Below are 54,869 nucleotides of genomic sequence, written 5' to 3'. Positions count from 1 at the left end.
CGGGCGCCATAGCGCCCGTTTTTATTGCTGCCGAATTACCGGGGATTTCATCAGCCGGCTGAGTTCAGACGGCCAAGCAAATGATCGAACACCCGTTGCGGGCTGATCTCACGATAACAAGGCGGCTGAATATCGCCGGGCTCATTTTTCAGGCAGGTTTTCGACAGACAGGGAGCACAATCGCTGTAACCGCTGCGCATGACTTCAACCTGTGGGCCTAATACGCCGGTCAGGGTTGAATCGGTGGCGCCATAAATGGCCACGGAAGGTACTTCCAGCGCGGCAACCACATGGGATAAACCGGTATCCACGCCAACCACGGCCTGCGCATGGGCCAGATAAGCATTGAGCGCATTGAGGCCCATTTTCGGCAGCACCTCAACACCATCCAGTCCGGTGGCAATACGTTCGGCGCGCTGCTGCTCTTCATCATTACCCCAGGGCAAAACGACTTTACGCCCACTGGCCGCTACCATAGCTGCCAGCTCACGCCAGTAAGCTTCCGGCCAGAGTTTGGTGATCCAGGTCGTGCCGTGCAGAAACAACCAGTAATCACCGTCAACCGCCGGCCGCTGCCAGCGTGTGCGGTCAACGCCGTAACTCAGTCCATCCGGCACTTCATAACCCAGCACCTGGGCAAACAGCTGGCGCACCCGTGGAATGGCGTGCTGACCTTTGGCTACATTCTGAGGAAACTGATAGGCCCGCGCCGCCAGCGGCTCACGGCAACTGTGCTTATCCAGACCAAAGCGCGGGCCACGGGCCATACGGGTAAATACCGCGCTTTTAATCAGGCCCTGAGCATCCAGCACCACGTCATATTCGGTGGCACGCAGATCACGCCAGAAGGCTTTCATCTCAGCCCGATTGGCTTTATCACGCAGATTTTTACGCCAGCGCCGCCAGGCCACCGGGATGACTTTTTTGACTGCCGGATGCCAGGTCGGAATTGCAGCAAAAGCTTCTTCCACCACCCAGTCGACTTCCAGTCCGGGAATCGCCCGCCAGGCATCTTCCAGCGCCGGCAGGGTATGGAACACATCCCCCAGCGATGAGGTTTTAATCAGCAGGACTTTCACGGCAATTCTCCATCACAGAAACGGCTGCCCGGCCAGGGCCCCGGGCTTATTCTTTTTCGGGAGCGCACTTTATACCAAGCCAGCGGTGATTCAAACGACCGCACAGCAAAACCCCGCCCTCCTTGCTTGACAATACACCGGGCGACGGCAACCATGCCGGCCTTTACCAAGCGCGAGGCTGCACTGTGTTCAAATCGTGGAAATTCTGGCTGGGGCTGACCTTATTACTGGCCCTGATCTGGCTGGTTGAGCGCAGCTATGGCTGGAGCGCCGTTGTGCAGAGCTGGCAGAGCATCGCCCCGCAACAGGTTGCCATCGCCATGCTGCTGATGCTGCTGAGCTATCTGCTGCGCGCACTGCGCTTCTACGACTTTTTCTGGCAGCAATGCCGCGGCCAGTTTATCCGCCTGACACGCATCACCGTGCTGCATAACTTCTTCAATAATATGCTGCCAATGCGCAGCGGCGAAACGGCCTTCCCTCTGCTGATGAAACAGCACTTCGATGTGCCCTATCGTCACAGCGGCCCGGCATTATTGTGGCTGCGTCTGCTCGATCTGTACGCCCTGCTGGTGCTCGCTGCGCTGTCACTGCACACCCAGCTGGACGTCGGCAACAGCGTCAAACTGCTGCTGGCTGCTGCCCTGCTGACCGCACCGCTGCTGGTACTGCCACTGCAGAATGCTCTCAACCGTTTTCTTCTGGCGCACCCCAGCAAACTGGCCAACCGTGGCGCCGAGCTGATGCACGCCCTGCCCAAATCGCCCTGGAGCTTCGCCCGCGCGCTGTTCTGGACCCTGATCAACTGGGCACTGAAGCTGGCGGTCTATGCCTGGCTTTTGGCGCAGTTTCTGAATCTGCCTTACAGCCAGAGCTGGATGGGCGCGACCACCGGCGAGCTGAGCAGTGTTTTACCGATTCATGGTGTGGCCGGTGCCGGCACCTACGAAGCCGGTGTACTCGCGGGCCTTTTACCCTGGGGTATTGATCACGCCAAAGCACTGGCCGCCGCGGTGAACCTGCATCTGTTTGTACTCGGCAGCACGCTGCTGCTGACCGCTCTGATTACGCTTCTGACCCAGCGTCTGAAGATGCCGGCAACGGCTAACAACAACGGATAAAGCTCCAGCCGACATAAAGTTCGGCAGCTATAGCACTGCGGGATGGCACACTGAGTTTTTGCCAGCAGCAGTGCTCGTTATTTTCCTGTCATCCCCTTTTGGGTATGATCGCGGTTCTTTTTACATCGCGCGCTGTGGCTGCACCGGTTTTGGCGTTATCAAACCGGCTCATGGCGCCCGCAATTCCTTTTTACAGAGTGGTAATGACCTTGACTGAGGCAAATACATCAGCGGCAAACAAGAAGCCTTCACTGTCTGTAGTGATCCCCATGTACAACGAGATCGAAAACGTTGGCCCTATGGTCGCGCGCGTGCATGAAGGACTTGCCAGCTATAACGGCGACTGGGAGCTTCTGGTCGTTGATGATGGCAGTACCGACGGCACGCCTCAGGCTCTGAAAAAAGAATCCGAAAAATACGGCAGCCACGTGCGCGTGGTTGAGCTGCGCCGTAACTTCGGCCAGACCGCCGCAATGCAGGCCGGTATTGATGAAGCCCGTGGCTATCTGATCGCAACCCTCGATGGCGATCTGCAGAACGACCCGGCCGATATTCCGCGCATGGTCGACCATCTGCTGGAGAATGATCTGGATCTGCTCACCGGCTGGCGTAAAAACCGCAAGGACGATCTGGTGCTGCGTAAGATTCCGTCACGTATCGCCAATCGTCTGATTGGTAAAATCACTGGCGTGCGCATCAACGATTACGGCTGCTCGCTGAAAATTTACAAGTCTTCGGTCATCAAACAGGTTCGTCTGTATGGTGAAATGCACCGCTTTATTCCGGCATGGGTGGCTGCGGTTGTGCCGCCGAGCCGTATCGGCGAAATTGTGGTAACCCACAATGCACGGGTGGCCGGTGAGTCCAAATACGGCATTTCGCGCACCTTCCGCGTGATCCTCGACCTGTTGTCGGTGTACTTCTTTATGCGTTACCGCGCCCGTCCGGGCCACTTTTTTGGCTCAATCGGTCTGGCGCTGGGCTCGATGGGTGGTCTGATGATGACCTACCTGGCCTTTGTGAAATTTATTCTGGGTGAAGACATCGGCAACCGCCCGCTGTTTTTAATTGCTGTGGTCTGTGTCATTGCCGCCCTGCAATTTCTCACCACCGGCGTATTGTCGGAGCTGATTTCACGTACTTACTTTGAATCATCCCAGCGCCAGCAGTATGTGATCTACCATCCTGCGGCCGATGCCGACAAAGGCGAACCAGGCTGGAATCAGGAACGAAACACAGCAACCGCTGCAACCACTACCCCAACAGAGGCCAACCCCTCAGGTGGTGACGATCAGCATGCCAGCTAAGTTGCATTACCGCCTGCCAGGCCTGCAGATGCCACTGTGGCTGCTGCTGGTTCTGGTGGGGTTTTTCTTTGCCAACCTCAATGGGTATCTGCTGTTTGATCATGACGAGGGCGCCTTCAGCGAGGCGACCCGCGGCATGTTTGAGCGCGGCGATTTCATCACCACCTGGCTTAACGACCGGGTGCGTTTCGACAAACCAATCTTGATTTATTGGCTGCAGGCCGCGTCTATCTCGGTATTCGGCACCGAAGTCTGGGCTTTCCGCCTGCCATCGGCGCTGGCCGGTCTGGGCTGGACACTGGCCATATTCGCTTTTGTACGCCGCCATCTGGATGAAAAAACCGCCATCATTGCAGCGCTGATCGCTGCCGCCAGCCTGGGCATTAATATGATCGCCCACGTTGCGACCGCCGATGCCTTACTCAACGCCCTGCTGGCCACCACGCTGCTGCTGATGTACAGCTACAGCCGCCAGCCCGCCAACAGCCTGCTGGTTGCGATTTACGCACTGATGGCACTGGGTGTACTGACCAAAGGGCCCGTGGCCGTTGCCATTCCCTTTATGGTGGCCGCACTGTTTTACCTGAGCCAGGGCCTGCGGGCAGAATTTCTGCGCGCCATATTTTTTATTCCCGGCTGGATTCTGTTTGTCGCCATCGCCGCGCCCTGGTACATCCTTGAATATCAGGCACAGGGACAGGCCTTTATTGATGGCTTCTTCCTCAAGCACAACGTCAACCGCTTCAACAATGCGATGGAAGGCCACGACGGTGGCTTCCTGTTCTACCCGCTGGTGTTGCCTTTTGTGCTGGCGCCGTTCGGTGCCCTGCTGCTGCGTATTGTTCCGTCTGTTCGCAACATTCTGCCGGGCAAAGACCCGCTGGATGCTTTCCTGTGGATCTGGTTTCTGGTGGTGCTGGTGTTATTCAGTCTGGCCAGCACCAAGCTGCCGCACTACATCCTGTATGGCTGCACCCCGCTGGTAATCCTGATGGCGCGCTACCACGCCTGGCTGCAGAACCGCTGGTTCGCCCTGCTGTTCCCGGCTCTGCTGTTTGGTGTAATGGTCGCGTTCCCGCTGCTGATTCCGGTGGCCGAACAACGTCTGACCAACCCGATTGAGATTGCCGTCGCCCAGCGCGCCGGCCATTACTTTAATCAGGACTTCGCCATTCTGGCTGCGCTGGCCGGCATCGTCAGCCTGACCCTGATTCTGTGGCGCCGCTATCCGTTATGGAGCCGCCTGGTCATGGTTGGTGGCGTGCAGACGATCTTTGTCTGGTTTCTGTTTGTACCGGCTTTCAGCGAAGCCCAGCAGCGCCCGGTGTGGGAAGCGGCACAGTTTGCCAAGACACTGAACGAACCGGTCTACACCCAGTCCATCGATATGCCGAGCTTCAACGTTTATCTGAATAAAGTGACGCACCGCCGCCCACTGAACATTGGCGAGGTCGGCTTTGGCCGTGAAGACCGCTTAGCCAAAGACAACGAATACTATGATGTGCTGTTCCAGTCGGGTCCGATTCAGATTGTGCGCCGTATTGCTGCACCAGCCTCTGAGTCTGAACCTGCACCGGCATCCGCTGTGGAGCAGCCATGACACAGCAACAGACCCTGGGCAGTACTCCGCTACTGACTCTGGCTGCTCTGTTGCTCAGCGCGGCATTATGGCTGTGGCTGAGCAACGCCAACCAGGCGGTGTTTTTACAGTGGAACCACGCCGGCGGACTACTGCCTGACTGGCTGTGGGCCAATCTCACGCTGGTTGCCGACACGCTGTTTGCCGTTGCTGTGCTGCTGATTGCTGCCTGTTACCGGCCATTATTACTGACCCAGTCGCTGGTACTGCTGATTCTGGGAGCGGTTTTCGTGCATTTTTTCAAAAGTACACTGGACGTTGCCCGTCCGGCCGCCGTGCTCAGCCATGACAGCTTCACCATTATTGGCGCGGTACTGAAAGGACACAGCTTCCCCTCAGGCCATTCCTTTACCGCACTGAGCTGTGCCGGCCTGTTATGGCTGAACAGCAAACGCCTGAGTGCTGGACTGTTGATTCTGCTGCTGGGACTGGCGGCCGCGCTGAGCCGCGCGATGGTCGGTGCGCACTGGCCTCTGGATATTCTGGTGGGCAGTGCCTTCGGCCTGCTGTTCGCCTGTCTGAGCGTTGCACTGGTCAATCGCTTGCACTGGCTGCAGGCCCATGGCTGGAAATTATTCAGTGCCCTGCTGCTGACACTGGCTTCAGGCTATCTGGCCTTTCATGAAGATGGCTATCCGTTTACAGATCCGCTGGCGATTGCCGCCAGTCTGGTTGCAGTCATCACCGCACTGGTCAAAATCTGGTTGCCGTTTGCGCGCCTGTTGCGACAGCAAGACACCGGAAACTGAATAGTCGGGGGGGGCGTTAACGTCCCCGGCTTACCGCACTCTGCTGATATCAGGCGCCAAACAAGTCAAAGGTAATACCGCCGTCATCGGACTGATCGAGCCACCCTTTGGGCTTGGAAAAGGTCTGCTCCATCTGTGCCGCCACGGCATCCGTGATTTTCCGCGTCGGTTTTTCCCCTAACATAGCCTGCATGCGATCCTCGTCCTGTCCCAGACAAGCAGCCATGGTCTCCACATCCAATGCATTCTCCAACATCAGCTTCTGCGCCCGGCTCCAGCGCACATCTTGATCAGCCATCACTAATACAACCCTTTTTCTTTTGATTAAAGACTATTGGTTAACAATATTTTTCTTTATGCCTTTTTGACGACTGCTATATAGTGGTGGCCGCCAAAGGATTGAAATATTACCTCAATATTTCTGTCATAGGCTGTACAGGATTTCATTTCGTTAATAAGAATCAGAGTATCAGTTATGCGTCGAGTTGTGGTTACAGGTTTAGGAATCGTAGGTTGTCTGGGTAATAACAAAGATGAGGTACTGGCATCCCTGCGGGCACAGCGCTCTGGTATCAGCTATATGCCGGAATACGCCGAACTCGGCTTCCGCAGCCACGTCGCCGGCAAACCGCACATTGATCTGGATGAGGTCATCGATCGCAAGCTGAAGCGTTTTATGGGTGACTCCGCGGCTTATTCTTATTTATCCATGCGCGAAGCCATTGAAGATTCCGGCCTGACCGCTGAGATGGTCAGCAATCCCCGTACCGGTCTGGTTGCCGGCTCCGGCGGTGCGTCTTCCAGCGATATCGTTGAATCCGTCGATATTCTGCGCGAAAAAGGCATCCGTAAGGTCGGCCCATACCGCGTAACCCGCACCATGGGTAGCACCGTATCTGCCAACCTGGCAACGCCGTTCTCTATTAAAGGTGTGAACTACTCCATGACCTCCGCCTGTGCCACGAGTGCACACTGCATCGGTCATGCGATGGAACTGATTCAGTGGGGCAAGCAGGACATCGTTTTCGCCGGTGGCGGCGAAGAAGAACACTGGTCTCTGACCATGCAGTTTGATGCCATGGGCGCTCTGTCGAGCAAATACAACGACGCTGCGGAGACTGCATCCCGCCCTTACGATGCCACCCGTGACGGTTTCGTCATCGCTGGCGGCGGCGGCATGCTGGTACTGGAAGAATACGAACACGCCGTTGCCCGTGGCGCGACTATTTACGCTGAACTGATCGGCTATGCGGCCACTTCCGACGGTGCTGACATGGTTGCGCCGTCCGGCGAAGGTGCCGTGCGCTGCATGCAGGATGCGCTGGCAATGGCAGGCAACCCTACCATTGATTATCTGAACACCCACGGCACCAGCACGCCAGCGGGTGACATTACCGAACTGCGCGCCGTAGGCCAGGCCTTCGGCGACAAAGTACCGCCAATCAGCTCAACCAAATCTCTGACCGGTCACTCTCTGGGTGCCGCCGGGGTACAGGAGGCGATCTACAGCCTGCTGATGCTGAAGCACGGTTTTATTACCGGCAGTGCCAACATCACCGAAAAAGACGAAGGCGCAGCTGGTTTCCCCATCGTGACCGAAAACCGCGACGCTGCGCTTAAAACCGTGATGTCGAACAGCTTTGGCTTCGGTGGGACCAACGCGACCCTGATTTTTCAGTCCCTCTGAAAAAACGTGTACTGAGTCGCTTTTACTGGTTATTAGTGATATTCAAGAAAGACTTTTTAGGTTTTACTAATGCCCCCTGTTAATCCGCACACGGTCAGTTTTCTGGCTGTGCGGTAGTTTTACAGAGGCATGATGGGCTGGTTCCGCGACATCCGATTCAGGCCGGCCCGATTGAATATCGGCACATTATGGAATGTAGTAACGATGACAGAGCAACAGGTTTCAACAGGAAACGCCATATCCAAACATATCGACCAGCTGTTCCAGAAAGCAGAACAGCTGTCTGCCGACTTTTCCCTGTTTCCGGAATACGAAGATAACGCCGTTGATCAGAGCGTTAAAGGGCTGATCTCTCCGGAACGCTGCGAGGCCGAACTTGAGCGCCTGCGTGGCCTGAATATCGACAATTATATTGAACAGATCGTCGCGCCCAGCGAAAGCAACAGCCGCATGGGCGCTAAAGCTGTGGTACAGCATCTGGTGCTGCGTGTTATCACCGAAGTAGAAGACGGCCCGCTGTACTGCGCCGAGGCCGATATGGACTTTGGTGGTCATGTACGCCGCGTTGGTTTTATCTGCCAGAACCGTGAACACGCCAACGGTGCGTGGCAGCCACAGCATCACAACCGTGCCGCCCAGCAGGCCCGTGCCTTTGCCCGTCGCGCCATGCCGATTGTTACCTTTATCGACACCCCCGGAGCCGATGCCGGTGAAGCCGCGAATGCCGGCAACCAGGCACACAGCATCTCCCACCTGATTACCGAAATGGCCAACAATGATGTGCCAACCCTCGGTATTATCTGGGGTGCCGGTTATTCCGGCGGTGCAATCCCGCTGGCAACCACCAATATTCTGCTCAGCGTGCGTGATGGTATTTTCAACACCATTCAGCCGCAGGGTCTGGCGTCCATTGCACGTAAATACAACCTGTCCTGGCAGGAATGTGCCAAGTACGTTGGCGTATCCGGTTTTGAATTGCGTGAAGCCGGGATTATCGATGGCATCATCGATTACGCCCCGACCGATGCTGACGAAAAGCGTTTCAACCTGCATCAGGCCATTACCACCGGTATCGAATCCATCGAAGCCAGTGCCGCCGAGTTTGCCCGTCACAGCAAATATCTGATGGACCATTATCAGCGCAGTGTTGAACGTTTCCTGCGCCCATCAGAAAAACTGGAAAAGCTGCAGAAAGACTCTAACTTCTTCCTTGCCCAGACTCCGACCGAGCATATCAACCTGTTCGGCCTGACCTATCGCTACACCCGCTACCTCACCCTGCGCCGCCGTATTCATTCCACAACACTGGAAAACTACGGTCGCCTGGCAGAAAAAGAAGTACCGGAAGGCCAGCTGCAGTCCCGTCTGCAGCGTGAATCCAAGCGCAAATTCCAGAACTGGCTGCAGGCACCGGAAAAAATCGTCTATGACGACAACCTGCACAGAAGCTGGAAAAACTTCTGGAGTAAGTACGAAGACCGTGACGAGAGCCGCAGCACCATCGCCCGTCTGTTCTTCGGTGAGCCCAAGAACAATTACTTAAAAGCCAAGCAGGAACTGTGCTTTAACCTCGGTTTGTATCTGTTTAACCGCTGGAAATCCGATGCCTCGGTTAATTTCCAGGGACTGATGGATTACCTTGAAGACTACAAGCAGAGCCGTTTCCTGCTGCGCGCCAATGACATCCTCGATGCCGTTGCCGTGGCTGAGTTCGTAGAAAAGAACCCGCATCCGCTGGCCGCTTACATTCGCGAGCAACTGCCGCACGAAACCCGTCAGGAACTGACTCAGGGCCTGGCCAAGGAGAAGTCCAAAGGCGCACTGAAGCAGTCACTGGCAACCGCTCTGAACAGCATCCTCAAAGATGAGCTGATTCCGGATCATATCCGCGCGGATTTAAAACTCTCCACCCGTACCGAAGCACTGGCCAACAGCATTGCCAGCATCAAAGTGGAAGCCAACCGTCGCATCATTGAAGAAGCACTGGCCCCTTACATTCAGTTCCGTCAGGAAAACATTCAGAACCCGGCACACCCGGATATCACCATTCTGGATGCCATTCTGCATGACGAACTGCGTTACGAGTTCAGCCAGGTGTGTCAGAACATGCTGGTGTTTGGTCAGCTGTACGACAACTTCATCAATAATCTGGTCGGCGTGGCAAAAGAAGCCAACGAAGACCGTTCGTTGTCACGCGAGTCGGTGAAAACCCTGCTGGAGAAATCCCTGGCCGAAGCCACCGAAGGCGACAGTTATACCGCACAGGAGCGCGAATCCTTTAACCACTGGCTGAGCTACTTTATCAAGAGCAATCAGCGTGGCGACTTCCTGAAGTCGGTTGAGGAATGGAAAAAACTGGCTTTCCCGCGCCTGTCAGACACCCTGTTTGTGGTGATCACCTTTATTTTCGAAAAACTGCTGCCGGAATATCATGAAGCCGAGCAGGATGGTAAGACCTATAACGGCCGTATCAACCCGGTCTCTATCGGTCGCCGTAAGGATTTCTGGAACCGTCTGACCATGGCTTACCACGATCTGCTGATTCAGCAGGTTCTGGACGATACCAAACGTCAGAAGAAGACCTCAGCACAGGCCATCATTGACCGCTTCTTCAACGATTTTGAAGAACTGAATGCCAGCCTGATGTCCGCCGATCCGGTGGCCTTCCCGGGCTTCCGCAGCTCAATCGAAGGTGCACTGAAGAAAGACATCAAGCCCTGCGGTGTGATCACAGGTATCGGTACCATCAAAATCGGTGAGCGTGAACAACAGGTCGGTGCGCTGGTTTCCAACCTCGACTTCCAGGCCGGCGCCTTCGATATGGCCTCCGCTGAGAAGTTCTGTAAGCTGATGGTGGAATGTGCGCGTCTGCAATTGCCGATTGTGTGCTTTGTTTCCTCCGGCGGTATGCAGACTAAAGAAGGTGCCGCTGCCCTGTTCTCTATGGCCGTGGTTAACGACCGTATCACCCGTTTCGTACGCGATAACGATCTGCCGATCGTGATCTTCGGTTTTGGTGACTGTACCGGTGGTGCGCAGGCGAGTTTCGTGACTCACCCACTGGCACAGACCTACTACTTCTCCGGCACCAATATGCCGTTTGCCGGCCAGATCGTGGTGCCAAGCTATCTGCCAAGTACCTGTACCCTGTCGAACTACCTGTCGGTATCGCCTAAGTCGATGGACGGTCTGGTCAGCCACCCGTTCTTTGATGATCTGGACGACCGCCTGCGTGCCATCGACCCGGATATGCCGGTTGCCCGCTTCAGCGTCGATGACGTTCTCGACCGTGTACTTCAGGGCTATGTCACGGCAGAGCGCATGGCTCCGGATACCGGCGCCAATGCCAGCAAACTGAAAAAATACGGCAAGATCGACAAGGTACTGATCCACGCTCGTGGCTGTACTGCGGTGAAACTGATCCGCAAGGCACAGGAAAACGATATCAAGGTCATTCTGATTGCATCCGACCCGGATATGGAATCGGTACCGGTCGATATGCTCGGGCCTGAAGACCGCGTGGTCTGTATCGGTGGTAATACGCCGGACGAAAGCTATCTGAACGCCAAATCGGTACTGCGTATCGCCCACCACGAAAACGTGGATGCGCTGCACCCGGGTATCGGCTTCCTGTCGGAAAGCAGCCAGTTTGCCGCCCTCTGTGGTAACCACGACATTAACTTTGTCGGGCCGCCGGTTTCATCGATGGAAACCATGGGCAACAAGTCCAACGCCATTAACACTGCGATGCGAGTGAATGTGCCTGTTGTACCGGGTTCCCACGGCATTCTGACCAGTTCCGCCAATGCCGCTGCGGTAGCCGATGAAATCGGTTATCCGGTACTGCTGAAAGCGGTACACGGTGGTGGCGGTAAAGGCATTCAGGTGGTGCATTCGCCGGATAAGATCCACGCCCTGTTCCACCAGATTTCTACTGAAGCCAAAGCTGCTTTCGGTAACGGCGACGTGTATCTGGAAAAATACGTAACCTCCCTGCGTCATATCGAAGTACAGGTATTACGTGACAGCCATGGCAACACCAAGATTCTCGGTCTGCGCGACTGCTCGGTGCAGCGTAACAACCAGAAAATCTTCGAGGAATCCGGTTCCACCATGCTGCCGCGTGATCTGGAACAGGCGGCCTACGATTTTGCTGCCAAACTGGCGGATGCGGTGAAATACGTCGGTGCCGGTACGGTTGAATTTATTTTCGACCTGCACGCCAACACCATCTACTTCATGGAGATGAACACCCGTCTGCAGGTAGAGCACCCGGTAACTGAACTGGTGTCGGGTATTGATATCGTCAGCACCCAGTTCCGCATTGCCGAAGGCGACAGCATTGCTGACCTGAAGCCGGTATCCAAAGGTTATGCCATTGAAGTGCGCGTGAACGCTGAGAAAGCCGTGCGTAAGGGTGACGATGTTGAATTCGTACCAACACCAGGCCTGATCCGCGATTGCGTGCTGCCGGAAGAAGACTACATCGAGCTGATCGCGATGGCGGCACCGGGTAAACAGGTATCGCCGTTCTACGACAGCATGGTGGTACAGATTATCTGTTACGGTAAAGACCGCAACGATACCATCGCCAAGATGCGTGAATATCTGGAACGCGTGCGCATTACCGGCGTGTGCACCAATATTCCGCTGCTCAAGCGTGTGCTGGACGACAAGGTCTTCCAGGACGGTGTCTACGACACCACCTATCTGCCGCAATTCCTTGACCGTATCGACGTTGATGCGCTGATCAAAGATATTGAAGACGCGGCCGATATGAGCGCCAACGCGGTGGATGCGGCGGCACTGAAGATCGAAGGTTCCGACGAGCTGAAAGTACTGTCGCCATCGACCAGTATTTTCTATGGATCGTCATCGCCAAGTGAACCGGCCTTTGTCAAAGAAGGCGATATCATCGGTGTTGATCAGACCCTGTGTCTGATGGAAGCCATGAAGATGTTCACTCCGCTGAGCCTGAAACAGTTCAATCGTGCCGGTACCGAACTCTACCCTGCCGGGCAGAAATTCAAGGTAACGCGCATTATGAACAGCGATGGCCAGCAGGTTAACCAGGGCGACTTACTGTTCGTGGTTAAACCGGTCAGCAGCAGCGAAAACGCAGCCTGACAGGTTCATACTGAGTAATAAAAAAGCGCCTGCGGGCGCTTTTTTATTGGGCCGTTACGGCTCTTTTCCGGCTCAGGCCAGATGCCGCAGCACAGCATGACCGCTACCCTGTACCATGTCGCTCAAACGGAACACACTCACCGCCTCAGACATAAACCGGGCCTGCTCCATCAGAGATTCCGCAGCAGCAGCAGCCTCCTCCACCAATGCCGCATTCTGTTGCGTCACCTCATCCATATGTGCAACCGCCTGATTCACCTGTGCCAGCCCGCTGCTTTGCTCAACCGATGCCTCAACAATGCTGAGTGTCAGATCTTTTACCCGGCCAATACTGCGCTCAATACCAGCCATGGTATCGCCCGCCTGCTGTACCTGATGACTGCCATTCTCAACCAGCGTAACGGAATCTTCGATCAGGGTTTTGATTTCTTTGGCCGCAAGAGCCGAGCGTTGCGCCAGGCTCCTGACCTCAGCTGCGACCACGGCAAAACCGCGTCCCTGATCACCGGCCCGGGCAGCTTCAACGGCGGCATTCAATGCCAGAATATTGGTCTGGAATGCGATGCCATCAATCACACTGATAATATCGACCACTTTCTTTGACGACTGCTGAATCAGCCCCATGGTTTCAATTACCTGGTGCACAACCAGCCCACCTTCCTGTGCAATGTTTGCCGATTCCTGCACCAGTGTATTAGCGGTCTTCGCACTCTCTGTATTACGTAATACAGTCTTGGTCAGCTCTTCACTGCTGGCCGCCGTCTGCTCCAGATTACTGGCCTGGGATTCGGTGCGCCGTGACAGGTCAGCGTTACCCTGAGCGATCTCACCAGACGCCACCTGAATCGTCATACCCGACTGCTTGATATTGCTGACCAGAGCATCCAGATTACTCACGGTTGCATTGACAGCCTGACGGGTTTCACCAAATAAGCCCGGGTAATCAGCGCTGATGCTCTGCGTCAGGTCGCCATCGGCCAGTGCTGTTACCACCCGCATCACATCGCGCAGACCGGTGTCTGTAATCTGCGACAGGCTGTTCAGGCGTTCAGCCAGGGTCAGAGAAAAGCCCTGTTTATCTTCATGACTCAGGCGCACGCTGAAATCGCCATTATCAGCGGCGGCCCGCACCATAGCCTCTACCTCACCAATCACCTTACGCAACGCATACACGGTCTGGTTAACGCCGGCTTTGGTTCGGCCGAACAATCCCGGATAGTCTTTATCGATACTTTGTTGCAGGTCACCACTGGCCAGCGCTTCAGCCACCCGCAATATATCGTTAAAGCCGGCATCACAGGTTGAGATCAGCACATTCAGATTATCCAGCATGTCTTTAAAACGGAAATGATAACGGCTGGCATCACAACGCAGGCTGAAATCACCGCTGGCACCGGCAGCGGACAGTTGCTGAATATCATCACTGATCTCCAGCAATGCCCGTTTTACTTCCGCAACCGATGCACTGATCTGTGCTTTTTCACCGGGCAGTGCCACCATATCGCGGTCAAAATTTCCCTGTGAATATTCCGCAATCACCGCAATGGTTTCATTAATTACGGCAATATAGTCTTCGACCAGACCATTTACCTGGCCGGCCATTTCACCGAACGTTCCCGGATATTGCTGTGCATCAAGACGGGCGCTGAGCACGCCCTGAGCATGCCGGTCAGCCAGCGTCTGCTGATCCTCTACATACTTCTGAATGGCCTGCTGCATTTTTTGCATCGCAATCATTAACTGGCCGGTTTCATCTTCACGTAATACCTCGATGCTGTTATTTAACCGGCCTGCGGCAATATTTTCCGCCACCGCAACCGCGCGGGACAGTGGTACGGAGATAGCCCGGATCAGTAACAATCCGGAATATGCGGACATAGCCACGCCTATCAGAATCATAATCACCGCCAGCGCCCTGACCCACTGGTACAAAGACTGTGAACTGATAAATTCTGCTTTTGCGACGGTCAGTTGCAGCTGAGTCAGCTCACTGACTTTACTGCTGATCGGGTCAATGGTGGCGTACAGCGGCCCATCAAATGCATCCAGTTGTCCCTTCAGATTGCCCGGATTAAGTTCCAGAAACCGCTCCAGCTCATCCAGAGAGCGATTTGCCTGAACAAACAGCTGTGCGCCTGATCTGCCAGCGCCTGCTCATCGGCGGTGAGATAAGTTGACATATAACGCTGCCATTCAGCATCAATATCCCCTGCGGCTTCATGTAAAAGCCGCAGGGTCTGACTGCCACTGATCAATCCGGCATTGGCTTTATTTACCGCATCAATTACGCTCACGGCGTAATGGTCGGCAATCACTTTCAGTTGCTGTAACGGAACCACCCGGTCTTCATACACCGAACGTAGTGAATGATTCATCGCGGCGAGGCTGAAAATACCGATAGCACCAATCACAAGCAGTAAAGACGCCATAAATGCGATGGTATAAATCAGCCGGGATCGAATGGATAACTGCATATTTTCTGCCCTTCCTGCGCAAGTCGGCGATGCATCCATGCCACTATTGAAGCGGCTAACAGTAACAGGTTTAGACAAAGGATCAGGAAAATGAAAGCGGCGACAGAAAGAGAAATGTAACTGTGCCGGAGCCATTTTTCAGACAATATACCTCCACATTTATCAGGGAATTTATCACCAATGTGTAGTCAGGGGGGTATAGCAGGGAGAAATTTGACTGTGAATATTACACGGGGTTTACATGCGACGGATTGTTCAGACAGGCCGCTGCCGTCATGCTACGCAGCATTATTTCTGTCGTCCGGTAAACACCGGAAGATTTTTATCCCCGCTATGTAAGGACAATGTTATGACACGCAATCATCTGCTGCCTGTGAAAGCCCTGCTGATCAGTGCCTCTGTTTTATTATTCGGCTGTGTCGCCACCGACCAGGAAGCGGAAAACCGTCTTTCCCACACGACCCTGCATCAGGGGTTGCAGACCATTGGCAGCGGCAGCGAAATTAAAACCATCCGTATACTGAATAATGCCGATGATTATCGTGAAGTGCTGGCAGACTACTCCGCGGAAAGCAGCAAAGATGTTGATTTTAACCAGTACCAGATTGTGCTGATTGACCTCGGTATCCGCCCGAATGGCGGTTACGGTATCCGTATCGATGACGTGCTGGAGCAGGCTAATCATGTGGTGGTTGAATTTACTCAGCTGACACCCGGAAAAGGTTGCAACTATGACGGCGCACAAACCAATCCATACCGCTTTGAAGCGATTAAAAGCCTGAAAGAAATCGTTACTCAGGAAGCTATTGCCGCCGCGACCTGCAGCCAATAACCTGTAGCATCATTCACCGGACAGATCAGGGGCCTCCCGTGCTGCGCAAAATACTGTACGTATTATTCATCCTTTTAATTCTGGCCTTAATCGCAGCGCGCATTATCGTGCCAGGCCAGGTAGAAAAAGGCATGAACAGCGTAAAAAGCCACAAACCCTGGCCTGTCTCTGCGGAAGCCCGTGCACTGCATCAGACGCTGCTGATTGGTGACTGGCATGCCGATTCCCTGCTGTGGGACAGAAACCTGCTGCAACGCAGCGATTACGGTCAGGTTGATATTCCCCGGCTGCGTGAGGGCAATGTTGCCCTGCAGGTATTTACCGCGGTTACCAAAAGTCCCAGCGGTCAGAACTACCATGCCAACAGCAAAGATGCTGCAGACAATATCACCCCGCTCGCCATTGCCCAGACCTGGCCGGTTGCCAGCTGGAACAGTTTGTATGAGCGTGCACTGTATCAGGTAACACGCCTGAAAAATTATGCTGACAAAGCACCGGAGCAACTGACATTAATCCGCACGGCGGCCGATATAAAAGCCGTTGTCAGCGCGCGCGAACAGGGAAAAGCCCTGATCGGAGCATTAATGGGGATGGAAGGCGGACATCCGCTGGAAGGTAACATCGAAAATCTGGATAAACTCTACAATGCCGGTTATCGCCTGATCGGCCTGCAGCATTTTTTTGATAATGAGCTGGGCGGTTCATTACATGGCACGTCCAATGCCGGGCTGACTCCGTTTGGCCGTGAAGTGGTACTCAGAGCAGCTGAAAAAAGCATGATTATCGACCTCGCACATTCCTCCCCACAGGTGGTGAAAGACGTACTGGCCATCACCGCACAACCATTGGTTGTCAGCCACAGCGGTATTTTTTCGCACTGTCGGGTAAAACGGAATTTTCCTGACACGCTGATGAAACAGATTGCGGCCACCGGTGGCGTGATCGGTATCGGTTACTGGAAAGATGTCACCTGCGATGACACACCGGCCGGCATTGTCAGAACCATCCGCAGCGCCATCGACTTGCTCGGTGAAGATCACGTATCACTGGGCTCAGACTTTGACGGCGCCGTTGCCACACAATTCGATACCTCTGAGCTTGCAGCATTAACCCACGAAATGCTGCGTCAGGGCTTCAGTAAGCAGGAAATCCACAAAGTCATGGGCGGTAATATGCTGCGGGTTCTGCTGCAGATTCTGCCCTGATAAAACACCGGAGAAACGCTTCGCTGAATGTTATTAAGTGCGCGGGTAAGCGTACGAGCTAAGCGCATAGCTAAGCGTACGGCCGCGCTTAATTAAATCCGAGCACCACTTCTGCTTTCTTGCCTTTTTGCGCTTTGCAGAGTGTTACCCTCGGCGCCAGGGAATGATCATTTTCATCGGTTTTCTGCGCCAGCCAGGCCTTAACCACAGCACCGCGCTGGCGTGCCAGTTGCGGCCACTGTTCTTCCTGAGCAGAGGCTTCAGCGGCGCTGACAAAAGGACACACCTGCAATTCCAGCCCGGTTTTACCGTGCATCAGTTGTGCGACTTTTTCCAGCTGCGGAATCTGCTCATCATTCAGTTCTGTCTGCCCCTCAGCAAACGCCAGAGCATCCAGACGGATCGCCATTAATTCTGATCCGGCATAGGAGGCAATGCTCAGTAATAAACCGTAAGGCTGCAGACTTTGTTTCAGATAATGCAGAGCGGCACTCTGCAAGGCCAGCTTACTTAATTGCGCGGTAATATCACCGGAACCGAAATCCGGGCTGCTCATATCGCCGGAGACCGGTACGGTCAGACGGACATTACCATTATCGTCACGCAATAAATCCAGCGCGGTATCGACCGGCATGGAAATCTGCTTGCTGACCCGCTTAATGGTTGCTTCGTCTTCCGGCACAAAACTGGAATTACGCAATAATATCCGCGCTTCGCCACCCAGCCGGGCTTGCTGCATATCCATATCAACATCCAGATTCAGCATGCCTTTTTCCAGGTGATAGCCCATCGCCTGCGCCAGATAACCATTAAATGCCACCATATCCAGCTGACTGATACGCAACGTGATATTGCCCTGCGGATAAATCTCAGGCGCATGACTGCTATCCAGAGTCAGACTGGTATCCAGTGCAATACGGTTATAATCGTCGAGTGATAAAACCGCATGTACCTGTACCGGCTTCTGCAATTCCGGCCGGGCAGGTGCGGCCAGTGTGGCGGATATTTCACTGATATTCAGTTCACGGATCTGCACTCTTCCCTGATAAGCAGGTTTTACCGAAGCATCGCGAATATCGGCACCACTGTTGTCACCGTTTTGCTGAATTCCGGCAATAAACAGCCGGAAACGACTACCGTCATCCGCTCGCCCCTCTTCGGCAGAGGCAGAAACAACACCGGTACTTTCTTCTGTATCCATTACATCTGCTGCATCTGCATTTTCTGCATCTACATTTTCTACATCTGCTGTTTGCTGCGACTCCGCCGGCGAGGCCACGGCAGCGCCCAGATCAATTCTGCCATCCGCCAGACGCTGCAGCGCCACCTGCAAATCCGCATATTCATGCAGCCCCGTCGCCAGCTGTGATGCAGATGCCGAAATATCGCTGACCTGATAATGTCCCAGACTCAACAACGGCGCATCGCCGGCTCCGAGCACCAGCTGCTCAAGACTGAGCTCTGCGATACTTTGTGCATCAGCAGCAGCCTGCACACCGCTAAGCTGTAAGTGTTTAAAAGCCAGAGGTGGAGCACCGGCAGCGGTTACCTGAAGATTTTCCAGCACAATATCTCCGTCCCACTGCGGGGCAGTTAACAGCTGCTGTAATTGCCCGGCAAGGGTCAGGGTAAAGGTCTGTTGCAGACTGACCGGTTGAGCGCCGCTTAATTCAAACTGCGTCAGCTCCAGAGTCAGGTTCAGTGGCAAAGCGTCTGGGGCGCTACTGTCAAAAGGGCCGGCCTGCAGCGATGCAATCCGCAGCTGACCACGGCTCGCCGGGCCTTGTGTTGTCAGTGCATCCTGCTGCCAGCCAATGATTTCATCGTTAAGCGTTAAACGGCCAAGGCGCAGCCGCCAGGATTGTTCTTTCGGAGTGCTTTCTTCTGCCGGAGTGATTTCTTCTGTCTGAACAGAAGCTGTCTGTATATCCTCGCTCTCAACAGCAACAGCCTCGCTTTGCTGAGCTGCAGATTCTGTTTCAGCGGCTGCGCTGTTATCTGCCTGCAGCGGAATCATCAGACCACTGATTAACAGACGCAACGCTTCATCATTGCGCAGTGCAGCACTCAAACGTAATCCGTCGAGGCTGATATCCCTGATATAAATTTCCTGACGGGCCAGTGCCCAGGGATCAAAACTCAGTCGCAGCCGTTCAACACGGGTCGTTGCTTGCGGCGCATCCGTCTGCGGGTGGCGCAGCTCAACACCGGTTAATTCCAGGTCTGTGCGAAATGGGGAAAAATGCCAGTCTGACACCGTTAACTGATAGCCAGCGCCCTGACTTTCATACCAATTCTGACCCGTTTTAAGCGCAAAGAAAGGCGCGCTGTAAAGCAGTACCAGCAGCAACAGAATCAGCACTACAAAGAAGGAAAATAAAAAGCCGGCAATGCGTTTTTTAGTCAAAAAAGCCGTCTGAAGCGGAGGCATAAGGACACTCCCAATAAAAAAACAGAGCGTAGATAATACGCTCTGTTTCTTTATTTAAAAACCGGCGACTGGAATCAGCTGTTCAGATCGCGGGCAAATTCATGCACGCCGGCTTCTTTCAGCAGTGAATCAACCAGTGGTGCCATAGCACGGTGCTTTAATGCACTGTTGACCAGTGCTTCCGGCAGGCTCTGGCCATTAGCCGCACTGTCCTGATCCAGCACACCACTGCCATTGGCGCTGCGTTCACCACCCATCTGATTCAGACCATCGATCGAGATAATTTTCATACCCTCAATGTTTTCCAGTGGTTTCACGCTTTCACGTACAATACCCGGCAGCGCTGCATGCAGGCTCAGCACACGCTTCAGCGCAATCTGCGCATCACTCAGGCTGTTCAGGGCTTCGTTCATCAGGCGCTGACCTTCGGCATCCACCGCGTACTTCTCACGGTCGGCTTCCACTTTAATACGGATAGCATCGGCTTCGGCGTTGGCCTGCAGACGCAGCGCTTCGGCTTTATCTTCGGCGGCCATCTTTTCAGCTTCGGCGGCGATTTTTACCCCGGTCGCCTGACGTTCCGCTTCTTTCTGCGCTTCAATCAGCTCGATGGCTTTGTCACGTTCAGCAATTTCCACCTGCTTGGCAGTCGTTACTTTTTCTTCTGCACGCACCGCTTCCGAACGGGCCTCGTTCGCCAGTTTATCGGCCAGCGACTGCTCTTTCGATTTTTCGGCAACCGCAATAGCACGTTCCTGCTCAGCAATTTCCAGTGATTTCTGCTTCTGAATCTGACGCTCTTCCAGCTGCCGCTCACGCTCGATTTCCTGCTCGCGCAGGCGGCGGTCTTTTTCAATTTCAAGCAATAATGTTGCCTGATCGGCGGCAATACGCGACTGGTCAATTTCCCGCTGCGCTTCAATTTCGGCCTGTTTGGCACTACGTTCTTTATCCGCGCGCTCTTTGGCGATTTCAGCCTGCTGATCAGCTTCGCGGGTGGCAATTTCGCGTTCCTGCTCCATTTTGGCGTAGCGGGTTTCACGCTCAATCTGCAGACGCTGACGTTCGGCTTCGAGGTTTTTCTGTTCGATCAGTACACGGGTTTCCTGCTCAATTTCGTTCACTTCCTTACGGCGTGATTCAATCGAACGGGTCATACGCGCCAGACCTTCGGCATCGAACACGTTGTCCGGCGAGAAGAATTCACGTGGCGTCTGATCCAGACCGGTCAGGGAAACCGATTCCAGCTCCAGACCGTTTTTCAGCAGGTCTTCACTCACGACCTGCTGTACTTTCTGTACAAACTGGCTGCGCTGTTCATGCAGTTCCGCCATTTCCATTTCTGCCGCCACCGAACGCAGGGCATCAACGAATTTACCTTCGATCATTTCTTTCAGCGCATCCGGGTCCAGCGTACGTGCACCCAGAGTTTGGGCCGCGTTGGCAATGGCATCCGCATCGGGTTTAACGCGCAGATAAAACTCGGCCAGTACGTCAACACGCATACGGTCTTTGGTAATCAGCGCCTGCTGTTCTTTACGCGATACCGCCAGACGCAGGGTATTCATATTGACCGGAATAATTTCATGCAATACCGGCAGCACCATCGCCCCGCCGTTCATAATGACTTTCTGCCCGCCCATACCGGTACGGACAAAAGACCGTTCTTTCGATGCGCGGGTATATAAACGCGCAAAAATCATCCCAATGACCAGCAGGCCGACAAAAATAAATCCAGCAAAAAAGACTGCTGAGAAAAGGTTATCCATAAAAGCTCCCTGAGAGTTTTAAAAAGTAGTCCGTAATGTAATTTTTAATTGTTGCAGGTTTTGGTTATTGCAGGTGTTGGTTATCCGGGCGGATGCACAGATACACAGCACCTTTCTGTTGCACCAGCAAAACACTGTCGCCGGCGCGGTATGTTTCTTCATCACCATCCGGTTCAACCATCAGATAATGCGTTGTACCAAACTGATCGCGGAATCGCGCTTCCGCCGGACTGCCCTGGCGGGCTTCACCCAGCGTAATGGTCGCTACCTGGCCGATAAAAGACGCGGAAGAGACCGCTTCTGTTTCGTCTTTCAGCAATACTTTGCCCAACAATCCGGTCAGCAGGCGCGTAAGAGGCAACGCAACCGCCAGCGCCGGCACCACGGCAACGATCGCCGGCAGCATAAAGCCAAAGGCCGACATAAACAGCGATTGCAGCACCACACCGCTGAGCCCGAAGAACATCAGCAGCATCACCAGAATAATCAGCACCGGCACCTGACCAATACGCAGCCAGGCCAGAAAACGGCTGAGCCCCATATTCGGCACCTCGCCATCAACGCTCAGGTCGACATCGGGCAACAGGCCATCAATAAATTGCGATAAGCCCAGACCGATGACCACAAGCACACCTTCCAGCACGGCGATAATCAGCATTAATACCAGCGCGACGGCAAAAGGATAATTGCCGTCTGAAAACAGAAATTCCATTAATCGTTCGCCTGCGATTTAACCCGCGCCAGTCGTTCCTGAATGCGGTTCTGACGGGCCAGCTGATCGAGTTCGGCCAGCTTACGCTCATCACCACTGCTCACACCCGGTGCACCGGCTTTATTCAGAATGCGGTTAAAAGCATCGGTCGCCTGCTCCACCTGCGTGGCGGTCGAGGCCGTGCCGGCATGTTCAGCCTGCACCGCAGCGGCATTGGCAATTTCATAATGTTTCAGGGTTTCCTGCATTTCGCGTTTTTTCGCCTGCAGTGCCTGAATATAAGAATTCAGTTCATTAATTTCGGCGTCGCTGTCGGCGATGCTTTTTTCCACCACGGGAATCATGGCTTCGATATCCATCTGGCGCGCAATCGCCGCTTCGGCCAGATCATCGCGGCCCTGAGCAACAGCCACTTCAATCTGCGCCTGCAGTTCAGCATGACGGCTGTTATCCGCGTTTAAACTTTTGGTGCTCAGATAACGCGCCGCTTCAACTTTGCCCAGCTGGGCACGGACATCGGCAATGGCGCTGTCGATTTCGCGGATCGCTTCTTCCATTACCATGGTCGGTGCGGCATTTTCCAGACTGTCGACCAGAGAGTTGGCGGATGCCGACACCAGCCGGCCGATACGTTTTAATAATCCTTCAGACATGGTGTTACTCCTTGCGGTTGGCGCAATTCAGGTGAGAAAAATCCGTCAGCAGCTGCTGTTGCAGTTGCTCAGCCAGATCATTATTCAGCAGTGTACCGCCGCTTTGCGCCAGCAATGGCGGCAGCAGACGGCGCAGCAGATCGCTGACAACGGGAAATAATTGCCGTTCAAGATCGGCAGCACAGGCTTTGCTGTCCTGCGACTGAATAATGGCAGCGCTTTCGGTAAGCAGATCAAAGACCGCTTCATTCAGGATGCTGCGGTCAGATTCGGGGGATTTATAACGTGCGCGATACGGCGCCATGCTGTCACTGGCGGTAATAAACGAGCGGGCAAAACTTTCGGTGCCCACCGCTTCCCGCGCCATAGCAATCAGCTCGCGAACTTTATCGCTTTGGGTCAGCGCACCGTTCTGGCGGATGGCCATCAGATAGGCGTAATCGTCTTCCGATAAACGCACACTGATTGATTGTGACTTGCTGATCATGAGCTTCCCTGTTCATCTGCATACACAGTGAATACAAATGTATACAGCCTTGTTTACGTGGTCAATAAAAAATATTGAGCACGTAAACAAACACCTGCGTAAGCAAAAACCGGTGAAAACACTAAACCAGACCTCAGCGCTGAGGCCAGAGCGCTTCCCGTAAACCACTGGCGCGCTGCACCCGGGTATTCAGCCCCTGTTGCCAGCAGGCTGTGCTGCCAAACAGACTGAAAGTCTTTTTCGCGCGGGTGATGGCGGTGTAAATCAGCTCGCGGGTAATAACGCTCTGCCACTGCTCCGGTAACAGCAGACACAGATGGTTAAATTCCGAGCCCTGGCTTTTATGCACGGTCATGGCAAAAGCGGTTTCATGGGCCGGCAAACGGCTGGGCAATAAATAACGCACGCCACCGTCGGCATCCGGGAAGGCGACTTTTAACGTCTGCCTGCCCTGCTCATCCGTCAGCGGCAAAGCGATACCAATATCACCGTTATACAGACCGAGATCGTAATCGTTACGGCTGATCATCACCGGACGACCGGCGTACCAGCCGGATGCTGAGGCGCGGGTATCGATTAATCCCGCAGCCTGCAGTAAACGCTCAGTGCGCTGATTTACCTGTTCAACCCCATAAGGGCCCTGGCGCAACGCCACCAGAATCTGAAAACGGTTAAAGGCGCTGAAAACATCGTTCGCAGCGGCTTTATCCGCAGCAAAAGCACGCAACGCCTCGGCGTAATCACGGTAGCCATCCACCAGTGCCTGCTGCCATTGCGGCTGTTGCCAGAACGGCTGCTCGGCCAGCGGATTTACTGCCACAAAACGCACATCGGCAAACTGGCGCAGCACCTGATCGGCACGTGCAATGTCACTGTTATTGACCGCCGCTGCCAGCTGGCCAATGCCACTGTCCGCTGTAAAACGATGGGACACCCGCAGTGACGCCACCGCATTCTGCATCGGGCTTACAGAACCTTCTGTGACGGCCGTTAAATCAAAACCGGTCAGTTGCTGCAGGCGCTGAGCAAAGGCGCTGTCCGGACCGTGCTGCACGCCGGCATCGCATAAATCCGCCAGCACACTGCCCGCTTCTACCGAGGCCAGCTGATCGCGGTCGCCGAGCAGAATTAAGCGGGTATCGGCGGCCAATGCCTGAAACAGGTGGTACATCATCGGCAGATCGACCATCGACGCTTCATCCACCACCACGCAATCGAAGGGTAAATGGCGATTGGCGTTATAACGGAAGCCGCGCGGCGACCAGCCCAGCAAACGATGCAGCGTATAGCTGTCGTCCGGAATCTGTTCGGCGAAGGGCAGCGACTTTTCGCCGCTTTGCTGGGCGCGTAATTTGGCACCACGAATGGATTCCGTCATACGCGCAGCGGCTTTACCGGTGGGCGCAGCCAGCGCAATCGACATCTGCGGGTTCTGGCTGAGCAGCGCACTGAGCAGACGCGTGACCGTGGTGGTTTTACCCGTACCCGGGCCACCGGTAATCACCGCAAAATTACGGATACAGGCACTGGCCGCAGCCACTTTCTGCCAATCAACCACTGCCTCTGAGCTAGCAGCCCCCGAGCCAGCAGCACCCGGATTAACAGCACCCGGATCGCCAAATAATTGCGTCAACGTGCCGGTCAGTTCCGTATCCTTTAACGCCGGTTCCTGCGCCAGTCGCTGGTGAATCTGGGTTAATACACCGCGTTCGTAGAAAAAGTAGCGCGCCAGATAGAGATTATTGCCATGGAGTACCAGCGGCTGCTGGGCGTAATCGCGAAATTCGCCAACGGCTGTTTTCGGGTCAGCCTCTGCCACATACACCGTACGGCAAGCAGCCAGCTGCGAACTGGCCAGTAACGAATGCTCACTCCAGAACTCGCGCCATTCAGGCAAGGCACAGGATGTCAGCGGCAGACACACCTGCCCCTTGCCCAGAGCAACGCTGACCATCACCGACGCCATCGCCAGCAACTGCAGTGTGTGTGGTTCTGTCTCTGCCGACGCCTGTAATTCCCACTGCAGCATCTGCATAGCCACCTGACGGTCAATATCACGCAGGTTTTTCACTTCAATTTCGGGCAAATATTGCAACAGCAGCGGATTCATACGCCGGCCTCCGCTTTGTTATCAGTTCTGTTGCGCGCGCAGACAGAATCCGGCAACAGCACCTGCCGCCAGCGCTGTAATTCATCAGGGTCGACAGCGTGGTAATACACGCCCGGCACCTGAGTCAGTGCGGGTGCGGCAAATAAATCCTGCTGTGAGGCAGCCGCATCATCGGCAACTAAACGCGGAGCGCTGTCTCCCAGATGCATACCGCGCAACCAGAAGTAATACACGCCGCCCAGATGCTGAGCCGGATCATAATGATTCAGACGCTGACGCAGCAGCTGGTCGAGTGCGACCGTGTAAAGCCAGGCCTGTAAATCATACTGATGATCGGCCATTGCCACTTTTAATGCCGCCGGGGTGTAGTCGTTAATGCTGAAACCCAGATGATTGGATTTATAGTCCGCCACGTAATAGCGGCCGTTATGGCAGAAAATAAGGTCAATAAAACCTTTTAAATAGCCGCTTAAGGTATCGAAATGAAAGCGCCCGCTTTTCGCCGGGTCGGCTAACAGACGATTAATATCCGCCGCCTTAAGCTGCTGTACCGGCAGGTAAAATTCCATTTCATCGAGGCGATTGGCCGCAGAAATATCCGCTAAGGCGAATTGCTCGCCCTGATCATTCATCAGCGGACTATTCACCACAGCCTGCATCCAGCCGGCAAGGTTATTGATCTGCTTTTGTTTTTCCCCGGCGCCGACTTCATCCTCACTGAGTGCTAAACCATAGTGGCTCAGTTCACGTTCGGTAATGCTGAGCAGCGCATCGGCATCCACAAAATCCCAGTGTTCAAAAATTGCGTGCAGACAGGTACCGGCGTTTGCGCCTTTGGCAAAGGTCAGTGCCGGTGCTGTGGCATCAAATTCGCGCTTGCTGATTTCGTGCAGCAGCACTGCGTCAATAAATTCGGAACCCGATTCATCGCTATTTGTTTGCTCACTGCTTTCATCCATCACCAGCACATCGTCGTGAGCAGAGTGCCCGCTATGATCATCGGCGGTTAACTGACTGTAACTGCTCACGCGCCAGCTGTCCCAGCTGTGCGGCCGGCACACAGCCGCCTGCGGTTGTTCCTGTGAAGCTATCTGACGACGAACTTCATCCACCGGCCACTGCGGTAAATCGGTAATTAAACATTCCGCCGAGGCCGATTGCTTCAGGCCGGCCCAGTCAGGGTCATTGTCTACGGCCAGCAGATAACCCAGCGCGGTTTGCGCAATACGCGATTTTTTCTCTCTTTTGCTTTTGCCATCCACGGCATCGGCCAGCCAGATAAAACAACCCTGCACCGCACGGGTTAAGGCCACGTACAGCAAACGCAAAGACTCCGCCAGAGAATCACGCTGCGCCAGTGCTTTGGCTTCGTCATCCGGCTCAAGATTCAGCACCATGCCGTCGCGTTCACTGAAATACTGTGTATCGCTGCGCGGATTCGGTAAATAGCTGTCGTCCCACAGGAAGGGTAAAAACACCAGCGGATATTCCAGGCCCTTGGATTTATGGATGGTCACAATAGTGACCAGATTGGCATCGCTCTCTAAACGCAGTTGTGCTTCGTCGCCACTGCGGTTATCGGAAAAAATATGCTCACCAAACCAGCGCAATAATGCCTCATGGCCGCGCAAACGGCGGGCAGCACTCTGCAGTAATTCACCCAGGTGGATCAGGTTGGTAATACGGCGCTCACCATCCTGATGGCGGCGCAAGCGCTGCGCGCGACCGTCTTCTTCCAGCCACTGCATAATGGCCGCCATCACGCCACGGCGTTGCCACAGCTGATGATAATTGTGGTTTTGCTCCAGCGTGCGCTCCCACGCCAGCTCGTCATTTAACAGGGCATCCAGTTGCGCGGCAGTTAAGCCCTGGGTTTCTGTTGCCATGGCAGTGCGCAGTGCACGTTCATCACTGGGGTGCGCCACCGCCTGCAACCAGGCGAATAAATCCCGCGCTTCCAGACTGTCGTACACGCTGTCGCGGGTTAAAAACACACTGCCGATCTGGCGCGCAGATAACGCCTCACGGATTAATCCGGCCTGTTTGCGGCTGCGCACCAGCACGGCAATATCGCGCGCCTGCACCGGCTCATCACCCAACGTCGCATCACCGTGCATTAAGGCATCAATTTTCTCGGCACACTGTTCTGCAGCGGTAAATTGCGCCCTGCTACGGGAATATTCACCACCGTCATGCCACAGCTGCAGCGGGGTTTGTTCTTCACCGGCAATTTTCAATGGCTGGCCGTCCGGTTTACCTGCCGCCGATACATTAACGAACTGAATATCCTGATCGAACACAAAGGGACTGTCGTGGCCGGCGAATAACTGATTGACCCCGGCCACCAGCTGGCTATGACTGCGCCAGTTTTTTTCCAGGGTAAAGCGGCGTTCTTCGTCCAGCTGACGGCGAGCTTTGATGTAGGTAAAAATGTCGGCGCCGCGGAAGCCGTAGATGGCCTGTTTAGGGTCGCCGATCATAATTAATCCATGCTGAACTGACTGCTCCGTGCTGGCGCTGCCATCCTCGCTGACGGTCAGATCTTCCATAGCCTGCGTCGCCGGCGCGTTATCAGTCTCACTTAACGGCGGATAAATGCGGTTAAAAATTTCGTACTGCTGCGGGTCGGTATCCTGAAACTCGTCGATCATTGCCAGCGGATATAAACGGCGGATATGACTGGCCAGCAGTTCGCCCTGCTCGGCACGCAGAGCATTGACCAATAAACGCAATAAATCATCCGGGGTTAAGGCACCGGCTTTTTCCAGCAGCTCGAAATAACGCTCTTTAATGGCGTCCATCCACGCGGCTTCCAGCAGCAGAGCTAACTGGTTGGCCGCCTGCTGAAAATCTTCAGTCGCGTCAAAGGCCGCATGCTGCGGTAATTCGCCACCGTCTTTCAGCTTTTCTGCCATCGCGGCTGGCGTCATACGGTAGAGGTTTTTCGGCGCTGGCATATAAAAACGCCCGGCAAAATAGCCGGCCGCTTCTTCTACCCAGTTCGGGGCAAAACGTTTGCTGTAGGATTTTTTATCCAGCCCGGAATCCGCAATTAACTGCACCACATCAGCCGCGCTGATTTGCGACCAGGCGGCTTTGGCGGTCGTAAATGCGGCTTCAGCACTTTGCCACGCCCTGCTCAGGCCATCAGCTGAAAGCGGCGGAATTACCGTCATATCCGGGCGGTTAATCCGCGCTTTTACTTTCGCCAGTACATCATCCGGGCCGGCATAACGGCTGATTAAATAGCGGCTCTGTTGTTCATTCAGCGCATAAGCCTGCTGGCGCCAGATATCTTCACAGGCCTGTTGCAGATAGCTGTCACTGTCGAGTACCAGCTCGGCGCTGAAGACCACACCACTGTCGAAGGCAAACTGTTTGAGCATGCGCTGACAGAAACCGTGAATGGTATAAATCGCCGCTTCATCCATTAGCGCCAGATTGCTTTGCAGCCAGGGTTTCAGTTGCTTACACAGGCTGTCGATATCGCTGTGCCGTGCTTCAGCCAGTTGCTGTAAATATTGCAGCTGCTGATCGTCAATTGACTGGCCATTTTCCAGCGACAATAAATCCTCCAGCGTATCACGCAAGCGCTGACGGATACGGCCACGCAATTCTTCGGTAGCGGCACGGGTAAAGGTCACCACCAGAATCTGATCGCAGCCCAAACGCGGACGACCGTGACCAAGAATCAAACGGTTATACAGGCCGGTAATGGTAAAGGTTTTACCGGTACCGGCACTGGCTTCAATCAGCGACTGACCGTACAGCGGAAAATCAGGAATGGATAAGGTTTTCATACGCCTTCTCCTCCACTGAAACTGGCAGCGGAATCTTTATGCAGCTCATCGGTTTTTATGTGTTTTTTCAGACTGGTCAGCAAGATGCCCTGCTCAGCAAGCCACTGATCGGGCGACTGGCTTTGCAACTGCGCGACAAAATCCGGCAGGCAGCGCTGTAAATAGGGTGATGCCAGTTCGCCAAACTCGCGCTGCACCAGATTAGTGATTTCTTTTTGCATGGCATCGGCTTGCGCGTCGGCATCGTCGGCGTGTTTTTCGGCAAATAACTCCTGCGCCTGTATCAGGCTCCACAGGGTATCGGGTAAATGCGCGATGGGTTTACACCAGCACTGCCAGTACCAGCCGACCGCCTGTTTAATTAAAGCCAGCGCGGTGTCCGGTGCAGGCAAGCCCAGCTGTATTTGCCGCAGCCAGGTATTACCCTTGTCTTTGCTTAAACCGAGCAGGCAAACATGACTGATGCTGCCAGGACTCGCGGCTGCTACCAATAAGGCATCCATCCAGGCCTGTAATAAATGTTTGCCATAAATATCACCGACGCGGTGATACAGCAGATAACCACAATCATCACCTTCATGGCGCACAAATGCCTGCTGCAGTTCGCCCTGTACGGTGCAGTTTTCCAACGGTACCGACAGCGCTTTTACCTCCATGCGGAATTCGGATAATTCGACGATTTTCTGCGCCAGCGGACGCGAATAATCAATCAGATCATCGCTCCATACCTTGCCCAGCGCATGTACCGGTAATTGCCCCAGCGCCTGCTGGCGGCGGGTGAAGGCCAGTTCATCGCTTAATTCTTCAGCGTGGCCGTGCTGAATATCGGCCATGGCCAATTGCAGCCAGTCGTCTTTCAGCTGATATAAATCCAGACCATTTAAGGCAAAGGGTTCTTCGGTTTCGTGCTGTTGCCAGTACACATCGAACGAGGCTTTTAAGCGGCGGGTCACAAAATATTTAAGCGGGTCTGCCAGGGCCTGCTTCACGTCTTCCCAGGCAACTACGCTGGTATCGATATCGGCCGGAATAGCCAGTGGCTGACTGAAGAAATGATCGCTTTCCGATTCATTGCCAGCCCCCTGTTCGGCGGCGACGTCGGCCCACACCTGCTGATAACTACGCACATGGCGCTTTAATAAATCATCAGCCGCAAATGCCTGACGGTTATAGGGCTGCAATGGCAGCTCTTCCAGCAGCCAGTTCAGCATCTGTTGGCGGCTTTGCCTGTGTGGTAAATCAAGATCCTGCTCCAGGGCAAAACCATCGCATAAATAATCGCGCAGTTCCGCCACCAGCACCGATGGCTGCAGTTCGGCATTTTCGCGTACATCGTGGCCACGGTAGCTGATGTACAGATAATCCTGCGCCGAACACACCGCTTCCAGAAACAGATAGCGGTCATCTTCGCGACGCGAACGGTCACCGCGACGGCTGCGTCCGGCAACCATTAAATCGAAGCCCACCGGCGTTACCCGGCGCGGGTAATCTTCATCGTTCATCCCCAGCAGACACACCGCTTTAAACGGGATGGAACGCATCGGCATCAGGGTACAGAAGTTCACCGGCCCGGCGAGAAAACGCTGCCAGCCGCCCTGCTGCCCTAATTGTTCGTTAAACCAGCTGCGCACCACCGGCGCGGATAATTCACCGTTAAAGCCAGCCAGGGTTAATTCTTCCTGCCAGCGTTGCACCGCATCACGGATACGCTGCAGCGAGTTCTGTTCAATACTGTCGGCCAGATACAGATCATCCAGCAGCCGCAGCAGCGACGCCGACCAGTCCGCGACATGACGCGGCCCGGCAGCAAACAGACGCTGCCAGTGTTCCAGCACGTCGATAAAGGCCATTAAATGGCCGAGTAATTCACCCTCGTTGCCTTCGGTGGCCGCCACCGGAAAATCGCCGATAAAATCCTGACGGCTGTCCGGGGTCAGATACCCCAGTAACAACTGGCGCAAGCCTTTACGCCAGCTGTTCTGTTCAAACGCCGGCAAGCCCAGCTGCTGACGTTGTTCGCTGTTTAAGCCCCAGCGAATCTGCGCCTGCGCCAGCCAGTCACGCAGTGCCGGCAGATCATCTTCACGGATATTAAAACGGCTGCGGATAGCGGATACATCCAGCCAGTCCTGAACCTCGGTAATCAGCAGACGGGAATCACCCAGCCCCAGCAAACTAAGAAAGCTGTCGATAAGCGGATCTTCCTGCGCCATCGACTGGTCGGCAATGGCCCAGGGAATACGGTACTCATCGCCCTGCTCGGTGCGCGCGCGGCTGCTGGCAAATACGGCGTCGATATAGGGCGCGTACTGGTCGATATCCGGCACCATCACCACGATATCGCGCGGTTTCAGTTCAGGGTCATTATCCAGCCAGTGAAGAATCTGATCGTACAGGCGCTGCACTTCACGCAGCGGGCTGTGGGCGCTGATTAAGCGCACGCTGCCGTCATCAGGCGCGATGCTTTGTTTAAAGTGGCTGTGCAATTGCGCGTCTTTACTGAACGCGCCCTGCTGACGGTCGGTTAAAGTCAGAATGTCCTGCTGCAGGTGTGCCAGTAGCGTTTGTGATTCAGGTTCAACCTCCCGTTCTAAATAGGCATCCACATCCTGAATGCGGCCTTCATACTGCTCGGCGGTTTCGTGTACCAGTGTGAGAAAATCACGCCCCAGCCGGCCCCAGGAGGCGAGCAAGGGGTTGCCGCTGTCGAGCAGGGTTTCGACGTTGGGGTTATCACGCAGAATGCGCATCTTCTGCCGTTCGCTGACGATATCGCCCCAGAAGTTTTTGCACGGATTGAGCAAAAAGAAATGCACTTCGATCACCGGCGAAATCGCCTGCAACACCTGCCAGTAGCTGCCGGGCAACGCCGCAATACCAAACACAAACAATCGTTTGGGCAGATCGGCCAGACGCTCAGGATGGGCCTGCACCAGCTGTTCCAGCTCCTGCAGCAGGCGCGCACGGTGATCCAGCGAATGACCAAGTTTGGCGCTGTCGGCCACTAACGCCCGCCACACCAGCGGCTGCCACGGATGCGCCGACACCTGTGTATCGGCGACTTCATCCTCGCCCAGTTCCCAGCTCAGCAGCCAGTCCGGGCGATACACCAGATACTGGTCAAACACGTCGGCAATGGTCTGCGCCAGCTGATAGCACTTAACGCCATCGGCATCGTTCTGCAGGTAATGAGCAATGGCCTCACAACCCTCTTTCAACGCCAGCTGTGGTAACAGACGTACCAGCTTCCAGGCCATGATCTGTTTATCGAAATGGGAGCGTTCCGGCAGCTCCGGTTTCAGACGGTTAAACACCTGCCAGACAAAGCTTGAGGGCAGCGGAAAATCCACCTGCGCGGCGATCCCCAGCGAATCAGCCAGCTGCAGTTTGAGCCAGTGCGACATGCCCTGACTCTGTACCAGAATGGCTTCCTGACCAAAGGGGCCGACGGGCGATTCCTGCATCTGATGGACAAGAATGCCCTTAAGAATTTCAAGATCGTTGGAATGATAGAGGCGGAACATGCTTTCCCTGCGGGCAAGTGGTTGGCAGGCCATAGAGTACCAGAGAAGACCGGCCTTGAGAGCCACGAGAAAGTAGCGTGGGCACTGCCCACGGGAAAAGATCGTCATTGCGGGGAGGAAAAACGATTCCACCCTTCCATTCGCGGGCATGGCCCGCGCCTACGGGCAATGGTCATATCTTCAAATAAACGCGGCGTTTAATTTCGCGGGCACGGCCCGCTCCTACGGATAAATTCATCGTCATCCGGGGATAAATTTAACGTTATTGCGGGGATGTAGGGTGGGCACTGCCCACAGAACGAAACCGTTATTGCCGGAGTTTACAGACCCAGCAGCGTCTCGCGCTCAACATAATCCACGCCCTGACTGGCCGCCACTTCGGCACTGGTCAGCGCGCCCTGACACAGGTTCAGGCCCATACGCAGATAAGGGTCATCACGCAGCGCCTGCTCAACACCCTTACCCGCCAGCGCCAGCACAAAAGGCAGGGTGGCGTTATTCAGCGCCTGTGTGGCAGTGCGGGCCACCGCCCCCGGCATATTGGCAACGCAATAGTGCACAACACCGCTGTCGACATAGGTTGGATTACTGTGGGTGGTTGGCCGTGCGCTTTCCACACAGCCGCCCTGATCGATGGCGACATCGACGATCACCGCGCCGCGTTTCATGCTTTCTAAATGAGTACGCAGTACCAGTTTAGGCGCTGCAGCACCGGGAATTAATACCGCACCAATCACCAGATCGGCCTTGGGCAGACACTCATCCAATACGGTGCGGGTAGAAAAACGGGTATGGATGCGGTTGCCGTACTGCTGGTCCAGCTCGCGCAACGCCTGCATTGAGGTATCCAGCACCGTGACCTGCGCGCCCATGCCCACAGCGATGGCCAGAGCATTTCGCCCCACTACCCCGGCGCCGATAATCACCACCTCGCCAGCCGGTACGCCCGGCGCGCCGGCCAGCAAAACCCCGCGTCCGCCGGCTTCCATCTCCAGACTGCGGGCACCGGCCTGAACGGCTATGCGCCCGGCAATTTCTGACATCGGGGCCAATAATGGCAGCCGCCCGGCTTTATCGGTGACGGTCTCATAGGCAATGCCTGTGGCACCGGTTGCCATCAGCGCCTGGGTCAGTTCCGGGTCCGGTGCCAGATGCAGATAGGTAAACAGTGTATGTTCAGCGCTGATCAGGCTGATTTCTTCCGGCTGCGGCTCTTTGACCTTAACGATCAGTCCGGCGTTATCAAACACCTCAGCCGCAGCATCAACGACCATTGCCCCACAGCTCAGATAATCGTCATCACTGAAGCCAATAGCCGCCCCTGCGTTCTGCTGCACCCAGACCTCATGACCGCGATGCACCAGCTCGCGCACGCTGTCCGGGGTCAGACCAACCCGGTATTCATGGTTTTTAATCTCTTTCGGGACACCAATACGCATAAGCACCTCCGCAATATATAAAAATAGTGTAGCTGCGCCAGAGCTGCCGGGTGCAGTAATAAACACCGCACCAGACTACTGAATAGCCCACCAGATTATGTTAATAAACGGCCGGAATCGTGCATGTTTACGCGCCGGTATCAAAATAACGATGCGCGAATTGTCGCCTATCAGGAAGAATCTACCCTGTAAAATCAAGGGGTTAACGGATTATTCAACGAGATAGTGCGCTAAGTGTAAAGACGATGACGGAGTGATAGTGTGCGTGTTTATAGCCTGATAGCGATATCATTATCAGCACTTTTCGTAATGCTGACCGTGAGTTAGACTCCGGGCATAAACAGTAACTAATTATGTGGTTAATGTTTCATTCGATGAAGATGGGGACATCGATAATATCGTCATGGAAAGCTAACAATTCACCATACAAGGCGCTCAAGTCGTTCGTTTCACTCACTGGGACCGGCTAAAGCCGGCCCCTTAGCTTAATCGTTAGGCATCTATGTTTAGTGCAATGAATCAACATAAGTATCTCGACATGATTGAGATACAAGAGACCTATAAAGACTGCCTCAGGATAGTGATAGCTGAGGCTGGTGTATCTAATGCCGTCCCGGAAATATCATCAGATAAAGAGCCAGATAAAGCGCTACGAAAGTTACTGAGCGAGAGTAAGCCCATAGAGGTAACCGACGACAGTGCCCACTATGAAATTGTCTTCGATGACTACATAGCGTATGCAGTTACGAATGAAAGCTATGATGGAGGCATTGAAGAGAAATTCGAAGGTAGGCTTGCACGAATTTACTCGGAGTCAGCCTTTCTAAACTATATTGGCCAAGGAACATTCGCTACGGAAGATTATCCGGGCCCGTTTGTACACTATGGCTTTTGCTGCCTAAACCAAATCATAGATGTTGTATCTGAAAGGCCACCAACGGTGAAATTGATCAATGCCTAACAAGCGACTGTGATTCAAGCTTGATCCTCCCCCCGCTTTAACGGACACCAAAGTCAAGCTGACCAGGTGTCCAATTCCATTTCCCTCTTAGCCCGCCCACCCTGCACTTACCCGGCTTTTCCTACCCCAGCCCCTGAACTGCGGATCACAAACACAGCGAGCACCAGCGCCCACACCAACAAGCCGCAGGTCAGCAGTAATCCGGGGCCCAAGGCGGCGGCCAGCCCGAATTGAATGACGTAGCCTGCCAACAGCACGAATACGGTCAGTATTCCGGCAAGCTGAATCTGGCGCCGGAACCGGGCCGCTGGTTGAGCAATTACCGCAAATACCAGCGCTGTCAGTATCACGCCCCAGAAGGGTATTACCGATGGCCAGCGCGCTAACACGCCGCTGATGGCGGATACGGTAATGGCCAGCGGTGCGCCCCACACCACCGCCACCCATAAGCGGTTGAGCAGGTCTTCGTGTTTGCGCCGGTTCAGCCAGATATTAATACCGCTGACGCAGACAACTGTGAGGGCCAGCCCCATTACAAAATAAAGCAGCTTGCTGCCCATACCGGCAAAATTGCCGAAATGCAGGCGATAAATGGAATACACAATCTGTTTGGCCAGATCACCGTCGGAATAGCCTGCACGGTTGAGGAAGTTGCCCTGCATATCGAAGCGGTAGTTTTCGGAATAAATCAGCCGCCCCGGTTGCTGTACATAATATTCCTGAAAGCGTTGTTCGCTGTCGGCTTCGTGAATGGTCATAAACAATAACTGACCATCGGGCACGTTGGCATTCAGATACTGCAGCGGCTGCTGAATATCCACCTGTAATGGCTGTGCTTCTACCACCGGGTCGCCACTGAAAAACTGCCGCGTTACCGCTTCCTGGTCGCCATCATGAAAGGCTTCAGCAGCAATCAGAATAATCAGCCCGGCCAGGCCAAAATACGCACCGGTAAAGGCCATCATCAGATGAAATGGCAAACCCCAGACGCTCAGACGGTTATGCAGATCGGTAAAATGAATACGTTCAGAACCGGAGCGCCAGGCAAAGGCATCTTTGATAATAGATGGATGCGCCAGCAAACCGCTGATGATCAGCGCCAGCAGAATAACCCCCATCGCACTCACCAGAATTATGCCGATGTTTTTCGGCAGGTGCAGGTAATAATGCAGGTCGCTGAGCTGATGTGCCCAATCGTCATAGGCCGGCACTCCGGCACTGCCATCGGCATTACGGTATTCGCCCTGCTGTTCGTTGGCGAATTTAATCCGTGGCATCGCGTCTGACGGAAAGACCAGATACATGTGCGGCGTCAGATTATCGGGCGTGGTCAGATATTTATTAAATGCGGTTTCAACCGCGGCCGCATCAAACTCATGGAATTCTGCTGCCAGCGGTTGCTCCCAGCGTTCGATATGCGTATGAAACACCACCAGCGTACCGCTCAGAATAATAAGATACAGCACCGCTGCCATGCCAATGCCCAGCCAGCTGTGTGCGCTGAGGCTGGATTTCACTAATTGTCTGGAATATTTCATAACACCATCAAACCAATAACCATAAGGATGACACCAGTGCCGCTACGGTGCTCAGTAACGATACTTTCCAGGGTTTGCGACTGCTCAAAAACCAGCACACCGAGGCAGCCCACAGCAAAGGAAATAACAACAATGCTGATGCCAGATTCAGATTGGCGGCAAAGGGGAATTGCATGACCAGTGCCACACTCACCAGCAGCATGGCCACACCCAGGCCGGCAAATAACCAGAGAAAACGCGCAATATTCCGCCCAATTCCCTGCCAGGATGGCGCAGGCATGGGCTGAACAGTCTGTGGCGCTGACGTTTTACGACGGCCTTTTCGGCGCAGAAAAACAATCATCAGCCAGGCAAAAAAAGCGGGAAATAACAACGCGAAAACAACGCCGTATTCGGCCCCGGCCAGCTGTATCCAGCCCAGCAAAGACAACAACAGTAACAGCCAGCCATAAATGACCAGACTGCGTTCCTGCCCCCGTGCTGATTTCCACGAATAAAAAAGACAGCCAACCCCGCATAACGCGGGGACAGCTGCCATCAGAAATAACATCATGATAAATATCCGTCCGGGCCTGATGCCTGCTTAATTCGCAGGCAGCAGGCCGCGATAATCAGAAGTTGTAAGTAACACGGGCATTAACGGTACGGCGCACACCCGGGAAACAATCGCCACGGGCCAGACAAGAGGTGAGGTATTCCTCATCGCCCAGGTTGCGTACGTTCAGCGCCAGATCCAGCTGTTCGGTTGCTTCGTAGCCCAGCATCATGTCGACCAGGGTGTAATCCGGCGTAACGTATTTAACCGTTGCCGTTTCAGACACGCTTTCTCCGACATAACGCACACCGCCACCCATGCGGAATTTTCCGGCCGGTTTCCAGGTTACCCAGAGCGAAGCATTGCTATCCGGCTCAGCCGCATACTGGTAGCCGTTCTGATCTTCTGTATTCAGTGTGCTCAGCGCCCCCTGAATATAAAAATCCCCGACGTTGGCCTTACCTTCCAGTTCAACACCGTCAATTTTTGCTACGCCCTGCTGTTGTGAATTGGTGCCCGGTACGCCATTCGGGTTTGGCAGATTGGTAATTTCGATATCGAAATACGACAACGTAAATAATCCGGGAAAACCGTTAGGCTCAAACTTCAGACCCGCTTCATACTGGGTTGCTTCGCGTGGTTCCAGCTGTTTACCGTTGGCATCAATACCGACCACGGTTTCGAAAGATTCGGAATAACTGATGTAAGGTGCCAGACCATTGTCAAAGGCATACAACACACCGGCACTGGCCGACAGCGCATCGTCTGATTGTTTGCGGCTGCCGGTATCATTATCGACTTCGTCATAGCGCAGGCCAGCGGTAAAACGCCAGTTGTCATAACTGATCTGATCGGACACATACAAACCGATACTGTCGATTTTCTGTTCCGGATTATCGGTGTAGGTAAACATCGAATCATCCGGCGCACCGGTATATTTCGGGTTTTTCAGATCCAGCACATAATCAAAATTACCGGATGACGCACCACCATCGGCAGAACGTGCGGTGTCGTTATCGGTGGTTACGCTTTGCTTTTGTGCACCAACCAGAATCTGATGACGCAGCGCTCCGGTATCAAAATCGGCTAACAGGCGAACATCCAGCGCATAAAGCTGAAATTCGTTATCGGCTTTATAAAAAGTCCGCGCCACGGTGGTGTCGGTAAAGGCATTGGTGCCGAGAACATCATTCAGATAACGGCTGTTGCCGGCACCGGTAAAGACCGGCCAGGCTTGATTATAATCAGCACTGCCTTCACGCCATAAAGCGGTCGCTTCCAGTGCCAGATTGTTTGTCAGCTGCTGCTCAACCAGAGCGGTTAACTGATTGGAACGGGTATCGTATTTATTCCAGCCCGGTTCACCGGTATACACATCCTGATCGAGGTAGGTGCCGTCTTTTAACGGTTTTAAGGTTCCTTCCACCGGTACAAACTGCGCACCGGTATCGCTGTCGGTGTTCTGATGCATAGCGATTAACGTGTAGCGACTGGTCGCTGACGGCACATAGCTGACCGATGGCATCAGCACCAGCGTATTATCTTCGACATAATCCACCTGGGTATCACTGTCGCGCTTCAGCGCCACCATGCGGTACAGCCACTGTTCGCTGCCGAGTTTACCGGTCGAGTCGACGGCCAATTGCTTACGGTTGTTATTACCCAGTTCAGCAACAATTTCGGTTGCGGCGTCCGCCTTCGGCGTTTTCGACACATAGTTCACAATACCGCCGGGCGTGCCCTGCCCATAGAGTACCGACACCGGACCTTTCAGCACTTCGACCTGCTCCAACGTATACACTTCGGCACGGGTGGTGTTGTAGCTGCCGAATAATTCCTGAATAGAATCGCGGTAACGTGGCAGGCTCAGACCACGGGCGTGAATAGCATCCCCACGGGTGGCAAAACCATAGGTTTCGGCGGTCACACCGGCCATATAGGAGGTAGCCTGAGAAAGATTCAGCGCGCCTTTTTCTTCAAACTGCTCACTGGTTTCTACCGAGACAGAACGTGCGGTTTCAACAATAGGCACACTGGATTTGGTCGCGCCAAAGTTGGTCAACTCCGCACGAACGACGGTTTTATCGAGGCGTGCCTCACTCTGTTCCGGCGCATTGTCCGCATCGGCAACCAGCGCTCCCGTCTCTTGGCCCACGGTGGTTTCTGCCAATGCCACAGAGGCCACATTCAGCAGCGCAATACTCCACGCCAGACGGTTTAATCGTTGCATTTCCATCATTCCTCCCCAGGATATCTTTAATGCAATTACGACTTATTATCATTGCGATTAGCAAGTGAGTCAAATCAAATACAACCTGAGCTACCCACCATTCCCTGAGACTGATACGCGAAATCCCGTTTGAAGTGGTCGTATTACACCGGCTCTGTGCTCTGGAGACTCAGGGGATTAACCGGATCAGCGCAATAGTGTTACCCGCCACCACGGCTCAAAGCTTCTCGCTGACAAGCGTATACTTGCTCCTATCGTCTGGTGCTGTGCCCGCCCAAAGCATGCGCTCAGGCTTCGTATCACTGTTTCTGTGGAAGTTTTTTATGTCTGATGTAATCAGTAATCTGCAATGGCGTTATGCCACAAAAAAATTCGATTCAAGCCGTACTGTTGAACAGGAAAAGCTCGATACCATTCTCGAAGCGATCCGCCTGACGGCAACCTCCAGCGGTCAGCAACCCTATGAAGTGCTGGTTGTTACCAACAAAGAAATCCGTGAACAAATCAAACCTCACGCCTGGAACCAGAGCCAGATAACCGATTGTTCTCACCTGCTGGTGTTTGCCGCCTGGGATAATTACACCGCTGATCGCATTAACCATATGTTCGACCTGACCAACGAAATCCGTGGTTTTAAAAACGAAGGCTGGGAAAACTACCGCGCAATGCTGCTGAGTATTTACCCGCAGCGCGATGCTGAAACCAACTACCAGCATGCTGCCCGTCAGGCCTATATCGGTCTGGGATCGGCATTAATTGCCGCCGCCGAAGCACGGGTAGACAGTACCCCAATGGAAGGCTTCGACCCGGAGAAAGTGGATGAGATTCTGGGCCTGAAAGAAAAAGGCTTACGCTCGGTTATTCTGCTGCCATTAGGCTATCGCGCGGAAGAAGGCGACTGGCTGGTGAACTTGCAGAAGGTGCGCCGCAGTCACGATGGTTTTATTTCTGAAGTAAAATAATCTTCGCAATATTCAGATAAATAATAAAAAAGAAGGCCCGCTGGCCTTCTTTTTTATTCACCTGCTTTAATAAACATCGTTACCTAACGCGGCTTACGCACAGGCCGCTTATTACGCACACCGGCTTTACTGTTTTTAGCAAAACCCGGACGCGGAGTATTACGTAATACCGCCTCCTCTTCTGCCGGAATCAGCGCTTTCGGGCCGCTGCCGATCAGGTCAGTGCGCCCCATATCCTTCAGAGCCTGGCGTAATAATGGCCAGTTTTTCGGATCGTGATAACGCAGGAAGGCTTTCTGCAGGCGACGCTGATTCAGATCGCGCGGGATATAAATCTTGTCCGATTTATAACTCATGCGGTGCAGTGGATCGCGTTCAGAATGGTACATGGCGGTTGCCAGCGACATCGGCGACGGATAGAAGGTCTGCACCTGATCTACACGCATTTTCTGGCGTTTCAGCCACAGCGCCAGATTCATCATGTCTTTATTTTCTGAACCCGGGTGGGCGGCAATAAAATACGGTACCAGATATTGTTCTTTGCCCGCCTCTTTTGAGAAACGGTCGAACATTTTCTTAAAGGCGTCGTAGGTACCCATGCCCGGCTTCATCATTTTATTCAGCACGTTTTCTTCGGTGTGCTCCGGAGCAATTTTCAGCAAGCCGCCCACATGGTGGGTAACCAGCTCACGTACGTATTCCGGATCACGCACGGCGAGGTCGTAACGCAGGCCGGAAGCAATGGCGATGCGTTTAATGCCGGGAATTTTACGCGCCGCACGGTACAGTGCTGTAGTATGTTCGTGGCTGGTTTCCAGATTTTTACAGATGCCCGGAAACACGCAGGACAAACGCCGGCAGCTTTTCAGAATGGTTTCACTCTTACAGTGCAGGCGATACATATTGGCGGTCGGGCCGCCCAAATCGGAAATGGTGCCGGTAAAGCCCGGTACTTTATCGCGGATTTCTTCCAGCTCGTGCAGGATAGATTCCTGTGAGCGGTTCTGAATAATCCGTCCTTCGTGTTCGGTAATCGAACAGAAGGTACAGCCGCCGAAACAACCGCGCATAATATTGACCGAAAAACGGATCATATCGTAAGCAGGAATTTTCGCATCGCCGTAACTCGGGTGTGGCACACGCTGATAGGCAAAGCCGAATACCGAGTCCATTTCATCGGTTTCCAGCGGAATCGGCGGTGGGTTAATCCACACTTCCTGATGACCGTGTTTCTGAATTAATGGCCGCGCGTTATAGGGGTTGGCTTCCTGATGCAGAACCCGTGAAGCATGGGCATACAAGGCGCTGTCGTTGCGGACTTTTTCAAAGGATGGCAAACGGATACAGGTTTTATCCGGATCAAGACCGGCCTTACGCTGCAGTGGCATCGGCACGATTTTTACCGGCATCACATCATCGGCGCCTTCGGCTGAGTCACCGCTAGTGCCATTCGTGCTGCAGCTCATATTTTCCGTATCTTTCATTTCATACGGATTAGGAATCTGGTCAATATGACCCGGCCAGTCGATGCGGGTGGAGTCGACTTCGCTCCAGCCGGCCGGCGTGGCATCACGCACCACCGCTGTGCCGCGCAGATCCTGCAGATCGTCGAGGGTTTTGCCTTCCGCCAGGGCGTGGGTCAGCTCCACCAGCGCGCGCTCAGCGTTACCGTACAGCAGAATATCGGCACCGGAATCGATTAATACCGAGCGGCGGATCTGGTTACTCCAGTAATCGTACTGGGCGATACGGCGCAGGCTGGCCTCGATACCACCAATCACGATAGGTACGTCTTTGTACACCTGACGGCATTTCTGCGAATACACAATCACCGCGCGGTCCGGACGCTTGCCCGGCTCGCCGTGCGGTGTGTAGGCATCGTCGCTGCGGACTTTCAGGTCGGCGGTGTATTTATTAATCAGCGAATCCATATTGCCGGCGGTGACGCCAAAATACAGATTAGGCTTACCCAGCTTTTTAAACTCTTCCGGGTTGTTCCAGTCTGGCTGGGCAATAATGCCGACGCGGAAGCCCTGAGCCTCGAGCAGACGACCCAATACCGCCATGCCGAAGCTCGGATGATCAACGTAGGCATCACCGGTTACCAGGATCACATCACAGCTGTCCCAGCCCAGTACATCCATCTCTTCGCGGGACATGGGCAGGAAAGGAGCTGTGCCGAAACATTCGGCCCAGTAGGGGTAGTAAGAAAACAGATGTTGCGCTGGCTGAGTCATAAGTCCGGACCGGGAAAAAACGGCCGCTATTGTCCCAAATTACGCTGGCCGACAAAAGGTGAAAGGCAAAATATTCCCTGCCTTTCGCGATCATTTCACGCTTTTATTCCCTTTATTTTTATACGGATAATTCCGTGATTCACAGGCTGTTTTTTACCTTTCCGCCATTTTATCCGCACCATCGTCTTGTCTTTTTGCGCGTACTGGCCGAGTATCGGGAGCTGCGCAAATAGCGCTCAAAATAAGAAGAACGTACGAGCCAACCTATGCCACCCTTTGATCCTCTGTTGTTTTTTGCGGCTTTCGGAGCCGGATTAAGCCTGATACTCGCGGCGATTATTGCACGGGATTTTTTTCATACCCTGACTGCCCGGCTGTTTATCCTGCTGCTGGTTGGCGCCAATGTGCATCTGTTTCACCCCTGGCTGCCTCAGGCCTGGCACGGCTACTCCTATGTTGTGCAGAGTGCGACACCGGCCCTGTTCTGGATGTGCTGCCGCCTGACCTTTGTCGCAGCCGACGAACCCCGTCACCTTCTCTGGGGCCTGGCCTTTTACAGCTTCTTAGGTCCGTTACTGTATTTACTGGTCGGCACTCCGGATGGCCTGCACCTGTTGCTGAAAGGCATTCCACAGTGGCTGGAGTATCTGCTGATTCTGGCTGGGCTGTGGGAAGTCATCAGCAACTGGAATAACGACCTGGTCGAAGCCCGCCGGCGCCTGCGTGGCGGCGTGATGCTGGCAACCGGCCTGGCCGTTGGCTGGGGAATTTTTTCGTTCAATATGCGCATCGGCGACAGCACCTCACGTTATCTGGCACTGGATGTTTCCATCCTGATTCTGGCCTGGCTGCTGATGCAGGGACGTTCTGAGTTGTGGCGTTTACTGCCACAGCCTGCGCCAGCCGACAACGATACAGACGAGGCGCCAGCAGGCACCACTCTGGCCCTCAGCCAGCAAAGTTGCGAAGAACTGCAGATGCTGCAGGAATTGATGAATCAGGGTTTTTACCGGCGTGAAAACCTGACGCTGGCCATTCTCGCTCAGGAACTTGGCATTCCGGAATACCGTTTGCGCGCCACCATCAATAAGGCGCTGAATTACAACAACTTTAATGAGTACATTAACGAGCTGCGTATCGGCGAAGCCGCCGATCGCCTGCTGAATGAAGCCGAAACCCCGATTACCAATATCGCGCTTGATGTTGGCTACCGCACCATGAGTTCGTTTAACCGTGCCTTCCGTAAGATACACAACAGCACACCGTCCGATTACCGCGAACACCGCGGCCAGCCACCACACAACTGATTCTGTGCCGGAGGATTCTCCGGCCATACGGTATTTTTCTATCCTGCTTCAGCACTGAAGCTCCCGAAGTGGTTCCTATTAGCGGGTAATTAAAAAGCCCCCTCTTGCGATACTCACTCCAGGCGCCAAACGGATGCTGCCAAAGGGACGCCCTTTCTTTCATCAGGTACCTGCAAGAGGCCCGAAAAAACACCCGAATACGTACCAAAACACTCCCCAAAAGACTGTGCACATCCTGCGTTTTAACTTTTGCACAGCCCCTTTTCTGCAGCCTGCGGAAGCCCTGAAAGCCCCATAAACACTGACTTTTCAAAAAATGCACAACCACCTCCAGAGTTTGCAGCACGATTTGCTTTTACCGCTTCCAAACCTTCCGCTTTGATAAATGCGGCCTGGACGCTACCGACATAATGCTCAGGAAAGGAATCCGGGCGAATAACAACAAAGATAAAAGGTATTCATCATGCAGAAAGCACACACCTCCCGCGCTCACAAGCCGCTGGTGCTGGCGATGGCCATTGCCGCCATCGGCCTGACCGCCTGCGGCGGCAGCGATAATAAAAGCAGCAGTGACACAGGTCTGAAAAAAGTTTTTAACTGTACCGACAGCAGCACCTCCGGGGCACGGGTGATCTGTATCGGCTCGGCTAACGACCTGAGCGATGCTGCAGTTCAGGATGAACTGATTGAAGCTCTGGCCGGAGCAGAAACCGGTGACACTTTTGTATTGCCTCAGGGGCGTTATGCCTTCACAAGCACCATCGATTTCAACGGTCTGGTCGATAACATTCCGGTATCCAACCTTACCTTCCGTGGTGCGGGCATGGAGAAAACCATTATCGACGCCAGCGGCGCCGCTTCCGATGGTTTCCTGATCAACAACACCAACAATCTTATTTTTGAAGATTTCGCCATCTACGAGTCGAATAACAACGCTCTTAAAGTGACCAAATCCGACGGTGTGATCATGCGTCGTATGGCAACGGTGTGGGAAACCGATTATCAGTCAACCAACGGCGCCTATGGCCTGTATCCGGTACAGACCAGCAACGTGCTGATTGAAGACTGTTACGTGAAAGGCTCTGCCGATGCCGGTATCTATGTGGGTCAGTCTGACAAGATCGTTGTGCGTAATAACATCGCCGAGAAAAACGTCGCTGGTATCGAAATCGAAAACAGCACCGAGGCGGACGTATATGGCAACACCGCTACCGGCAACACCGGCGGTATCCTGATTTTTGATCTGCCAATCGGCAACGGCAAATACGGTTCCGGCGTGCGCGTATTCGACAACAATGTTGAAGCCAACAACGCACCTAACTTCGCCAAAGTCGGCACCTTTGCCGGTGGTGTTCATATCGTGCCACCGGGTACCGGTGTGATCGTACTCTCAACATCCGACGTTGAGATTTACAACAACACCATCAAAGACCACCAGACAACCTCTATCGCTATTACTTCCTACATGCTGCCAGATGACAAAGTCGCTGCCGTTCCGGATCAGGACGTTGGTGGTGAAGTCATGAGCTACGGTGATATTCACCCATATGCTGAAGTCTTTATGGATGGCTGGTCACCGTTCGTACGCAACATCAACATTCACAACAACACCATCAGCCTCGCCGCCGGGCTGAATAACCCACAGGGTGCGCTGATTGAGGATCTGATCAACGGTTACAGTGCCTTCCATAGCATGCAGCCGGATATTGCCAGCGGCAAAACAACCGTACCGCACATTCTTTATGATGGTGTTGGTGAACTGCTGGCCAATACAGCAAACCCGGGGGGTGGCGGAAGCATTATGCAGGCGATCGCCGGTGGAATTAATCAGGTAGCGGCAGAAGTAAAAACCAATATTCCTGGTGTTCCTGATTACACCGACATTGACCTGGACAAGTTTGCCCCTTACGCAACCGATGGTGGCGTGTGTCAAACCAATAACAACATTGATGGCATGAATCTGTTTGCGGCCTCAGTGTACGAAACCACCGCAACAGACAGTACGTTTGACGCCAGTGGTTTGCCTTTAAGCAAACTGGAACAGCTGGCCGGTGGCAACCTGAGCATTGCTGCGTCCATTATGGCCGATCCGGATGGAGTCATGAGCTGTGGTTCCGGTTTCGTAGGCACACCAGCCACCGTTACCTTTAACACTCAAACCTTTGGCTGCACCGCTGACGACAGCGAAAACCCGTCCTGCGCTCTGTAACCTCCACGGGGGCCATAGGCCCCCGGCTTCTCCAAGTCTGTATTGCGGATTAAATTTATGAAATATATCAATTCTCTGGCAGTAATTTCAGCCGCTGTATTACTGACGGCCTGTGGCGGCGAAAGCAGCAATAGCGACAATACCGATTCGTCGTCTGCCTGTATCTCATCGGAAAAATCGGTTAACTGGGAAAAAGTACTGCAGGCCGATGCTGCAACACTGGCTGAATATCAGTTATTTGATAACCCTTGCGACCCGACACAGAATGCCAGTACGCGCGGACTGCCTTACAGCCTCTCGGCACCACTGTTTACCGACTACGCATCCAAGTATCGTTTTGTATTTATCCCCGAAGGACAAACAGCCACCTATTCAGAAAAAGAAGTTTTTGAATTCCCCGTCGGCACCGTCATTACCAAAACCTTTACCATGCCCGCCGACACCTCTGATCGTGGTGTAGAAAAGGAAAGGATTATTGAAACCCGCTTGCTGATCAAAAAAGCCGGTGGCTGGGTAGCCCGCCCATATGTATGGAACGCAGCAGAAACCGAAGCCGTCTGGGATAAAACCGGTGAGGTGGTAGCCATTAATAATCTGAAACACGGTGAAGATACCCTGTCGTTTAATTATGGCGTACCAAATCAGAATTCCTGTACCAATTGCCATCAGTTTAATCCTAATGGCGATCACGATGCCGTTAACGGTATTGATCCGACACCGGCTTATTTCGCCCCGATAGGCCCCAAAGCCCGCTATCTGAATTCCGATTATGATTTTGGTCAGGGCCCGGAAAATCAGTTAAACAAATGGGTCGCCGACAATATGCTCAGCGGTTTACCAGCCGAAAACAGCAGCATTCAGAAAGCGGCGGATTTCAGTGACTATAAATCTCTCGCTGAATACAGTGGCACGCCGGAACAATTGACGGCTACGGCGAAATCCTGGCTGGATATCAATTGCGGTCACTGCCACCGCACCGAAGGACAAGCCAGCAATACCGCTTTCCGTGCCGATTACAATATCCCCTGGGACGGTAACGAAGGCCATCACGGTGCCTGTGCCGTACCGGTTTCCGGCGCCAGCGCAGGCTCAACCTGGATTATTGTACCGGGCGATTCTTCCCAGTCGCTGATGTATAACCGTATGAATACCACCAAGGCCGGCCTGATCATGCCACCACTGGGACGTGCGGTTATTCATACCGAAGGTACTGCACTGATCAAAGCCTGGATTGACAGTCTGGACCCGGCATTGTGCAATTAATTAATGTCACCGGGCGCTTCTGCGCCCTTTTTTTAATGCTATTGCTGATCGGCTGCGGAGCCGGCAGCGCGGACGAAAACAATACCCCAGCCCTTTCCGCGGACCCACTCTGCGACCAATCCGGCAGCGAAATTAACTGGCAGGCCCTGCAGCAAACGCGCTGTCCGTTATTATCGCAATATGGTCTGTTTAAAGGATTACCCTCCGATATTAAAAACAGCAATGGCGGTATTTATTATAAATTGGGCAGTGAATTATTTACCGATCATGCGCGCAAATACCGCTATATCTTTCTGCCGGAAGGTACTCAGCTCGGTTACCAGCAACAGGATGTGCTCGATTTTCCAACCGGCAGTATCATCGTTAAAATCTTTGCTATGCCCACACAAAGCACCACAGACAGTGCAGAAGATATTATGGAAGTCCGCCTGCTGGTCAAACGCAGCAGTGGCTGGATATTTATTCCTTATGTCTGGGATAACAACATTAATGATGCCCGCCTGGCGATAGCCGGCAGCCAGACACCTGTCAGTTTCAGCCATAAAGGCGAAATGCTGAATCTGACCTATGAATCGCCCTCTCTGTTGCGCTGCCAGAACTGCCATCAGGTTAAAATCAACGACCAGCTCAGTTTTGTGCCCATTGGCCCGAAGATCCGCCACCTGAATCAGACTATTGAAATGAATGGCCAGCCGGTAAACCAGCTTGAGCACTGGCAATCTCTGGGGCTTATTACCTTGCCGGCCGGTGAGCATCCTTATGCACCGGACTGGCGCGATACATCAGCACCGCTGCAACAACGTGCCAAAGCCTATCTGGATATTAACTGCGCTCACTGCCACAACGACAACGGCGCCGCAGCCCTGTCCGGCCTGCGGCTGGAATACTGGCGCACCGCCATTGACTATACCCATGGTGTCTGCAACTCGGCCCATGGCTGGCGTGGCGGAGGCTTTGATATCTGGCCCGGGCGCGGTAATGACTCCAGCCTGCCGTTACGCATGGAATTAAACGGTGCAGCCGACCGGATGCCGCCCATAGGCCGTAGTCTGTCTGACGAAGACGCCGTCGCCTTAATACGGGCCTGGATCGATACCCTGCCCGCTCAGGACTGTGCCAGCGGCTGAACCAGCCACCAGCAGCTTTGCACCAGAACAGAGCGATTTCATATCGCCCTGCCGCTTTACAGCGCAAGCAGTCTGCCTCAACCCTGCTCCCTGACCGGCTCAGAGGCTTTTCCCCGTCCCCAGGCCCGTTAATCTGATCAGCGGCTGCACAACCGTCAGCTGCTCTTCTGTTTATTAACCGATATTTCACATCTGGTATTTATCTTGCACCAGCACTGAGCAAAGCCTTTATTTATTTGCAAAGAAGGATTCATTTCCGTGCAGGATCTTCACAGCGTTGCCTATTTTCTGAACCTCGGTCAGCAACAGGAAATACAGGAACTTGAACAGTTTGCCCGTACCGGCCAACTGGTGATTGCCATCAGCAATCTGTTGCATCAGCTGCAGTACGAACGCGGATTATCCAACCGCTTTCTTGGCAGTGCCGGCCTGCGCTGCCAGCAAGAACTGCAACAACAGTGGCACAGCAGCAATGAGCAACTGGCGCTGTTTCATAAAGCCCTGGCCAACTTACTGCCAGAGCACGGGCAGCATGCCTTTCCCGCACGCTGGTTCCGCCGTCTGGGTTATGCCCTGCACAGTCTCGAACGACTACCACAACTGCGTCAGGATGTAGAACAGCTGAAATTCAATACCACCGTTGCCATCAAAGCCTATTCCGAAATGATTCAGAGCTTACTGGCCGTGGTGTTCGAGGCCGCAGGCAACGCGGCCGATGAAATAACCGCACGTATTCTCGTCGCCATGTTTAATTTAATGCAGGGCAAAGAGCTGGCCGGACAGGAACGCGCCTGTGGGGCTGCCGGATTTTCCGCTCATGAATTTGACCCCGGCCTGCGTCAGCGCCTGACACAATTAATCGACCGCCAGGATCGCTGTTTCCATATTTTCAGCGATTATGCCAGTGACGAAGCTCTGAGCGCCTGGGAACAGGTTCAGCGCGGTGAATTCCAGCTCGAATTTGAACGCCTGCGGCGTCTGGCCCTGACCGCCGGTCCCCAGTCACTGGCAGCAGCGGATTATGATGTGCGCTGGTTTATCTGCTGTTCTGAACGGCTGGATGCCATCAAATATGTCGAAGAAGTGTTGGAAACCCAACTCCTCTCCCACAGCCAGCAACGCATTCTTGCGGTACGCGAAGCGGCATTGAGTCCCGACCAACAAGGCAACGACCTGCAACGCGGAGCGTTCGACGATGTTCCTTCGTTTGCTCTGTACGTCAGCCATTCACAGTCCGCCGGGCATGAGTCAGACCATGCTCTCAGCGGTCCCGATGACGATATGGTACATAACGTCAGTAAGCCGGTGGTCGAATTAATCGAAGCTCAGGGCCAACGCTTAAAAAGCCTGAATGATGAACTGGATGCCGCCCGTACAGAACTGCATGAGCGCAAACTGATTGACCGCGCCAAACGTGAACTGATTCAGCGCCGCCAGATGAGCGAACAGGAAGCCTATGCGTTATTACGCAGTATGGCGATGAATCAGAACCGCCGTCTGGTGGATGTTGCTGCCGGTTTATTAAGCATGACCGAGCTTCTTTAAATCAGGTTGTGCACTGCACCAAGTCGCAGCACCAACGCATAACCTGCTCTTCAGCAGAGCAAAAAAAATCCTTGCCGTAAAAACGCAGGGATTTTTTTATTCCTGACAACCGCTTTTAAAAACCTTACGGTTGATTGCAACCCAAATAAAAACAGGAAGTTAGCGGATTAAAATGCGTTAAAAACGCCATAGACGGACATTGTCCGAAAACTCTGGCACGCTTCTGGCAATACTTATTCTGAATTTCTTATTCAGTGCATACCCAATGGCGGGTAACCGTACTGACACATTTTAACAGCAAAGGCGCTTACAACGGGCAACCGTTGTGGCGCCTTTTTTTGTTGCCAAGAAAGGGGAAGACCATGCAAGGACTGAACACTCTGCGCCGCACACTGATAAAAAGTGCATTGATTCTGACCACAGGTCTGGCCAGTGGTTTATCGGCATTATCGATACCACTCAGTCATGCTGATGATTATCCGGAAAAAGAAGAGCTTAAATTCGGTTTTATTAAATTAACCGATATGGCACCGCTGGCTATTGCCTATGAAAAGGGTTTCTTTGAGGACGAAGGCTTGTATGTCACCCTCGAAGCACAGGCAAACTGGAAAGTACTACTCGACCGCGTGATTGATGGCCAGCTGGATGGCGCCCATATGCTGGCGGGCCAGCCATTGGGCGCAACCATTGGGTTTGGCACCAAAGCCGATATCATTACCGCCTTCAGTATGGATTTAAACGGCAATGCCATTACTGTTTCCAATGATGTCTGGCAGCAAATGAAACCCTTTATTCCCAAAGATGCTGAAGGGAAACCCGTACACCCGATTAAAGCCGATTACCTGAAACCCGTTATAGAAAAATACAAAGCCCAGGGTAAGCCATTTAATATGGGCATGGTTTTTCCGGTATCCACCCACAATTACGAATTACGCTACTGGCTGGCGGCTGGCGGTATTAACCCGGGTTATTACGCACCGTCGAAAGGCGATACCTCCGGTCAGCTGAATGCTGATGCCCTGCTTTCGGTTACACCGCCACCACAAATGCCGGCAACGATGGAAGCCGGTACGATTTATGGTTATTGCGTAGGCGAACCCTGGAACCAGCAGGCCGTCTTTAAAGGCATTGGTGTTCCGGTGATTACCGACTACGAAATCTGGAAAAACAATCCGGAAAAAGTATTTGGCGTCAGCAAAACCTGGGCAGAAAAATATCCGAACACTCACAAGCGTGTGGTCAAAGCACTGATCCGTGCTGCCGCCTGGCTTGATGAAAACAATAATGCCAACCGCGAGGAGGCGGTAAAAATTCTGGCCAAGCCACAGTATGTAGGCGCCGATTACAAAGTGATTGCTAACTCCATGACCGGTACTTTCGAGTATGAAAAAGGCGATAAGCGCTCTGTACCGGATTTCAATGTCTTTTTCCGCTACAACGCCACCTACCCTTATTACTCCGATGCCATCTGGTATCTGACACAGATGCGCCGCTGGGGCCAGATTGCCGAAGCTAAATCGGATGACTGGTACAAAGACATCGCGAAAAAAGTGTATCGCCCTGACATTTACGCAGAAGCAGCCAAAGCACTTATTGCTGAAGGTAAAGCCGATGCCAAAGACTTCCCTGACTTCAGCAATGAAAGCGGCTTCCGTGCCCCACAAACGGAATTTATCGACAACATCACCTATGACGGTCAGCAACCGAATGCTTACCTGCAGAAGTTTGCTATCGGCCTGAAAGGCGAGCAAAAGCTGTAACACAGGGAATAAGCCGGCTGTTTTAACAGCCGGCCAACCATCACACATTCATCGAAATTGTGCAGTCAACTGAATCCGTCAAGGAGATCCTATGAGCATTGCCCTGACCCAAACATTAAGCAAAATAAGCTGGCTGGAACCGATGATTAAAGCCGCTCAGGGAGAAAACCGCAGCCAGAACCTGAGCATTATTGCCAAAGCCATCGGCATTCCTCTGGCAGGGATTCTGGTGTTTTTAATGATCTGGCATGCGGCCGCATCAAGCATTAACACCTCTCTGGGAAAATTCCCCGGACCTGCCGATGTCCTGATCCAGAGTAAAACCCTGATCAGCGAACATATTACAGAGCGTGAAAAAGCAGCCGCTTTTTACCAGCGCCAGGATGAACGTAATGCCCGGCGTCTGGCACAAGACCCGGACTATATCGTCAAAATCCGCGACTACACCGGTAAGCCAACCTACGTCGATCAGATTGGTACCAGCCTGATTACAGTTCTGAGCGGTTTTCTGATTGCCTCACTGATCGCCATTCCGCTGGGTATTGTTATTGGTTTAAGTGCCAACCTGTACTCGGCGTTTAACCCGGTGATTCAGATTTTCAAACCGGTATCACCTCTGGCCTGGCTGCCACTGGTCACTATGGTGGTCAGTGCTGTCTATGTCAGCGATGACCCGGTTGTAGCAAAGTCTTTTGTCACTTCCATGATTACCGTCATGCTCTGCTGCCTGTGGCCAACCGTTATTAATACCGCCGTGGGCGTCGCCTCTATTTCTCAGGATTTAAAAAATGTCAGTCAGGTGCTGCGTTTAAGCTGGCTGACTCATGTACGGAAAATTGTTTTACCTGCCGCTATTCCGATGATGTTTACCGGCCTTCGTCTGTCGCTGAGTATCGCCTGGATGGTGCTGATTGCTGCGGAAATGCTGGCACAAAACCCCGGACTCGGAAAATTCGTCTGGGACGAATTCCAGAACGGCAGCTCAAATTCCCTCGGCCGTATTATGGTCGCGGTTATTACCATCGGCTTAATTGGTTTTGCCCTTGACCGCATTATGTTGCTGCTGCAACGGAGCGTTTCCTGGGATAAGTCCGCCACCTTACGCTGAGAACCGGAGAAAATTATGAACCCACTACTCGAACTGACTCAGGTAGGTATTGAATTCAGCACCGCAAAAGGCAGTTTCCGCGCGTTGCAGAGTGTCGATCTTAAGATTAATAAAGGTGAGTATATTTCACTGATCGGCCACTCCGGCTGCGGCAAATCCACCGTGCTGAATATTGTTGCCGGTCTGCTGCAGGCAACCGAAGGCGGCGTAGTTCTGAATGGTAAAGAAGTGAACGAGCCAGGCCCTGAACGTGCGGTGGTTTTTCAGAACCACTCCCTGCTGCCCTGGCTCAGTGCTTATGAAAATGTCGAGCTGGCAGTAAAACAGGTATTCCGTGGCAAAAAATCCAAAGCCGAAATGAAAGCCTGGATTGAGCACAACCTGGAGCTGGTGCATATGACCCATGCCATGCATAAACGCCCGGATGAAATTTCCGGTGGCATGAAGCAACGCGTGGGTATCGCCCGGGCATTGGCGATGGAGCCTCAGGTGTTATTAATGGATGAGCCTTTTGGCGCGCTCGACGCCCTGACGCGTGCGCACCTTCAGGATTCATTAATGGACATTCAGAAGGAGCTGAATAACACCGTCATTATGATTACCCATGATGTGGATGAAGCGGTCTTATTGTCTGACCGGATTGTAATGATGACCAATGGTCCCGCTGCCACCATTGGCGAAATTCTGCACATCGATCTGGAACGGCCACGTAACCGCCTGCAGTTAGCCGATGACCCACGCTACAACCATTACCGTCATCAGGTGCTGAGTTTCCTTTATGAAAAACAGCGTAAGACTGATGACAGCCTGCCTGCCACGCAACCCCATGGTCAGGTCTCAGGTTCCCAAATAATAAAAGAAAATCATGAAACCCGCGCGATAAACACCCCGGCCGGGCATTCCCATGCTCATACACCGGATCAGGATAAAGCTAACCAGTTAAAAACTGCCTGATTTTAATCAAATACCGGAGAAAGAATGATGCAAACAAAAAAAACGTTGTCAGCTACTGCCCTGAGTTTAGCCATCAGCCAGATTGTCTTCAGTCAGAGTGTGCTGGCAGAAGATACGGCTGTTGATATGCTGAAAAAAGGTGACGCCATTATTGATCTTCGCCTGCGCTATGAAAGCGTTGATGATGACGATGCTGCCGATAAAGACTCTGCCACGGCACTCACTCTGCGCTCTCGCCTGGGTTATGAAACAGCCGATTTTAACGGCTTTAAAGTGCTGTACGAAATTGAAGATGTACGCGCCGCTATCGACGACTATGCTCCGGAAAATACCGATTATGATACCGTTGCCGATCCGGAGAACACCGAGATCAACCGTGCTCAGATCAGCTACAGCAAAGATGGCTTCAGCCTTGTAGCCGGTCGTCAGCGTATTATTCTGGATAATGCCCGCTTCGTCGGTAATGTCGGCTGGCGTCAGAATGAACAAACGTTTGATGCGCTAAAAGCAGGCTATAAAACCGGCGATCTTAACCTTCAATACGCTTACATCGATCAGGTTAACGGTATTCTGCGTAAATTTGATGCCGACGTTACCAGCCATTTACTTAATGCCACCTACTCCGGACTCAAAGCCGGAAACCTGACCGGTTACGCCTATTTATTAAAGGATGACGACAGTGATGCCAAGCTGGATACCTATGGTGCGCGCTTTGCCGGAAAAACGGCCGTCAATGATCTGAGCCTGATCTACAGCGCAGAATTTGCTACCCAGTCCAGCGATGATTTTGATGCCAGTTATTATGCCCTGGAAGGCGGCGTGGTGTTGTCCGGCCTTACTCTCGCACTGGGCAATGAAACCCTCGGCAGTGATAACGGCGCCTATGGATTCCAGACCCCGTTAGCCACCAAACATGCGTTTAATGGCTGGGCAGACAAATTCCTGGTAACTCCGGCCGATGGCCTGAGTGATACCTATATTAAAGCCA

36 protein-coding genes (1 of these 36 running past the window's edge) are annotated in these 54,869 nt (G+C 53.5%); 19 read left to right on the top strand and 17 right to left on the bottom strand.

Annotated elements, in window-relative coordinates; all coding sequences use genetic code 11:
- Nucleotides 1–50 precede the first annotated feature (50 nt).
- On the bottom strand, nucleotides 51–1,079 hold the full coding sequence (waaC, locus tag LGT44_RS19045) for a lipopolysaccharide heptosyltransferase I (protein WP_230332005.1): 1,029 nt from the start codon (nucleotides 1,077–1,079) through the stop codon (nucleotides 51–53).
- Nucleotides 1,080–1,264: 185 nt separating this feature from the next.
- Between waaC and LGT44_RS19040 the strand changes: the two genes are divergently transcribed.
- From LGT44_RS19040 to LGT44_RS19025, 4 genes are all read left to right on the top strand, one after another.
- Complete coding sequence (locus tag LGT44_RS19040; RefSeq protein WP_230332004.1) at nucleotides 1,265–2,200, top strand: lysylphosphatidylglycerol synthase domain-containing protein; 936 nt, start codon at nucleotides 1,265–1,267, stop codon at nucleotides 2,198–2,200.
- 269 nt (nucleotides 2,201–2,469) lie between these two features.
- Complete coding sequence (locus tag LGT44_RS19035) at nucleotides 2,470–3,507, top strand: glycosyltransferase family 2 protein (RefSeq protein WP_230332003.1); 1,038 nt, start codon at nucleotides 2,470–2,472, stop codon at nucleotides 3,505–3,507.
- The gene (locus LGT44_RS19030; protein ID WP_230332002.1) at nucleotides 3,497–5,107 is read left to right on the top strand and encodes an ArnT family glycosyltransferase; all 1,611 of its coding nucleotides are present in this window, start codon (nucleotides 3,497–3,499) and stop codon (nucleotides 5,105–5,107) included. Before LGT44_RS19035 ends, LGT44_RS19030 begins: the two co-directional genes overlap by 11 nt.
- On the top strand, nucleotides 5,104–5,895 hold the full coding sequence (locus tag LGT44_RS19025; protein ID WP_230332001.1) for a phosphatase PAP2 family protein: 792 nt from the start codon (nucleotides 5,104–5,106) through the stop codon (nucleotides 5,893–5,895). Before LGT44_RS19030 ends, LGT44_RS19025 begins: the two co-directional genes overlap by 4 nt.
- Before the next feature lie 49 nt (nucleotides 5,896–5,944).
- On the opposite strand, the gene LGT44_RS19020 is transcribed toward LGT44_RS19025, so the two are convergent.
- Nucleotides 5,945–6,193: a hypothetical protein gene (locus LGT44_RS19020; RefSeq protein WP_230332000.1), complete on the bottom strand. Its 249-nt coding sequence runs from the start codon at nucleotides 6,191–6,193 to the stop codon at nucleotides 5,945–5,947.
- Between the two features lie 177 nt (nucleotides 6,194–6,370).
- On the opposite strand from LGT44_RS19020, the gene fabB reads away from it, so the two are divergent.
- Nucleotides 6,371–7,582 carry a beta-ketoacyl-ACP synthase I gene (gene fabB, locus LGT44_RS19015; RefSeq protein WP_145468919.1) on the top strand — a complete coding sequence of 404 codons (1,212 nt, stop codon included), beginning with the start codon at nucleotides 6,371–6,373 and terminating at the stop codon, nucleotides 7,580–7,582.
- A gap of 204 nt (nucleotides 7,583–7,786) precedes the next feature.
- Nucleotides 7,787–12,709: an ATP-binding protein gene (locus LGT44_RS19010; RefSeq protein WP_230331999.1), complete on the top strand. Its 4,923-nt coding sequence runs from the start codon at nucleotides 7,787–7,789 to the stop codon at nucleotides 12,707–12,709.
- A 72-nt stretch (nucleotides 12,710–12,781) separates the two neighbouring features.
- Here LGT44_RS19010 and LGT44_RS19005 read toward each other — a convergent pair whose 3' ends face one another.
- A complete protein-coding gene (locus tag LGT44_RS19005; RefSeq protein ID WP_230331998.1) occupies nucleotides 12,782–14,587 on the bottom strand; it encodes a methyl-accepting chemotaxis protein in 1,806 nt (601 codons plus the stop codon).
- A gap of 179 nt (nucleotides 14,588–14,766) precedes the next feature.
- A complete protein-coding gene (locus LGT44_RS19000) occupies nucleotides 14,767–15,183 on the bottom strand; it encodes an MCP four helix bundle domain-containing protein (protein ID WP_230331997.1) in 417 nt (138 codons plus the stop codon).
- A gap of 349 nt (nucleotides 15,184–15,532) precedes the next feature.
- Here LGT44_RS19000 and LGT44_RS18995 point away from each other — a divergent pair, with 349 nt between their 5' ends.
- Both LGT44_RS18995 and LGT44_RS18990 read left to right on the top strand, forming a co-directional pair.
- Nucleotides 15,533–16,015, top strand: coding sequence for a protease complex subunit PrcB family protein (locus LGT44_RS18995; RefSeq protein WP_230331996.1), 483 nt, complete (start codon nucleotides 15,533–15,535; stop codon nucleotides 16,013–16,015).
- Between the two features lie 38 nt (nucleotides 16,016–16,053).
- Complete coding sequence (locus LGT44_RS18990; RefSeq protein WP_230331995.1) at nucleotides 16,054–17,220, top strand: dipeptidase; 1,167 nt, start codon at nucleotides 16,054–16,056, stop codon at nucleotides 17,218–17,220.
- An 88-nt stretch (nucleotides 17,221–17,308) separates the two neighbouring features.
- On the opposite strand, the gene LGT44_RS18985 is transcribed toward LGT44_RS18990, so the two are convergent.
- The 9 genes from LGT44_RS18985 to ald form a co-directional block, all read right to left on the bottom strand.
- The gene (locus LGT44_RS18985; protein WP_230331994.1) at nucleotides 17,309–19,627 is read right to left on the bottom strand and encodes a DUF748 domain-containing protein; all 2,319 of its coding nucleotides are present in this window, start codon (nucleotides 19,625–19,627) and stop codon (nucleotides 17,309–17,311) included.
- A 98-nt stretch (nucleotides 19,628–19,725) separates the two neighbouring features.
- The gene (locus tag LGT44_RS18980) at nucleotides 19,726–21,420 is read right to left on the bottom strand and encodes a flotillin family protein (protein WP_145468924.1); all 1,695 of its coding nucleotides are present in this window, start codon (nucleotides 21,418–21,420) and stop codon (nucleotides 19,726–19,728) included.
- Nucleotides 21,421–21,484: 64 nt separating this feature from the next.
- Complete coding sequence (locus tag LGT44_RS18975; protein WP_230331993.1) at nucleotides 21,485–22,132, bottom strand: YqiJ family protein; 648 nt, start codon at nucleotides 22,130–22,132, stop codon at nucleotides 21,485–21,487.
- Entirely contained in the window at nucleotides 22,132–22,785 is a 654-nt protein-coding gene (locus LGT44_RS18970; RefSeq protein ID WP_145468926.1) for a PspA/IM30 family protein, read from the bottom strand. The genes LGT44_RS18975 and LGT44_RS18970 overlap by 1 nt, the downstream gene beginning before the upstream one ends.
- 4 nt (nucleotides 22,786–22,789) lie before the next feature.
- Complete coding sequence (locus LGT44_RS18965; RefSeq protein ID WP_145468927.1) at nucleotides 22,790–23,272, bottom strand: hypothetical protein; 483 nt, start codon at nucleotides 23,270–23,272, stop codon at nucleotides 22,790–22,792.
- A gap of 133 nt (nucleotides 23,273–23,405) precedes the next feature.
- Nucleotides 23,406–25,382: an exodeoxyribonuclease V subunit alpha gene (recD, locus tag LGT44_RS18960; RefSeq protein WP_230331992.1), complete on the bottom strand. Its 1,977-nt coding sequence runs from the start codon at nucleotides 25,380–25,382 to the stop codon at nucleotides 23,406–23,408.
- The gene (recB, locus tag LGT44_RS18955) at nucleotides 25,379–29,182 is read right to left on the bottom strand and encodes an exodeoxyribonuclease V subunit beta (RefSeq protein ID WP_230331991.1); all 3,804 of its coding nucleotides are present in this window, start codon (nucleotides 29,180–29,182) and stop codon (nucleotides 25,379–25,381) included. Before recB ends, recD begins: the two co-directional genes overlap by 4 nt.
- Nucleotides 29,179–32,706: an exodeoxyribonuclease V subunit gamma gene (gene recC, locus LGT44_RS18950; protein WP_230331990.1), complete on the bottom strand. Its 3,528-nt coding sequence runs from the start codon at nucleotides 32,704–32,706 to the stop codon at nucleotides 29,179–29,181. Before recC ends, recB begins: the two co-directional genes overlap by 4 nt.
- A gap of 320 nt (nucleotides 32,707–33,026) precedes the next feature.
- Entirely contained in the window at nucleotides 33,027–34,145 is a 1,119-nt protein-coding gene (gene ald / locus LGT44_RS18945; RefSeq protein WP_230331989.1) for an alanine dehydrogenase, read from the bottom strand.
- A 538-nt stretch (nucleotides 34,146–34,683) separates the two neighbouring features.
- Here ald and LGT44_RS18940 point away from each other — a divergent pair.
- Nucleotides 34,684–35,106 (top strand): hypothetical protein, encoded by a 423-nt coding sequence (locus LGT44_RS18940; RefSeq protein WP_230331988.1) that lies wholly within the window; start codon nucleotides 34,684–34,686, stop codon nucleotides 35,104–35,106.
- Between the two features lie 107 nt (nucleotides 35,107–35,213).
- On the opposite strand, the gene LGT44_RS18935 is transcribed toward LGT44_RS18940, so the two are convergent.
- The 3 genes from LGT44_RS18935 to LGT44_RS18925 are packed head-to-tail and all read right to left on the bottom strand — an operon-like array spanning nucleotide 35,214 to nucleotide 39,409.
- Nucleotides 35,214–36,644 carry a PepSY-associated TM helix domain-containing protein gene (locus LGT44_RS18935; protein ID WP_230331987.1) on the bottom strand — a complete coding sequence of 477 codons (1,431 nt, stop codon included), beginning with the start codon at nucleotides 36,642–36,644 and terminating at the stop codon, nucleotides 35,214–35,216.
- 7 nt (nucleotides 36,645–36,651) lie between these two features.
- On the bottom strand, nucleotides 36,652–37,197 hold the full coding sequence (locus LGT44_RS18930) for a hypothetical protein (protein WP_230331986.1): 546 nt from the start codon (nucleotides 37,195–37,197) through the stop codon (nucleotides 36,652–36,654).
- A gap of 58 nt (nucleotides 37,198–37,255) precedes the next feature.
- Entirely contained in the window at nucleotides 37,256–39,409 is a 2,154-nt protein-coding gene (locus LGT44_RS18925) for a TonB-dependent siderophore receptor (RefSeq protein WP_230331985.1), read from the bottom strand.
- A gap of 323 nt (nucleotides 39,410–39,732) precedes the next feature.
- Between LGT44_RS18925 and LGT44_RS18920 the strand changes: the two genes are divergently transcribed.
- Nucleotides 39,733–40,371 (top strand): NAD(P)H-dependent oxidoreductase, encoded by a 639-nt coding sequence (locus LGT44_RS18920; protein WP_230331984.1) that lies wholly within the window; start codon nucleotides 39,733–39,735, stop codon nucleotides 40,369–40,371.
- Nucleotides 40,372–40,454: 83 nt separating this feature from the next.
- Here LGT44_RS18920 and LGT44_RS18915 read toward each other — a convergent pair whose 3' ends face one another.
- A complete protein-coding gene (locus tag LGT44_RS18915) occupies nucleotides 40,455–42,608 on the bottom strand; it encodes a YgiQ family radical SAM protein (RefSeq protein ID WP_230331983.1) in 2,154 nt (717 codons plus the stop codon).
- Between the two features lie 266 nt (nucleotides 42,609–42,874).
- Between LGT44_RS18915 and LGT44_RS18910 the strand changes: the two genes are divergently transcribed.
- From LGT44_RS18910 to LGT44_RS18870, 9 genes are all read left to right on the top strand, one after another.
- Nucleotides 42,875–43,915 carry an AraC family transcriptional regulator gene (locus LGT44_RS18910; RefSeq protein WP_230331982.1) on the top strand — a complete coding sequence of 347 codons (1,041 nt, stop codon included), beginning with the start codon at nucleotides 42,875–42,877 and terminating at the stop codon, nucleotides 43,913–43,915.
- Nucleotides 43,916–44,378: 463 nt separating this feature from the next.
- Nucleotides 44,379–46,124, top strand: a complete 1,746-nt coding sequence (locus LGT44_RS18905) for a parallel beta-helix domain-containing protein (protein WP_230331981.1) — start codon at nucleotides 44,379–44,381, stop codon at nucleotides 46,122–46,124.
- Between the two features lie 57 nt (nucleotides 46,125–46,181).
- Nucleotides 46,182–47,387, top strand: a complete 1,206-nt coding sequence (locus tag LGT44_RS18900; protein WP_230331980.1) for an SO2930 family diheme c-type cytochrome — start codon at nucleotides 46,182–46,184, stop codon at nucleotides 47,385–47,387.
- Entirely contained in the window at nucleotides 47,378–48,514 is a 1,137-nt protein-coding gene (locus LGT44_RS18895; protein WP_230331979.1) for a hypothetical protein, read from the top strand. The genes LGT44_RS18900 and LGT44_RS18895 overlap by 10 nt, the downstream gene beginning before the upstream one ends.
- Before the next feature lie 258 nt (nucleotides 48,515–48,772).
- Nucleotides 48,773–50,059: a nitrate regulatory protein gene (locus LGT44_RS18890; RefSeq protein WP_145468945.1), complete on the top strand. Its 1,287-nt coding sequence runs from the start codon at nucleotides 48,773–48,775 to the stop codon at nucleotides 50,057–50,059.
- Between the two features lie 362 nt (nucleotides 50,060–50,421).
- Nucleotides 50,422–51,819, top strand: a complete 1,398-nt coding sequence (locus LGT44_RS18885; protein ID WP_145468946.1) for a CmpA/NrtA family ABC transporter substrate-binding protein — start codon at nucleotides 50,422–50,424, stop codon at nucleotides 51,817–51,819.
- Nucleotides 51,820–51,910: 91 nt separating this feature from the next.
- Nucleotides 51,911–52,927, top strand: coding sequence for an ABC transporter permease (locus LGT44_RS18880; protein WP_145468947.1), 1,017 nt, complete (start codon nucleotides 51,911–51,913; stop codon nucleotides 52,925–52,927).
- Between the two features lie 15 nt (nucleotides 52,928–52,942).
- Entirely contained in the window at nucleotides 52,943–53,881 is a 939-nt protein-coding gene (locus tag LGT44_RS18875; protein ID WP_230331978.1) for an ABC transporter ATP-binding protein, read from the top strand.
- Between the two features lie 24 nt (nucleotides 53,882–53,905).
- A protein-coding gene (locus LGT44_RS18870) for an alginate export family protein (RefSeq protein WP_230331977.1) crosses the window boundary here: on the top strand, nucleotides 53,906–54,869 show its 5' portion. 212 nt of this gene lie beyond the right edge of the window; only the first 964 of its 1,176 coding nucleotides appear in the window; it begins with the start codon at nucleotides 53,906–53,908; the stop codon falls past the right edge of the window.

It is taken from the genome of Thalassolituus alkanivorans, from assembly GCF_020447205.1.
Lineage (GTDB): Bacteria > Pseudomonadota > Gammaproteobacteria > Pseudomonadales > Oceanobacteraceae > Venatoribacter > Venatoribacter alkanivorans.
Note: the sequence above shows the minus strand (reverse complement) of the source record. Positions and strands in the feature narration are given on the sequence as shown.

What these genes read in the sequence shown, in the direction of transcription:
- LGT44_RS19035 (WP_230332003.1), top strand. Translation starts at nt 2,470, where the DNA reads ATGTACAACGAGATCGAAAACGTTGGCCCTATGGTCGCGCGCGTGCAT.
- LGT44_RS19030 (WP_230332002.1), top strand. Translation starts at nt 3,497, where the DNA reads ATGCCAGCTAAGTTGCATTACCGCCTGCCAGGCCTGCAGATGCCACTG.
- LGT44_RS19025 (WP_230332001.1), top strand. Translation starts at nt 5,104, where the DNA reads ATGACACAGCAACAGACCCTGGGCAGTACTCCGCTACTGACTCTGGCT.
- LGT44_RS19020 (WP_230332000.1), bottom strand. Translation starts at nt 6,193, where the DNA reads ATGGCTGATCAAGATGTGCGCTGGAGCCGGGCGCAGAAGCTGATGTTG.
- fabB (WP_145468919.1), top strand. Translation starts at nt 6,371, where the DNA reads ATGCGTCGAGTTGTGGTTACAGGTTTAGGAATCGTAGGTTGTCTGGGT.
- LGT44_RS19010 (WP_230331999.1), top strand. Translation starts at nt 7,787, where the DNA reads ATGACAGAGCAACAGGTTTCAACAGGAAACGCCATATCCAAACATATC.
- LGT44_RS19005 (WP_230331998.1), bottom strand. Translation starts at nt 14,587, where the DNA reads ATGTCCGCATATTCCGGATTGTTACTGATCCGGGCTATCTCCGTACCA.
- LGT44_RS19000 (WP_230331997.1), bottom strand. Translation starts at nt 15,183, where the DNA reads ATGCAGTTATCCATTCGATCCCGGCTGATTTATACCATCGCATTTATG.
- LGT44_RS18995 (WP_230331996.1), top strand. Translation starts at nt 15,533, where the DNA reads ATGACACGCAATCATCTGCTGCCTGTGAAAGCCCTGCTGATCAGTGCC.
- LGT44_RS18980 (WP_145468924.1), bottom strand. Translation starts at nt 21,420, where the DNA reads ATGGATAACCTTTTCTCAGCAGTCTTTTTTGCTGGATTTATTTTTGTC.
- LGT44_RS18975 (WP_230331993.1), bottom strand. Translation starts at nt 22,132, where the DNA reads ATGGAATTTCTGTTTTCAGACGGCAATTATCCTTTTGCCGTCGCGCTG.
- LGT44_RS18970 (WP_145468926.1), bottom strand. Translation starts at nt 22,785, where the DNA reads ATGTCTGAAGGATTATTAAAACGTATCGGCCGGCTGGTGTCGGCATCC.
- LGT44_RS18965 (WP_145468927.1), bottom strand. Translation starts at nt 23,272, where the DNA reads ATGATCAGCAAGTCACAATCAATCAGTGTGCGTTTATCGGAAGACGAT.
- recD (WP_230331992.1), bottom strand. Translation starts at nt 25,382, where the DNA reads ATGAATCCGCTGCTGTTGCAATATTTGCCCGAAATTGAAGTGAAAAAC.
- recB (WP_230331991.1), bottom strand. Translation starts at nt 29,182, where the DNA reads ATGAAAACCTTATCCATTCCTGATTTTCCGCTGTACGGTCAGTCGCTG.
- recC (WP_230331990.1), bottom strand. Translation starts at nt 32,706, where the DNA reads ATGTTCCGCCTCTATCATTCCAACGATCTTGAAATTCTTAAGGGCATT.
- ald (WP_230331989.1), bottom strand. Translation starts at nt 34,145, where the DNA reads ATGCGTATTGGTGTCCCGAAAGAGATTAAAAACCATGAATACCGGGTT.
- LGT44_RS18940 (WP_230331988.1), top strand. Translation starts at nt 34,684, where the DNA reads ATGATTGAGATACAAGAGACCTATAAAGACTGCCTCAGGATAGTGATA.
- LGT44_RS18935 (WP_230331987.1), bottom strand. Translation starts at nt 36,644, where the DNA reads ATGAAATATTCCAGACAATTAGTGAAATCCAGCCTCAGCGCACACAGC.
- LGT44_RS18930 (WP_230331986.1), bottom strand. Translation starts at nt 37,197, where the DNA reads ATGATGTTATTTCTGATGGCAGCTGTCCCCGCGTTATGCGGGGTTGGC.
- LGT44_RS18925 (WP_230331985.1), bottom strand. Translation starts at nt 39,409, where the DNA reads ATGCAACGATTAAACCGTCTGGCGTGGAGTATTGCGCTGCTGAATGTG.
- LGT44_RS18920 (WP_230331984.1), top strand. Translation starts at nt 39,733, where the DNA reads ATGTCTGATGTAATCAGTAATCTGCAATGGCGTTATGCCACAAAAAAA.
- LGT44_RS18915 (WP_230331983.1), bottom strand. Translation starts at nt 42,608, where the DNA reads ATGACTCAGCCAGCGCAACATCTGTTTTCTTACTACCCCTACTGGGCC.
- LGT44_RS18910 (WP_230331982.1), top strand. Translation starts at nt 42,875, where the DNA reads ATGCCACCCTTTGATCCTCTGTTGTTTTTTGCGGCTTTCGGAGCCGGA.
- LGT44_RS18905 (WP_230331981.1), top strand. Translation starts at nt 44,379, where the DNA reads ATGCAGAAAGCACACACCTCCCGCGCTCACAAGCCGCTGGTGCTGGCG.
- LGT44_RS18900 (WP_230331980.1), top strand. Translation starts at nt 46,182, where the DNA reads ATGAAATATATCAATTCTCTGGCAGTAATTTCAGCCGCTGTATTACTG.
- LGT44_RS18885 (WP_145468946.1), top strand. Translation starts at nt 50,422, where the DNA reads ATGCAAGGACTGAACACTCTGCGCCGCACACTGATAAAAAGTGCATTG.
- LGT44_RS18880 (WP_145468947.1), top strand. Translation starts at nt 51,911, where the DNA reads ATGAGCATTGCCCTGACCCAAACATTAAGCAAAATAAGCTGGCTGGAA.
- LGT44_RS18875 (WP_230331978.1), top strand. Translation starts at nt 52,943, where the DNA reads ATGAACCCACTACTCGAACTGACTCAGGTAGGTATTGAATTCAGCACC.